At 73.1% G+C, this 56,067-nt stretch carries 55 protein-coding genes and 1 pseudogene (2 of these 56 cut by a window edge); 36 read left to right on the forward strand and 20 right to left on the reverse strand.

What is annotated here, in order from left to right; genetic code table 11:
* A protein-coding gene (locus ABD143_RS24770) for an ATP-dependent DNA ligase (RefSeq protein WP_343983024.1) crosses the window boundary here: on the reverse strand, window positions 1-634 show its 5' portion. The gene continues 434 nt to the left of window position 1, outside the view; the window shows 634 of its 1,068 coding nt (coding positions 1-634); its start codon is at window positions 632-634; its stop codon lies beyond the left edge, outside the window.
* A gap of 76 nt (window positions 635-710) precedes the next feature.
* Complete coding sequence (locus ABD143_RS24775; protein WP_343983026.1) at window positions 711-1,145, reverse strand: MarR family winged helix-turn-helix transcriptional regulator; 435 nt, start codon at window positions 1,143-1,145, stop codon at window positions 711-713.
* A 29-nt stretch (window positions 1,146-1,174) separates the two neighbouring features.
* On the opposite strand from ABD143_RS24775, the gene ABD143_RS24780 reads away from it, so the two are divergent.
* From ABD143_RS24780 to mug, 3 genes are all read left to right on the forward strand, one after another.
* Window positions 1,175-1,600, forward strand: a complete 426-nt coding sequence (locus ABD143_RS24780) for a MarR family transcriptional regulator (RefSeq protein WP_343983029.1) — start codon at window positions 1,175-1,177, stop codon at window positions 1,598-1,600.
* A gap of 94 nt (window positions 1,601-1,694) precedes the next feature.
* A complete protein-coding gene (locus ABD143_RS24785) occupies window positions 1,695-1,979 on the forward strand; it encodes a hypothetical protein (RefSeq protein WP_343983032.1) in 285 nt (94 codons plus the stop codon).
* A gap of 60 nt (window positions 1,980-2,039) precedes the next feature.
* Window positions 2,040-2,612, forward strand: coding sequence for a G/U mismatch-specific DNA glycosylase (gene mug, locus ABD143_RS24790; protein WP_343983035.1), 573 nt, complete (start codon window positions 2,040-2,042; stop codon window positions 2,610-2,612).
* 208 nt (window positions 2,613-2,820) lie between these two features.
* On the opposite strand, the gene ABD143_RS24795 is transcribed toward mug, so the two are convergent.
* Together ABD143_RS24795 and ABD143_RS24800 are read right to left on the reverse strand one after the other, a co-directional pair.
* Window positions 2,821-3,792, reverse strand: coding sequence for a DNA polymerase domain-containing protein (locus ABD143_RS24795; protein WP_343983038.1), 972 nt, complete (start codon window positions 3,790-3,792; stop codon window positions 2,821-2,823).
* A gap of 19 nt (window positions 3,793-3,811) precedes the next feature.
* Entirely contained in the window at window positions 3,812-4,072 is a 261-nt protein-coding gene (locus ABD143_RS24800) for a DUF2631 domain-containing protein (RefSeq protein ID WP_343983041.1), read from the reverse strand.
* 120 nt (window positions 4,073-4,192) lie between these two features.
* Here ABD143_RS24800 and dxr point away from each other — a divergent pair, with 120 nt between their 5' ends.
* From dxr to ABD143_RS24825, 5 genes are all read left to right on the forward strand, one after another.
* Window positions 4,193-5,374, forward strand: a complete 1,182-nt coding sequence (gene dxr, locus ABD143_RS24805; RefSeq protein WP_343983045.1) for a 1-deoxy-D-xylulose-5-phosphate reductoisomerase — start codon at window positions 4,193-4,195, stop codon at window positions 5,372-5,374.
* Window positions 5,371-6,660: a M50 family metallopeptidase gene (locus tag ABD143_RS24810; RefSeq protein WP_343983048.1), complete on the forward strand. Its 1,290-nt coding sequence runs from the start codon at window positions 5,371-5,373 to the stop codon at window positions 6,658-6,660. Before dxr ends, ABD143_RS24810 begins: the two co-directional genes overlap by 4 nt.
* A gap of 172 nt (window positions 6,661-6,832) precedes the next feature.
* Complete coding sequence (locus tag ABD143_RS24815) at window positions 6,833-7,372, forward strand: phosphatase domain-containing protein (protein WP_343983051.1); 540 nt, start codon at window positions 6,833-6,835, stop codon at window positions 7,370-7,372.
* A 97-nt stretch (window positions 7,373-7,469) separates the two neighbouring features.
* A complete protein-coding gene (gene ispG, locus ABD143_RS24820; protein ID WP_343983967.1) occupies window positions 7,470-8,594 on the forward strand; it encodes a flavodoxin-dependent (E)-4-hydroxy-3-methylbut-2-enyl-diphosphate synthase in 1,125 nt (374 codons plus the stop codon).
* A 130-nt stretch (window positions 8,595-8,724) separates the two neighbouring features.
* Complete coding sequence (locus tag ABD143_RS24825; RefSeq protein WP_343983053.1) at window positions 8,725-9,558, forward strand: GNAT family N-acetyltransferase; 834 nt, start codon at window positions 8,725-8,727, stop codon at window positions 9,556-9,558.
* A 54-nt stretch (window positions 9,559-9,612) separates the two neighbouring features.
* Here ABD143_RS24825 and ABD143_RS24830 read toward each other — a convergent pair whose 3' ends face one another.
* Window positions 9,613-10,440: an ABC transporter permease gene (locus ABD143_RS24830; RefSeq protein WP_343983056.1), complete on the reverse strand. Its 828-nt coding sequence runs from the start codon at window positions 10,438-10,440 to the stop codon at window positions 9,613-9,615.
* Entirely contained in the window at window positions 10,437-11,426 is a 990-nt protein-coding gene (locus ABD143_RS24835) for an ATP-binding cassette domain-containing protein (RefSeq protein WP_343983059.1), read from the reverse strand. The genes ABD143_RS24830 and ABD143_RS24835 overlap by 4 nt, the downstream gene beginning before the upstream one ends.
* A gap of 64 nt (window positions 11,427-11,490) precedes the next feature.
* Here ABD143_RS24835 and ABD143_RS24840 point away from each other — a divergent pair, with 64 nt between their 5' ends.
* Window positions 11,491-12,276, forward strand: a complete 786-nt coding sequence (locus tag ABD143_RS24840; RefSeq protein WP_343983062.1) for a TetR/AcrR family transcriptional regulator — start codon at window positions 11,491-11,493, stop codon at window positions 12,274-12,276.
* A gap of 100 nt (window positions 12,277-12,376) precedes the next feature.
* Window positions 12,377-12,811 carry a DoxX family protein gene (locus ABD143_RS24845; RefSeq protein WP_343983065.1) on the forward strand — a complete coding sequence of 145 codons (435 nt, stop codon included), beginning with the start codon at window positions 12,377-12,379 and terminating at the stop codon, window positions 12,809-12,811.
* A gap of 75 nt (window positions 12,812-12,886) precedes the next feature.
* On the opposite strand, the gene ABD143_RS24850 is transcribed toward ABD143_RS24845, so the two are convergent.
* A complete protein-coding gene (locus tag ABD143_RS24850) occupies window positions 12,887-14,170 on the reverse strand; it encodes an NAD(P)H-dependent oxidoreductase (RefSeq protein ID WP_343983067.1) in 1,284 nt (427 codons plus the stop codon).
* The gene (gene rfbC, locus ABD143_RS24855; RefSeq protein ID WP_343983070.1) at window positions 14,167-14,715 is read right to left on the reverse strand and encodes a dTDP-4-dehydrorhamnose 3,5-epimerase; all 549 of its coding nucleotides are present in this window, start codon (window positions 14,713-14,715) and stop codon (window positions 14,167-14,169) included. Before rfbC ends, ABD143_RS24850 begins: the two co-directional genes overlap by 4 nt.
* A gap of 337 nt (window positions 14,716-15,052) precedes the next feature.
* Between rfbC and ABD143_RS24860 the strand changes: the two genes are divergently transcribed.
* The 3 genes from ABD143_RS24860 to map all read left to right on the forward strand — a co-directional run bounded on the left by ABD143_RS24860 (window position 15,053) and on the right by map (window position 18,564).
* Window positions 15,053-16,888, forward strand: coding sequence for a penicillin-binding transpeptidase domain-containing protein (locus ABD143_RS24860; RefSeq protein WP_343983071.1), 1,836 nt, complete (start codon window positions 15,053-15,055; stop codon window positions 16,886-16,888).
* A 33-nt stretch (window positions 16,889-16,921) separates the two neighbouring features.
* The gene (locus tag ABD143_RS24865) at window positions 16,922-17,302 is read left to right on the forward strand and encodes a DUF3054 domain-containing protein (protein WP_343983074.1); all 381 of its coding nucleotides are present in this window, start codon (window positions 16,922-16,924) and stop codon (window positions 17,300-17,302) included.
* Window positions 17,303-17,706: 404 nt separating this feature from the next.
* On the forward strand, window positions 17,707-18,564 hold the full coding sequence (gene map / locus ABD143_RS24870) for a type I methionyl aminopeptidase (RefSeq protein WP_343983078.1): 858 nt from the start codon (window positions 17,707-17,709) through the stop codon (window positions 18,562-18,564).
* Between the two features lie 6 nt (window positions 18,565-18,570).
* Here map and ABD143_RS24875 read toward each other — a convergent pair whose 3' ends face one another.
* The gene (locus tag ABD143_RS24875; protein ID WP_343983081.1) at window positions 18,571-19,440 is read right to left on the reverse strand and encodes an AraC family transcriptional regulator; all 870 of its coding nucleotides are present in this window, start codon (window positions 19,438-19,440) and stop codon (window positions 18,571-18,573) included.
* Window positions 19,441-19,542: 102 nt separating this feature from the next.
* Here ABD143_RS24875 and ABD143_RS24880 point away from each other — a divergent pair, with 102 nt between their 5' ends.
* From ABD143_RS24880 to ABD143_RS24910, 7 genes are read left to right on the forward strand one after another with little or no spacing between them, the layout of a single operon-like run.
* On the forward strand, window positions 19,543-22,950 hold the full coding sequence (locus ABD143_RS24880) for a DUF5107 domain-containing protein (protein ID WP_343983083.1): 3,408 nt from the start codon (window positions 19,543-19,545) through the stop codon (window positions 22,948-22,950).
* A gap of 1 nt (window position 22,951) precedes the next feature.
* The gene (locus tag ABD143_RS24885; protein WP_343983086.1) at window positions 22,952-24,247 is read left to right on the forward strand and encodes a cellulase-like family protein; all 1,296 of its coding nucleotides are present in this window, start codon (window positions 22,952-22,954) and stop codon (window positions 24,245-24,247) included.
* A gap of 58 nt (window positions 24,248-24,305) precedes the next feature.
* Complete coding sequence (locus ABD143_RS24890; RefSeq protein WP_343983089.1) at window positions 24,306-25,640, forward strand: ABC transporter substrate-binding protein; 1,335 nt, start codon at window positions 24,306-24,308, stop codon at window positions 25,638-25,640.
* Window positions 25,637-26,578 (forward strand): carbohydrate ABC transporter permease, encoded by a 942-nt coding sequence (locus ABD143_RS24895; protein WP_343983093.1) that lies wholly within the window; start codon window positions 25,637-25,639, stop codon window positions 26,576-26,578. The genes ABD143_RS24890 and ABD143_RS24895 overlap by 4 nt, the downstream gene beginning before the upstream one ends.
* A gap of 1 nt (window position 26,579) precedes the next feature.
* Complete coding sequence (locus ABD143_RS24900) at window positions 26,580-27,440, forward strand: carbohydrate ABC transporter permease (protein ID WP_343983096.1); 861 nt, start codon at window positions 26,580-26,582, stop codon at window positions 27,438-27,440.
* Entirely contained in the window at window positions 27,437-29,497 is a 2,061-nt protein-coding gene (locus ABD143_RS24905; protein ID WP_343983099.1) for an alpha-galactosidase, read from the forward strand. Before ABD143_RS24900 ends, ABD143_RS24905 begins: the two co-directional genes overlap by 4 nt.
* Window positions 29,497-30,330, forward strand: coding sequence for a hypothetical protein (locus ABD143_RS24910; protein ID WP_343983102.1), 834 nt, complete (start codon window positions 29,497-29,499; stop codon window positions 30,328-30,330). Before ABD143_RS24905 ends, ABD143_RS24910 begins: the two co-directional genes overlap by 1 nt.
* Here the strand turns inward: ABD143_RS24910 and ABD143_RS24915 are convergent.
* Together ABD143_RS24915 and ABD143_RS24920 are read right to left on the reverse strand one after the other, a co-directional pair.
* Window positions 30,308-30,940 carry a pyridoxamine 5'-phosphate oxidase family protein gene (locus tag ABD143_RS24915; protein WP_343983104.1) on the reverse strand — a complete coding sequence of 211 codons (633 nt, stop codon included), beginning with the start codon at window positions 30,938-30,940 and terminating at the stop codon, window positions 30,308-30,310. The two genes, ABD143_RS24910 and ABD143_RS24915, sit on opposite strands and share 23 nt — an antisense overlap.
* The gene (locus tag ABD143_RS24920; protein WP_379659935.1) at window positions 30,826-31,467 is read right to left on the reverse strand and encodes an alpha/beta fold hydrolase; all 642 of its coding nucleotides are present in this window, start codon (window positions 31,465-31,467) and stop codon (window positions 30,826-30,828) included. The genes ABD143_RS24915 and ABD143_RS24920 overlap by 115 nt, the downstream gene beginning before the upstream one ends.
* Before the next feature lie 80 nt (window positions 31,468-31,547).
* Here ABD143_RS24920 and ABD143_RS24925 point away from each other — a divergent pair, with 80 nt between their 5' ends.
* On the forward strand, window positions 31,548-32,063 hold the full coding sequence (locus ABD143_RS24925) for a CGNR zinc finger domain-containing protein (RefSeq protein ID WP_343983106.1): 516 nt from the start codon (window positions 31,548-31,550) through the stop codon (window positions 32,061-32,063).
* A gap of 219 nt (window positions 32,064-32,282) precedes the next feature.
* Here ABD143_RS24925 and ABD143_RS24930 read toward each other — a convergent pair whose 3' ends face one another.
* Entirely contained in the window at window positions 32,283-32,756 is a 474-nt protein-coding gene (locus tag ABD143_RS24930; RefSeq protein ID WP_343983108.1) for an SRPBCC family protein, read from the reverse strand.
* Window positions 32,757-32,877: 121 nt separating this feature from the next.
* Between ABD143_RS24930 and ABD143_RS24935 the strand changes: the two genes are divergently transcribed.
* Complete coding sequence (locus tag ABD143_RS24935; RefSeq protein WP_343983110.1) at window positions 32,878-33,705, forward strand: lysophospholipid acyltransferase family protein; 828 nt, start codon at window positions 32,878-32,880, stop codon at window positions 33,703-33,705.
* Window positions 33,706-33,711: 6 nt separating this feature from the next.
* Here the strand turns inward: ABD143_RS24935 and ABD143_RS24940 are convergent, their stop codons facing one another.
* Both ABD143_RS24940 and ABD143_RS24945 read right to left on the reverse strand, forming a co-directional pair.
* Entirely contained in the window at window positions 33,712-34,656 is a 945-nt protein-coding gene (locus tag ABD143_RS24940) for an acyl-CoA desaturase (RefSeq protein ID WP_343983113.1), read from the reverse strand.
* A 93-nt stretch (window positions 34,657-34,749) separates the two neighbouring features.
* Window positions 34,750-36,123, reverse strand: a complete 1,374-nt coding sequence (locus tag ABD143_RS24945; protein WP_343983116.1) for a mycothione reductase — start codon at window positions 36,121-36,123, stop codon at window positions 34,750-34,752.
* A 199-nt stretch (window positions 36,124-36,322) separates the two neighbouring features.
* Between ABD143_RS24945 and ABD143_RS24950 the strand changes: the two genes are divergently transcribed.
* Together ABD143_RS24950 and ABD143_RS24955 are read left to right on the forward strand one after the other, a co-directional pair.
* On the forward strand, window positions 36,323-36,778 hold the full coding sequence (locus ABD143_RS24950; RefSeq protein ID WP_343983119.1) for a GNAT family N-acetyltransferase: 456 nt from the start codon (window positions 36,323-36,325) through the stop codon (window positions 36,776-36,778).
* A 124-nt stretch (window positions 36,779-36,902) separates the two neighbouring features.
* Complete coding sequence (locus tag ABD143_RS24955) at window positions 36,903-37,445, forward strand: lipopolysaccharide assembly protein LapA domain-containing protein (RefSeq protein WP_343983122.1); 543 nt, start codon at window positions 36,903-36,905, stop codon at window positions 37,443-37,445.
* A 149-nt stretch (window positions 37,446-37,594) separates the two neighbouring features.
* Here the strand turns inward: ABD143_RS24955 and ABD143_RS24960 are convergent, their stop codons facing one another.
* The 3 genes from ABD143_RS24960 to yaaA all read right to left on the reverse strand — a co-directional run bounded on the left by ABD143_RS24960 (window position 37,595) and on the right by yaaA (window position 41,229).
* A complete protein-coding gene (locus ABD143_RS24960; RefSeq protein WP_343983969.1) occupies window positions 37,595-38,908 on the reverse strand; it encodes a DEAD/DEAH box helicase in 1,314 nt (437 codons plus the stop codon).
* Between the two features lie 399 nt (window positions 38,909-39,307).
* Complete coding sequence (locus ABD143_RS24965) at window positions 39,308-40,372, reverse strand: serine protein kinase RIO (RefSeq protein ID WP_343983125.1); 1,065 nt, start codon at window positions 40,370-40,372, stop codon at window positions 39,308-39,310.
* A 110-nt stretch (window positions 40,373-40,482) separates the two neighbouring features.
* A complete protein-coding gene (gene yaaA, locus ABD143_RS24970; RefSeq protein WP_343983128.1) occupies window positions 40,483-41,229 on the reverse strand; it encodes a peroxide stress protein YaaA in 747 nt (248 codons plus the stop codon).
* A 175-nt stretch (window positions 41,230-41,404) separates the two neighbouring features.
* Between yaaA and ABD143_RS24975 the strand changes: the two are divergent.
* The 7 genes and pseudogenes from ABD143_RS24975 to ABD143_RS25005 all read left to right on the forward strand — a co-directional run.
* Window positions 41,405-42,703 (forward strand): annotated as a pseudogene (locus ABD143_RS24975) (bifunctional o-acetylhomoserine/o-acetylserine sulfhydrylase); the annotation flags it as partial.
* A gap of 26 nt (window positions 42,704-42,729) precedes the next feature.
* A complete protein-coding gene (metX, locus tag ABD143_RS24980; protein ID WP_343983971.1) occupies window positions 42,730-43,899 on the forward strand; it encodes a homoserine O-acetyltransferase MetX in 1,170 nt (389 codons plus the stop codon).
* A 167-nt stretch (window positions 43,900-44,066) separates the two neighbouring features.
* Window positions 44,067-44,750: a RibD family protein gene (locus tag ABD143_RS24985; protein ID WP_343983131.1), complete on the forward strand. Its 684-nt coding sequence runs from the start codon at window positions 44,067-44,069 to the stop codon at window positions 44,748-44,750.
* A gap of 7 nt (window positions 44,751-44,757) precedes the next feature.
* Window positions 44,758-45,216 carry a cytidine/deoxycytidylate deaminase family protein gene (locus ABD143_RS24990; protein WP_343983134.1) on the forward strand — a complete coding sequence of 153 codons (459 nt, stop codon included), beginning with the start codon at window positions 44,758-44,760 and terminating at the stop codon, window positions 45,214-45,216.
* A gap of 42 nt (window positions 45,217-45,258) precedes the next feature.
* Window positions 45,259-47,025 carry a proline--tRNA ligase gene (locus ABD143_RS24995; RefSeq protein ID WP_343983137.1) on the forward strand — a complete coding sequence of 589 codons (1,767 nt, stop codon included), beginning with the start codon at window positions 45,259-45,261 and terminating at the stop codon, window positions 47,023-47,025.
* A 287-nt stretch (window positions 47,026-47,312) separates the two neighbouring features.
* Window positions 47,313-49,556, forward strand: a complete 2,244-nt coding sequence (locus ABD143_RS25000; protein ID WP_343983139.1) for an FHA domain-containing protein — start codon at window positions 47,313-47,315, stop codon at window positions 49,554-49,556.
* A gap of 28 nt (window positions 49,557-49,584) precedes the next feature.
* Entirely contained in the window at window positions 49,585-50,412 is an 828-nt protein-coding gene (locus tag ABD143_RS25005) for a protein kinase domain-containing protein (protein ID WP_343983142.1), read from the forward strand.
* Between the two features lie 28 nt (window positions 50,413-50,440).
* On the opposite strand, the gene ABD143_RS25010 is transcribed toward ABD143_RS25005, so the two are convergent.
* Entirely contained in the window at window positions 50,441-50,851 is a 411-nt protein-coding gene (locus tag ABD143_RS25010) for a secondary thiamine-phosphate synthase enzyme YjbQ (RefSeq protein WP_343983145.1), read from the reverse strand.
* 32 nt (window positions 50,852-50,883) lie between these two features.
* Here ABD143_RS25010 and ABD143_RS25015 point away from each other — a divergent pair, with 32 nt between their 5' ends.
* The gene (locus ABD143_RS25015; protein WP_343983148.1) at window positions 50,884-51,918 is read left to right on the forward strand and encodes an aminotransferase class V-fold PLP-dependent enzyme; all 1,035 of its coding nucleotides are present in this window, start codon (window positions 50,884-50,886) and stop codon (window positions 51,916-51,918) included.
* A 174-nt stretch (window positions 51,919-52,092) separates the two neighbouring features.
* Here the strand turns inward: ABD143_RS25015 and ABD143_RS25020 are convergent, their stop codons facing one another.
* Entirely contained in the window at window positions 52,093-52,548 is a 456-nt protein-coding gene (locus tag ABD143_RS25020; RefSeq protein ID WP_343983150.1) for a ferritin-like domain-containing protein, read from the reverse strand.
* Window positions 52,545-53,030 (reverse strand): hypothetical protein, encoded by a 486-nt coding sequence (locus ABD143_RS25025; RefSeq protein ID WP_343983153.1) that lies wholly within the window; start codon window positions 53,028-53,030, stop codon window positions 52,545-52,547. Before ABD143_RS25025 ends, ABD143_RS25020 begins: the two co-directional genes overlap by 4 nt.
* Before the next feature lie 145 nt (window positions 53,031-53,175).
* Here ABD143_RS25025 and rimP point away from each other — a divergent pair, with 145 nt between their 5' ends.
* The 4 genes from rimP to infB all read left to right on the forward strand — a co-directional run.
* Window positions 53,176-53,781: a ribosome maturation factor RimP gene (gene rimP, locus ABD143_RS25030; RefSeq protein ID WP_379659938.1), complete on the forward strand. Its 606-nt coding sequence runs from the start codon at window positions 53,176-53,178 to the stop codon at window positions 53,779-53,781.
* Complete coding sequence (gene nusA / locus ABD143_RS25035; RefSeq protein WP_343983156.1) at window positions 53,778-54,797, forward strand: transcription termination factor NusA; 1,020 nt, start codon at window positions 53,778-53,780, stop codon at window positions 54,795-54,797. Before rimP ends, nusA begins: the two co-directional genes overlap by 4 nt.
* A gap of 191 nt (window positions 54,798-54,988) precedes the next feature.
* A complete protein-coding gene (locus ABD143_RS38345; protein ID WP_379659947.1) occupies window positions 54,989-55,234 on the forward strand; it encodes a YlxR family protein in 246 nt (81 codons plus the stop codon).
* 92 nt (window positions 55,235-55,326) lie between these two features.
* Window positions 55,327-56,067: the 5' end (the start) of a translation initiation factor IF-2 gene (infB, locus tag ABD143_RS25045; RefSeq protein ID WP_343983160.1), read on the forward strand. Its footprint extends 2,388 nt past the window's final position; 741 of the gene's 3,129 nt are visible here — the first part of the coding sequence; the start codon lies at window positions 55,327-55,329; the stop codon falls past the right edge of the window.

A 56,067-nucleotide genomic window follows, 5' to 3' on the forward strand; every position in this document is an offset into this window, starting at 1 on the left:
GATAGCCGGCGACCACGCAGTCGGCCGTGCGCTCGTGCTTGATCTTGCTCATCACCCGCTTGTCGGGCTGGTAGGTCAGGTCGAGCTTCTTCGCGATCAGCCCGTCGAGCCCGGCGCCCTCGAACTGCTCGAACCACTTCCGGGCCGTGTCGACGTCCCGGGTGACCGGCGTGAGGTGCACCGGAGCGGCCGCGTCGGCGAACGCATCCTCAAGTGCGGCGCGGCGCTCCTCCAACGGCCGGCCGGTGAGGTCCTCGTCGCCGAGTGCGAGCAGGTCGAACGCGATGAAGCTCGCCGGCGTCTGCTCCGAGAGGAGCTTCACGCGGCTCGCCGCCGGGTGGATGCGCTGCTGGAGGGCTTCGAAGTCGAGTGTGTTGCGCGCGGTGTCGGCCACCACGATCTCCCCGTCGACCACGGCGCGCTCCGGGAAGTTCGCGAGGACCGCCTCGACGATCTCCGGGAAGTAGCGAGTCATCGGCCGCTCGTTGCGGCTGCCGATCTCCACCTCGTCGCCGTCTCGGAAGATGATCGACCGGAAGCCGTCCCACTTCGGCTCGTACAGCTGGCCTGCGGGGATGTCGCCGATCGGCTTTGCCAGCATCGGCGCGACGGGCGGCATGACGGGAAGACGCACGCCGACAGTCTGTCGACTCCGGTCGCCGCGGTCGAGCATGAACAGCTCGGCCTCACCGGCTTCTCCGCCGCCCTGCTCAACCGAGCGCCAAGACGAAGCGGGTCAGGAGAGCGGCGAACGTCTCCCGCTCGGCCGGGGTCCAGTCAGCCATGGCGGCGCCGAACCGGGCCTGGCGCGCGGAGTGCACGGCGTCGAGCCGCTCGTGTCCGGACGGGGTGAGGGCGAGGTGCGAGCGCCGTCCGTCGTCCTGGTCGGCCACCCGCCGCAGCAGCCCGGCGTCGACCGCGGCCGCGACGAGCTTGCTGGCCCGCGGCTGGTCGACGTCGAGGGCGGCCGCCACGGCGGTGACACCGAGCGGCTCGGCGGCCGCCTCCACCGCGTCGAGCACCTGTTGCGTGGCGTCGTCCGACGGCGCCACCCCGGCCTCCCGGGCGAGCGTCCGGCGGGACTGCCTGCGCCGGATCGCCACCATCGCGGCTTCGACCGCCACGGCGGGGTCGTCCTTGCGCATGTCGCCTCCTCAGATACATAATCGAGAACATGTACATGTCGAACGACAACAAGCCTATCGGCTGGTGGGTAAAGACGGTCGACCGGCTCCTCGAGGAGTCGTTCCGTCGGGTGCTTGCCGTTGAGGGGCTCAGCCGCCGGCACTGGCAGCTGCTCACCGCGGTCGGCGGCGGAGCGCGCCGGGCCGACCTCGACGCCGCGCTCGCCCCGTTCTGGCCGACCGGTGTCGCCGCGCGGGCCGCGGAGATCGACGGGCTGCTCGCCGACCTCGAGGAGCGCGGCTGGCTCGCCCGGGACGGCGAACAGGTCACGCCGACGCCGGACGGCGAGGTCGCGCGGACCCGGGTGGAGGCCGTGGTGGTGCGCCACCGCGGCCGCGTGCTCGACGGCATCGAGCCCCAGCAGTACCAACAGGTCCTGGCGACACTGGCCCGGATGGCCCACAACCTGGCCTGAACCAGGCCTGAACCGACCTACCCGGTGGTAACGCGGACGGGGGTCGGCTCGACACCGTGGGTGTGCGTCGCTGACGACGAACGGGAGCTCCCCAATGACCGTGCCCCACCAGCAGGCCTACGGACACCGCCCGGCACCACCGCCCCCACCGCGGCCGACCATCTACCAGGTGCCGACCCCGCGTGACAGCGGCGGCATGGTCGCGCTGCGGGTCGTCGCCTACGTCCTCACGTCGCTCGCGAGCCTGCTGTTCATCGTGCTCGTCATCTACGGGTACGTGCAGTATCAGCAGGCGCGAACGGCCCTCCAGGACGCCCTGAGCGGGCTCCAGTCGCCGTCGGTGGCCGTGCCGCAGTTCCCGTCCCAGCCGGGCGGCTGACCACCCGCAGGCAGGGCAGGGGATCATCGGGAGCGTGGCCGTCTCGTTCCCGGAGCCTCCGTGCCCCGCCTGAGCCGGGCGGAGCTGGAGGCGGCCCGCGACCGCACCCTCGACGACGTCCTTCCCGGGCCCGACGACCCGCCGCTGCGGGTGCTGTTCTGCGGGATCAACCCCGGGCTCGTCTCAGCGGCCACCGGCCACCACTTCGCGCGGCCGGGCAACCGGTTCTGGCCCGCGCTGCACGGTGCAGGCTTCACCCCCCGCCTGCTGCTCCCGTCCGAGCAGGACGAGCTGCGGGCCCTCGGCCTCGGCATCACCAACATGGCCGCGCGCGCCACCGCCCGCGCCGACGAGCTGACGGCGGCCGAGATGGTTGCAGGCGGGCAGAAGCTGCGTGCGCTGGTGGCCGAGCACCATCCGGCATGGCTCGCGGTCGTGGGCGTTACCGCCTTCCGTACCGCGTTCGCCGCGCCTCGCGCCGCCGTCGGCCCGCAGGACGAGCGACTCGGCGACACCCGCATCTGGGTTCTGCCCAACCCGAGCGGGCTGAACGCCCACTGGCAGCTCCCGGCCATGGTCGAGGAGTACGCCCGGCTTCGCGCCGCCGCGGCGAGTCCCGACACCCCACCGTGACGCAGGGAGATGCGACTCGCACACCCGAATCCAGCGACTCGCGCACCCCAATCCAGCGACTCGCGGGGGGCCCCGCGAGTCGCTGCAGAAATGCGCGCGAGTCGCTGGATTTGTGCGCGCGAGTTGCGGGCGCACCCAGACCCCGACTCGCGCGCTCCCAGACCCCGACTCGCGTGCACTGATCTCACGCCCCGACTCGCGGGGTGGGTCAGGCGTCCAGGTCCTGGGCCTCGTCGGCGGGTGGGGGCTCCTCCGCGCCGTCGCGGGCGTCGCGGTCGGCCCATTCCAGCAGTTCGTCGATGAGGAACACGGCGTCGTCGATGCCGGCGTGCAGGTCGCCCAGCTCCGCGAACCGCGGCGGGACGGTGGCGATGGTGAAGTCGCGCGGGTCGGCGTCGTCGACCTCGTCCCAGCGGATCGGCGTCGAGACGATCGCCTCGGGTACCCCGCGCACCGAGTAGGCGCTGCGGATCGTGTGGTCGCGGGCGTTCTGGTTGTAGTCGACGAACACCGACGCCGGATTGCGGTCCTTGCGCCACCACGTCAGGTCGACGAGATCGCAGCGCCGGGCCACCTCACGGGCGAACGCGTGCGCCGCCCGGCGGACGTCGGCGAACCCGTGGTCGGGGGCGATCCGCACGTAGACGTGCATGCCCTTGCCCCCCGAGGTCTTCGGCCAGCCCGTGGCACCCAGCTCGTCGAGCACCTCGTGGGCGACGTGGGCGACCCGCCGGACGTCGGCGTAGGTGGCCTGGGGCATCGGGTCGAGGTCGATGCGCCATTCGTCGGGCTTCTCGACGTCGAAACTGCGCGAGTTCCAGGGGTGGAACTCCACCGTCGACATCTGCACCGCCCAGATCACGTCCGCCGGGTGCTGGACGCACAGCTCGTCCGCCGTGCGGTTCCAGCGCGGGAAGTGGATGCGCACGGTCCTGACCCAGTCGGGGGCGCCCTTGGGCAACCGCTTCTGGTGCACCTTCTCGCCGGTGACGCCGGTGGGGAAGCGGTGCAGCATGCACGGCCGGTTCCGCAGCGCACGCACGATCCCGTCCGAGACCGCGATGTAGTACTTCGCGAGGTCGAGCTTGGTCTCCCCGCGGGCCGGGAAGTACACCCGGTCGGGGCTGCTCAGCCGGACGACTCGGTCGCCGACTTCGAGCTCGACAGCGGACCCGGCCATTGGATCGACCCCGGAAGAGTCAGCGCCGCCAGGCGTGACGCTTGCGCACCGAGTGCCGCACCAGCCCGAACGCCATCACGATCGCGATGCCGGTGAGCCAGATGTTCTCGATGTGGCCCTCGTGGTTACCGAAGTTGAACAGCAGCAGGATCACCACGACGGCCCATCCGGCGACGAGCATTCCCCGGGGGAACCCGCCGTGCCAGCCCCACTCGACCGACGGCTCGTCCTCCGGGTCGACCGCAGGTCGCTTCGCCAGCTCTCGGGAAGTCCTCGCCACGCCGTCCTCCTGGTCCGCTTATCTTGCCCACCCCGCCGGCTCCGCTAGCTCCGCCGGCCGCCACACCCCGGATGTGGGCCTTATCGTCGCACAACGCCCGAGCGAGCATGATGAGCAGTGATGAACACTCGATCCGTAGTGGTGCTCGGCTCCACGGGGTCCGTCGGCACCCAGGCGCTCGACGTCATCGCCACCCAGGAGTCGGCGCAGCCCGGCAGCTTCACGGTCGCCGGCCTCGCCGCGGGCGGCGGCGACCTCGAGCTGCTCGCCGCGCAGGCGCGCGCCCATCACGTGCCACGTGTCGCCGTGGCCGCCCCTGCCGCCGCGGCGGCGCTGCGCGAGATGCTGCCGGGCGTCGAGGTGCTCGCCGGCCCGGACGCCGCCGCCGAGCTGGCCGCGACCGCGGGCGCGCACACCGTGCTCAACGGGATCACCGGGTCGGTGGGGCTCGGCCCCACCCTGGCCGCGCTCGGTGCCGGCGCCACGCTGGCGCTCGCCAACAAGGAGTCCCTGGTGGCCGGGGGCGCGCTGGTCACGGGCGCCGCCAAGTCCGGACAGATCGTGCCGGTCGACTCCGAGCACTCCGCCCTCGCCCAGTGCCTGCGTGGAGGCCGGGCCGAGGAGGTGGACCGGCTGGTGCTCACCGCGTCCGGCGGCCCGTTCCGCGGACGCCGTCGCGACGAGCTGGCCGGCGTCACCGTCGCGGAGGCGCTGGCGCACCCCACCTGGGACATGGGGCCGGTCGTCACGATCAACTCGGCCAACCTCGTGAACAAGGGCCTGGAGCTGATCGAGGCGCACCTGCTGTTCGGCGTGCCGTACGAGCGCATCGACGTGGTGGTGCACCCGCAGTCGGTGATCCACTCGATGGTCACGTTCGTCGACGGTTCCACGCTCGCGCAGGCCAGCCCCCCGGACATGAAGCTGCCGATCGCGCTGGCGCTGGGCTGGCCCGACCGGCTGCCCGGCGCCGCCCGTCCGTGCCGGTGGGACGCCCCGCAGAGCTGGACGTTCGAGCCGCTCGACGACGACGCCTTCCCCGGCGTCCGGCTGGCCAGGGCGGCAGGAACGGCAGGCGGATGCCTCCCCGCCGTGCTCAACGCCGCCAACGAGGAGGCGGTCGCCGCGTTCGTTGCGGGCGCGCTTCCCTTCCCCGGCATCTGCAACGTGTTGGAACGTGTGCTCGACGCCGCCGACGGCTGGTCGTCGGATCCCGCTACCGTTGCGGAGGTGCTTGCCGCGGAGGAGTGGGCCCGCGGCCGCGCCCGTGAGCTCGCCGACACCCATGGAGTCACCGCATGATGACCGTGCTCGGGATCGTGATCTTCTTCGTGGGGATCTTGTTCTCGGTCGCCTGGCACGAGCTCGGCCACTTCACCACCGCGCGGTGGTTCGGCATCAAGGTGCCGGAGTTCATGGTCGGGTTCGGTCGGACCATCTGGTCGCGCAAGGTCGGCGAGACGGAGTTCGGCCTGAAGGCCATCCCGCTCGGCGGCTACATCCGAATGATCGGCATGATCCCGCCCGCCAAGGGCGAGACGCTCGGGCGCAGCAGGCGCACCGGCCCGTTCCAGGGCCTGATCGACGACGCCCGCCAGCAGTCGGCGATGGACGTGAAGCCGGAGGACGCGGACCGGCAGTTCTACCTGCGGGCTCCGTGGAAGCGGATCATCGTGATGGCCGCGGGGCCGGTGATGAACCTGATCCTGGCGGTGGTGCTGTTCGCGATTGTGCTGATGGTGATCGGCCTGCCCACCGGGACGACCACAACTGTCAGCGCGGTCTCGGAGTGTGTCGTTCCTGCATCCGCCCAGACGGCCGTGTGCCCTCCCGGCGCGGCCCCGACGCCCGCGGCGATGGCGGGTTTCAAGCCCGGCGACCAGATCGTGGCGTTCAACGGCCAGCAGTTCGGGGATCATGACTGGCCGCGGCTGCAGGAGGCGATCCGCGCGGCGACCGGGACCGTCAGCGTGACCGTCGATCGAAACGGCCAGCTGCTGGAGCTGCACCCGACTCTGATCAGTACCGAGCTGCCCAGCCTCCAGAATCCGCAGCAGTACGTCCAGGGCAGCTTCCTCGGGCTGAGCCCCGTGACGTTCTACCAACCGCAGAGCATCGCCGCGGTCGGCGACCAGATCTCGTTCGTCGTCACTCGCACCGGGCAGGCGATCGTCCAGCTGCCCCAGCGGGTCCCCGGCCTGTTCGGGGCCGTCTTCCTGGGCGAGCAGCGTGACCAGAACGGCCCCGTGGGCATCGTCGGCGCTTCGCGCATCGGCGGCGAGATCCTCGCGATGCAGCAGCCGGCCGTCGTGGAGCTGTCGTTCTTCCTGAACCTGCTCGCCGCGGTCAACATCTCGTTGTTCCTGTTCAACCTGCTGCCGATCCCGCCGCTGGACGGTGGCCAGATCTTCCCGGCCATCTGGGAGGCGATCAAGCGCCGGTTCGCGAAGCTGCGCGGCAAGCCCGACCCCGGGCCGGTCGACGTGGCGAAGCTGATGCCGGTGGCGTACGTGGTGGCGCTGGCGTTCGTCGCGTGGAGCGGCCTGCTGTTCGTCGCGGACATCATCAACCCGGTCACTCTCCAGTGAGCGCATCGAGGACGGCAACCTGATCGAGGTGCTGCTCGAGGATGAGGGTCCGGTCGACGGTCTTCTCTACTTTTGACGCCGCACTACTTCTGACGCCGCAGTGGCGACCGGTAGTCGGAGGGCTGCGCGCGTAGAATCATGGACATGTCACCGACCCGTCCGGTCCGCTGACGTGTCGGAGCCACTGGAAGTCTCCCCGTCCAGCAGCCCTCAGATCCCCGTCGCCCTCACCCCCGGCCGCCCGCTCGCCGTGTTCGACATCGACGGCGTGCTGGCCGACGTCCGCCACCGCCTGCACCACCTCGAAGCGAGCCCCCAGCGCTGGGAACGCTTCTTTCAGGCCGCCGACCGCGACCCCGTGCTCGTCGAGGGCGCCGATCGGCTGCGTGCTGCCCTCGCCGACCACGACGTCATCTACCTGACCGGCCGCCCCGAACGCACCCGACGGCTCACCGAGCGCTGGTTCGCCCGCCACGACCTCCCCACCGGGCCGCTCGTGATGCGCGAGGACGACGACTACCGCCCGGCCCGCTACCTCAAGCGCGATGTGCTGCGGAGGCTCTCGGAGCATCGGGAGATCATCTCGGTGCTCGACGACGACCCGTCCGTCGTGCACGTTCTTGCGGCCGACGGCTGGCCGGTGGAGCTCGCCACGTGGTTGCCGCACTCGTCCACGCTGCGCAGCGCTCAGGAGCGGCAAGGGCGCACCTGAGGGCGCTCGGGGGCCCGAAGGGGTGCACCGGGCCACCGTCGCCTGTGGCCGGTGGACAGCGCGGTGAATACTGGTGTCCGTGAGTGTCTCCCTGGGCATGCCCGCCCCACCTGCACCGACCCTGGCGCCGCGCCGGAAGACCCGGCAGCTGCAGGTCGGGCCGGTCGGAGTCGGATCAGAGCACCCCATCTCGGTGCAGTCCATGACCACCACCCTGACCGCCGACGTCAACGCCACCCTCCAGCAGATCGCCGAGCTCACCGCGGCGGGCTGCGACATCGTCCGTGTCGCCTGCCCGAGCCAGGACGACGCCGAGGCGCTGCCCGCGATCGCGCGGAAGTCGCAGATCCCGGTGATCGCCGACATCCACTTCCAGCCGAAGTACGTGTTCGCCGCCATCGACGCCGGTTGTGCCGCGGTGCGGGTGAACCCCGGCAACATCCGCAAGTTCGACGACCAGGTCAAGGAGATCGCGGCCGCCGCGAAGGACCACGGCACCCCGATCCGCATCGGCGTCAATGCGGGCTCGCTCGACAAGCGGCTCCTGCAGAAGTACGGCAAGGCGACGCCGGAGGCGCTCGCCGAGTCGGCGATGTGGGAGGCGAGCCTGTTCGCCGAGCACGACTTCCACGACATCAAGATCTCGGTCAAGCACAACGACCCGGTAGTCATGGTCCGCGCCTACGAACTGCTCGCTGAGCAGTGCGACTACCCGCTCCACCTCGGCGTCACCGAGGCCGGGCCCGCGTTCCAGGGCACGATCAAGTCGGCCGTCGCGTTCGGGGCGCTCCTGCGCCAGGGCATCGGCGACACGATCCGGGTCTCGCTCTCCGCCCCGCCGGTCGAGGAGATCAAGGTCGGCACCCAGATCCTCCAGTCGCTGAACCTGCGCCCGCGCAAGCTGGAGATCGTCTCCTGCCCGTCGTGCGGGCGCGCCCAGGTGGACGTCTACAAGCTCGCCGACGAGGTCACTGCCGGGCTCACGGGCATGGAGGTGCCGCTGCGCGTCGCCGTCATGGGGTGCGTGGTGAACGGTCCCGGCGAGGCCCGCGAGGCCGACCTCGGTGTCGCCTCCGGCAACGGCAAGGGCCAGATCTTCGTCAAGGGCGAGGTCATCAAGACCGTGCCGGAGCACGCCATCGTCGAGACCCTGATCGAGGAGGCGATGAAGATCGCCGAGTCGATGGAGGGCGAGGGCGAGCCGCAGGTGACGGTCGGCTGACGCAAACATTCGCCGCCGGCGCCGCCGGCGAATCGGGCACAGCTACCAGACCGGGCAGACCGGGTCCGGTCAGGTGAGTCCTCGCCATCCCGTCGTGTGCACTGCGGCGGCGGTCTGGCATCGTTGGGGGGTGCTTCGTCTCGCCGGAGCGCGGCTCCTCGACGATCGGGACCGCGCAGGAGTGCGCGCGGTCCTCGAGAGCGACCCGATCGCGACCTGCATGGTCGCCGCCCGCGTCGAGGTGGCGGGACTCGACCCGTGGCGGCTCGGTGGGGAGCTGTGGGCCGTCGGGAACCGGCTGGACGGGCTCTGCTTCTCGGGCGCCAACCTCGTTCCGCTGCGCGGCGAGCGCGCCGCCGTCCGCAGCTTCGCCGAACGTGCCCGCCGCCACGGGCGCAGCTGCTCCTCCCTCGTCGGCCGCGCCGAGCTCGTGCTGCCCATGTGGGACGACCTGGCCTCGCACTGGGCGCCCGCCCGGGAGGTGCGCGCCGACCAGCCGCTGATGGCGCTGGCCGGGCGGCCCGCGATCGCTCCCGACCCGTACGTGCGGCCGGTGCGTCCCTCGGAGCTGGACCGCTACCTGCCCGCGGCGGTGGCGATGTTCACCGAGGAGGTCGGCATCGACCCGCGGGCCGGGGACGGCGGTGTGGGCTATCGGTCGCGGGTGGCCGAGCTCGTCGCCGCCGGGCGCGCGTTCGCCCGTTTCGAGGGCGACGAGGTCGTGTTCAAGGCCGAGATCGGCGCGCTGTCCTCGCACGTCGGGCAGATCCAGGGCGTCTGGGTGCACCCGGACCGCCGCGGGCACGGCCTCGGTACTGCGGGCACCGCCGCGGTGGTGGAGCGGCTCGCCGCGATGGGCCGCGTGTCGAGCCTCTACGTCAACGGGTTCAACCACGTGGCCCGGTCGGCGTACAAGCGGATCGGCTTCACGCAGGTCGGCAGCTTCGCCACCGTCCTGTTCTGACGCACGTTTCGCATGTTCGGCGCTGTCGGCCGCAAGCGGTGAACCGGCGCACGCTCAGCGGCTGACCGAGTTGTAGCGGCGCACCGCGAGCGGCAGGAACACCGCCACGATCAGCACCGGCCACGCGACCGCGAGCAACAGCGCGTTCTGCGCCGCCCACGACTCGCCCACCAGCTCGGGCACGGCGTTGCCGAACAGCTGCCGGGTGGCGGCCACCGTGGCCGAGAGCGGGTTCCACTCCGCCACCGTGCCGAGCCAGGTGGGCATCTGCGACGGCGAGACGAACGTGTTCGAGATCATCGTCAGCGGGAACAGCAGCGCCCATGTGGCGCCCGCGGCCTCCGGGCTCACGATCAGGCCGAGGAAGATCCCCACCCAGATCATCGCGAACCGGAGCAGGAGCAGCAGCCCGACCGCGGCGAGCGTCGGCAGGAAGCCCGTGTTCGCGCTCCAGCCGACCAGCAGCCCGCACCCGACGAGCACGGCGAGCTCCAGCAGCGAGTTGACCATGTCGGCGGTGCTTCGGCCGATCACCACCGCCGACTGCGCCATCGGCATCGAGCGGAACCGCTCGGTGACCCCGCGGGCCCGGTCGGCGGCCACCACGGAGATCGTGGCGGCCGCTCCGAACATCATCGACTGCGCGAACATGCCGGGCATGAGAAACTCCCGGTAGTCACCCCCGCCGGGCACGACCATCGCGCTGCCGAACACGTACCCGTACAGCATCACGAACATGATCGGGAACGCGAGCCCGGAGAAGATCACCGTGGGGTTGCGGACCCAGTGCACGAGGTCACGGCGGGCGACCGTCCACGAGTCGGACAGCACCCAGCGCAACGATCCTGCGGACTTGGGTGGGGCGGCGGCGAGCGTCGTCATACGGGCACCTCGATCTTCGTCTCGGACAGGGAGCCAGCGGGCCCGGCAGAGTGGCCGGTGAGGCGCAGGAACACCTCGTCGAGCGTGGGACGGCGGACCCCGATGTCCTCCGCCACCAGGCCGTGCCCGTCGAGGGCCACGACGACCCCGGTGAGTGCCGCGACGCGGTCGCGCACGGGTGCGCTGACCCGGCGCATCGGCTCGTCGACCTCCGCCTCGGCGCCGGTGACGCGGGCCAGCAGCGCGGCGGCGGCGGGCAGGTCGGCGGCGTTGCGGAGGGTCACGTCGATCCGGTCACCGCCGATCTCGGACTTCAGCTGCGACGGGCTGCCCTCCGCCACCTTGCGGCCGCCGTCGAGGACGACGATCTGGTCGGCGAGCTGGTCGGCCTCGTCGAGGTACTGGGTCGTCAGCAGGACGGTGGTGCCGCCCGCGACGAGCCCGCGCAGGGCGTTCCAGACCTCGCCGCGGTTGCGCGGGTCGAGGCCGGTGGTGGGCTCGTCGAGGAAGAACACGCGGGGGGCGAGCACGAGGCTGCTCGCGATGTCGAGCCGGCGCCGCATGCCTCCCGAGTAGAGCTTCGCGCGGCGGTTCGCGGCCTCGGTGAGCCCGAACTGCTCCAGCAGCTCGTCCGCGCGGCGGGCGGCGGCGCGCGGGGAGAGGTGGAACAGCCGGCCCCACATGATCAGGTTCTCCCGGCCCGTGAGGATGTCGTCCACCGTGGCTTGCTGGCCGGTGAGGCCGATGTTCCGGCGCACCCGGGCCGGCTCGCGCGCCACGTCGTGGCCCGCCACCTCGGCTCGGCCCGCGTCGGCGCGCAGGAGCGTGGCGAGCACGCGCACTGCCGTCGTCTTGCCCGCGCCGTTCGGGCCGAGCAGCCCGCACACCGTGCCTTCGGGGACGGCCAGGTCGAACCCGTCGAGCGCCTGCTTCCGGCCGAAGCGTTTGCCGAGCCCATCGGTGATCACTGCGTCGCCCACGGACACCTCTTTTCTGCGTACACTGTACTTGTTACTCCGTACACTGTACCCAGTTCTAGGATCAGCGGCAATGCCACGAGATGACGACACGGGTGGGCACGGCCGCGAGGGCGTCCGACGCAGCCTGCAACTGATGTGGGGCACTCCCGAGGAGTCGACGCGCGGCCCGAAGCCGGCGCTGACGGTCGAGCGGATCGTCCGGGCGGCGATCGACATGGCCGACGCCGAAGGCCTCACGGCGCTGTCGATGCGGCGGATCGCGACGGCGCTCGGTGCCGGGGCGATGTCGCTGTACCGCTACGTGCCCAACAAGGGGGTGCTCATCGACCTCATGGTCGACGAGGTCTACCGGGAGGACGTCACCGCCGCGGACGCCGTGAGGGGCGACTGGCGGGAGCGGCTGGAGGCGTTCGCCCGCCAGGAGTGGGCGCTCTACCTGCGCCATCCGTGGATGCTGCAGGTGCCACAGGGCCGTCCGATGCTCGGCCCGAACTCGATGGCCACCACCGACATCTCGCTGCGGGCCGTCGACGACATCGGGTTCACCGAGGACGAGATGTTGGCTGCGGTCGTCACGGTCAGCGCGTTCGTGAGCGGGCTCGCAAAGATGATCATCGAGGGCATGCAGGCCTCCGAGCGCACGGGCATCGCCGACGACGAGTGGTGGGAGATCCAGGGCGAGTTCGTCGGGCCCGCTGTCGTCGCGGGCAAGCTGCCGATGCTCACCAAGGTCGGCGAGGCGGGCGCGTTCAACTCGATGTTCGACAACTTCGAGTTCGGGCTTCGGTGCGTGCTCGACGGCCTGGGGGCGCAGATCGCCGCCCGCCGCGCCACGGCCGCCGATCGCGAGCAGTAGGCCGTCCCTGTCGGACGGGGACCACACCTCGATGTCACATGCGAGGCCTTAGCGTGAGAGCGCAACATTTCAATGCTCATGTATCGAGGAGTCGCCACCCATGATCCGTTCGCTTCCGCCTCCCGTCCGCGACGCCGCTCTGCTGGTGGCCCGGCTCGTGCTCGGCGTGGTGCTCGTCGCGCACGGCTGGCAGAAGGTCGCCACCTACGGCGTCGGCGGCACCGCCGAGAGCTTCGCCGCCATGGGCGTCCCCCTCGCGCCGGTCGCCGCGGTGTTCGCCGCGGTGGTCGAGCTGGCGGGAGGTGCGCTGCTCCTGGTCGGGGCGGCTACGGTGATCGTCGGAGTGCTCGTGGTCGTGGACATGCTGGGAGCCGCGCTCCTCGTCCACATCGGCGCCGGGGTCTTCGTCACCGACGGCGGCTGGGAACTGGTCGGCGTGATCGGCGCCGCGGCACTGGCGCTCGCCGCAGTCGGCTCCGGCCGCTTCAGCGTCGACCACGCCGTCGCGGCGCGCCGTCGCCCGGTCGGCGTCTGACCGAGCAGACGACGAAAGGGCGGGCCGAGCAGCGTCACGCCGCTCGACCCGCCCTTCAACGGCGGTTCGGCCCGGTCAGGCGAAGAGCTTCTCCTGCTCCTCACGCAGCTCGTCGACCAGGCGCCCCGGCGGGAGCGTGACGTCGGCGTAGGTCAGCACCGCGTCCTTGGCGACGTCGTGCTTGAGCACACACCCCTCCGCGATACCCATCGGCAGCAGGCCCTCGGCCCGGGTCACCGCCGTCGACTCGGCCACACCGTAGGTGTCGTAGCCGCCGAGCCCGTCGACGGTCTGGCCGGCCTTGAGGTCGTGCTTGGCCGTCGCGACGACGTCCACGTGCGGGCCGGCGGGCGGCGCCAGCGCGGCGTCGGCGAAGTCGACGGCGCGCACGACCGAGTTCGGCACCTCGAAGTGGCACAGGTGGTAGGGCGTGTAGAAGCTGTAGAGCGGGCCCTTGCCCAGCTTGTAGAGCTCCAGGTAGTGCTGCTGCTTCGGGTCGTCGTGCGTGCCGAGCACGAACACGCCGGGGCCCGGCTTCGACTTCACCACGTAGTCGACGACGCCGCCCAGCTCGCGGAGCTGCTCGACGTCGTAGCGGTCGGTGAGCTCGTCGACGTGGCCCTCGTGGTCCCAGCCGTTCATGCCCCGCTTGGGCACGGTGAGCCCGAACGCGTTGGCGACGATCGCCTGCTCGAAGGAGATCTTCGTGCCGTCGGCGAAGCTCGTGACCATGTAGGGGTCCTGGCCCCAGCGCTCGGCGAACGCCTTCTGGGTGGTGGGCGTGCGGTACTCGTCCTGAAGGCCCTTGATGTTGCCCGCAACGAGCGGGGTGACACCCAGGCCCCGCACGAACCGCATGAGGTTGCCCTGCACACCCGGCTGGTCGCCGTCGCAGCCGGTGAGCACCACACCGGCCGCGCGGGCGCGGTGGGCGAGCAGCGGGCCGACAGTGCCGTCCAGCTCGGCGTTCATCGTGACGACGGGCAGGCCGCGCTCGATGGCCGCCACCGTGACCCGCGCACCGAACTCGACCGCACCGGTGACGTCGACGACGCAGTCCAGGTGCACGGCCTTGAGCAGCTCGAACGCGTCCTCCAGGACGGCCGGGGTGCCGTTCTCGATCGCCGCGTCGAGCTGGGGGGCGTCCTCGACCCGCACCGGCTCCACGCCGGCCTCGGCGTAGGCGCGCTCGGCGTTGGCGAGCGTGCGGTTGGCCACGGCGACGAGCTGCATGCCCGGCACCGAGTTGACGATCTGGTTGGCCAGGCCCCGGCCCATGAACCCGGCGCCGATCATGCCGACGCGGATCGGGCGGCCTTCGGCCTCGCGCTTGCGCAGCGCGGTGTCCAGGATGATCATCGGGCCTCCACCGAGGCCTCCGAGAGCAGCGGCCAGTTCGAGTCCTTCTCGGACACGAGTACCGGCGGGATCGGCCAGTCGATCCCGATCGCCGGGTCGTCCCAGCGCAGGCCGCGCTCGGCGCCCGGCGTGTAGGCGGTGCTGACCTGGTAGATGACCTCCGCCTTGTCGGTCAGCGTGAGGTACGCGTGCGCGAAGTTGCGCGGCACGTACATCGCCGTGCGGTTGTCCTCGGTGAGCTCGGCGCCGAACCACTTCAGGTAGGTCGGCGACTCCGGGCGCAGGTCCACGATCACGTCGTAGATCGCCCCGCGGTAGCACCGGATCAGCTTGGTCTCGGCGTTGGGCTCCAGCTGGTAGTGGAGCCCGCGCAGCGTGCCGGCCTTGTGGTTGAACGAGATGTTGGCCTGCTCGACCAGGGGCTCGAGACCCGCGTCGATGAACTCCTGACGGCAGAACGCCCGCGCGAAGAAACCGCGGTCGTCCTCCAGGAGCTTCAGGTCGACCAGTGCCGAGCCGGGGAGCGGAGTGGTGTGGATCTGCATATCGGGAGGCTCGTCCTCTTCGCGTCGTACGGGAGATCGTCACGTCCGTTCAGAGCCGCGATGGTAGTGGCGGCCCTCCTGACTCCATCCGTCACGGTCGGTGCCGGCGTTACCGGCTGCCGTACTCCGGTGGTGGGACCCACGTTCGGCCGGCTCGGGCAGCGTCGCCCCCGCCAGCAGCGGGTCGAGGGCCGCCCGCAGGTACGAGCAGTCGCCCGGCGGGTGGCTCGTGCCGAGCCGGCACGGCGGTGAGCGGCTGCGGCCCTGGCCGCCCGTCACCGGGACGCGCCCCCGCCGTGGCGCGCGGTCACCGTCGCCGGTCGGCATACTCACCGCTGTGCCGCCCGCTCGCTCGCCCCGCGCTGTCCGGCGGCCGAAGGCACTGGTCGCCCTCGGAGCCGCCCTCACCGTGCTGTGCACGACGGCGGGCTGCGGCCTCTTCGGCGACAGCGGCCCCCAGAACGTCGCCACGGCGTTCCTCGAAGCGTGGAGCGCGGGCGACGACCGCGGCGCCGCCGCCTTGACCGACGACCCCAACTCGGCGGCCGAGCTGCTCGCGAGCACCCGCGACGCGCTCGCGCCGGAAGGCGTGGACGCGCGGCTCGGGCAGGTGCGCACGGCCACCGACCGCGCCACGGCGTCCGTGGACGTCACGTGGCGGCTCGGGCCGGAACGGACCTGGAGCTACCTCGGCGAGCTGGAGCTGCAACCGGCCCCCGACACCGAGGAAGGCTGGCGGGTGCGCTGGGCGCCCACCGTGGTGCACCCGGAACTGGCGGCCGGGCAACAGCTCGCGCTGCGCACCGAGGCGCCCACACCCGCGCCCGTGGTCGACCGCGTCGGGGCGCCGCTGCTCGAGGTCACCCCTGTCGTCACGGTGCTGCTGGACCGGCTCGCCACGGGTGACCTGCCCACCGTCACCGGGGCGCTCGCCCGAGCCCTCACCCCGCTCGACTCCCAGATCACCCAGGCGTCGATCACCGACGGCGCCGCCCGCACGCCCGACGGGCAGGCCTACACCGTCGCGGTGCTGCGCGAGGCCGACTACCAGGGCGTCAAGAACGCCATCTACGACCTGCCCGGCGTCCGGTTCACCACGTCCGAGCGGCTGCTCGCGCCCGACGCCGAGTTCGGGCGCCAGGTGCTCACCGGCGTCCGCACGGAGACGGCGGCGCAGCTCGCCGGGGTGCCCGGGTGGTCGGTGCAGATCGTCGGCGGCAGCGGCGACACCATCCGGACCCTCGCCGAGGAACCCGCCCGGCCGGGCACCACCGTGGCGGTGGGCCTGGACCGAGCCGCGCAGACGGCCGCCGAGGACGCCGTCGAGCCGGTGGCGCAGCAGGCGATGCTCGTGGCGGTGTCGGTGTCCACCGGCGACCTGCTCGCCGTCGCCCAGAACCCCGCCGCGGACGCCGCGGGAGCACCCGCCCTGAGCGGCCGCTACCCGCCCGGGTCGACCTTCAAGATCGTCACGGCTACCGCGGCAGCGGCCGAGGACGGCGTCACCGCCGCAACGGCGGTGGCCTGCCCCGGCACCACCGTGATCGGCGGGCGCATGGTGCCCAACATCGGCCGGTTCGACCTCGGCACCGTGCCGTTCCGCACGGCGTTCGCGAGGTCCTGCAACACCACCTTTGCGCAGCTCGCGGCCCAGCTCGAACCCGCGGCCCTGCCTGCGGCGGCGCTGCGGCTCGGGCTGGGTGCCGACTACCGCGTCCCCGGGCTCACGACGGTCACCGGGTCCGTGCCCGCGTCCGCCGAGACCGTGCAGCGCGCCGAGAACGGCTTCGGGCAGGGCCAGGTTCTCGCGAGCCCGTTCGGGATGGCCCTCGTGGCGGCGTCGGTGGCCAGGGGGGCGCAGGTGGTGCCGCAGCTGATCCGCGGTCACGCCACGGAGGTGCTCGTGCCGCCGACGACCCCCGACCCCGCCCAGCTCGAGCAGCTGCGGCCGATGATGCGCGCCGTCGTCACCGAGGGCTCGGCCACGCGCCTGGCCGGCCTCGGGGAGGTGTACGGCAAGACCGGCACCGCCGAGTTCACCGACGACGGGCGCGCGCACGGCTGGTTCGTCGGGTACCGGGGCGACGTCGCGTTCGCGGTGCTGGTGGTCGACGCCGGCTCGTCAGGGCCTGCGGTGGAGGCGGCCGGGCGGTTCCTGAGCGCGATCGCCTGATCCGATCGCCGCGGGCTCGCCTACTCTGGAGTCATGTCGTCCCGGCGCATCCCCGCGCTCGCCTTCGCCGCCGACGTCGTCGCGGTGGTCGTCTTCGCCGCGGTCGGGCGGATGAGCCACGCTCGCCCCGACGACCTGGTCGGCCTTCTCGGCACCGCAGCACCCTTCCTGGTCGGGCTGGTGGTCGCGTGGGTGGTGCCGGCGGTGCGGGCGAACCCGCAGGGGATGCGCGCCGGGCTGGTCGCGTGGGCCGGCACGGTGGTGCTCGGTTTGGCCCTGCGGGCAGGTTTCACCGGATCGCTCCCGTGGACGTTCGCCCTGGTCACGTTGATCTCCCTCGGCGTGCTGATGCTGGGCTGGCGGGGGCTGACGGCCGCCGTCGCGTACGCGGTGGACCGCCGGGCTCTGCGCTGAGCGCCCACACACCGTTCTCGTGGTCGGTTCGCTCGCTCACGCACCGGTTGCTGCGGCCGCGGACCGGTTGTGGGTACTGCGCGGTCGGAACCGGTGCGTGAGCTGCCTCGGCTGGCCTCAGCGGCGGGTGGACGCGGCGAAGGCGCGGCGGAGGCGGCGGCGGAGGACGGGCTTGGTGGGGGAGTCGCTCATGACCCGAGGATCGCCGAGCGGGGGCTGTCGCGGGGCCGGTTCAGCCGGGCCTGTGGGCAACTCGCGGCATCACGCACCGCTTCTGCCGCCGCACACCAGATCTATCGCTCCCGCACCGGCCGCAAGTGGTGCGTAGGGCAGGGAACTGGTGCGTGAGCGGGCCCACCCCGTGACCGGCGGGGCGGTCCGGCGGCGTGCTTAGACTGGAATCCATGCGCGCCCGCACGCTCCTCATCCCCGGCACCATCTCGCCGGAACGCGACGTCCCGTCCTCCATCCCGCGTCCGGAGTACGTGGGCAAGAAGCGGCCCGCGCGCAGCGACGACCCCTGGGTGCAGACACCTGAGATCATCGAGGGCATGCGCGTGGCCAGCCGGATCGCGGCGCAGGCGCTGCAGGTGGGCGGTGAGGCCGTCAAGCCCGGCGTCACCACCGACGAGGTGGACCGCGTGGTGCACGAGTTCCTCGTCGACCAGGGCGCCTACCCGTCCACCCTGGGCTACAAGGGCTTCCCGAAGTCGTGCTGCACGAGCCTCAACGAGGTGATCTGCCACGGCATCCCGGACTCCACCGTGATCCAGGACGGCGACATCGTCAACATCGACGTCACGGCCTACATCGGAGGTGTGCACGGCGACACCAACGCCACGTTCATCGCCGGCGAGGCGGCGGAGGAGGACCGGCTGCTCGTCGAGCGCACCCGCGAGGCCACGATGCGGGCCATCAAGGCGGTACGCCCGGGGCGCGAGCTCAACGTGGTGGGCCGGGTGATCGAGTCCTACGCCAAGCGGTTCGGCTACGGCGTGGTGCGCGACTTCACCGGCCACGGCATCGGGCGCTCCTTCCACAGCGGCCTGGTGGTGCTGCACTACGACGAGCCAGGAGTCCACACGGTGCTCGAGCCGGGCATGACGTTCACGATCGAGCCGATGATCACCCTCGGCACGATCGACTACGACATCTGGGACGACGGCTGGACCGTCGTCACGAAGGACCGCGCCCGCACCGCGCAGTTCGAGCACACGGTGCTGGTCACGGCCGACGGCGTGGAGATCCTGACCCTGCCCTGAGGCGGCTCACAGTTCGCCGTGGCCCGCGCGGTACTCGCTGGGGCTGCAGCCGTGCACGGTGCGGAACTGGCGCGAGAAGTAGAACGCGTCGGCGTACCCGACTGCCCGGGCGATGTCGCCGATGTCGCTCGACGTCGTGATCAGTAGTTCCCGCGCCCTGGCCATGCGCAGGCGTTTGGTGTACTCGACAACCCCGCCGCCCGTCGCGGCGCGGAACAGCGCGGAGAAGTGCGAGGGGGAGAGCCCTGCGGTGCGGGCGAGGTCCGGCACGCTCACCGACTTCGCGAAGTTGCGCCGCAGGTGCTCCTGGGCCTGCCGGATCGGTTCGGTGCGCTGCCGGCCGCCGCCCACGACGTCCGCGGCGAGTTGGGCCAGCAGCGACCATCCGGCCCCGGCGGCCGAGATGAGGCTCGGGAGCGTCTCGTCCCGCTCGAGGAAGCCGATGGCGTCGTCGATGGTGGAGACGGCGCGGTAGGCGTCGTTCAGCTCGACCAGCGCCTCGGTGCCGTCCTCCGCGACCACCGCGAGGAACGGCGCGAGCTGGGAGCCAGTGGCGTGCAACCACCAGATCGTCCATGGCTCCCGCGGATCGGAGCGGTAGACGTGCGGCACCCGGGGCGGGATCACGAGGGCGTGGCCGGGCGGGACGACGTGGGTCCGCCCTTCGGCCTCGCAGTGCCCGATGCCGTCCGTGCAGACGATGACGAGGGCTTCGGGTGCGCCGCGGGGGCGGTGTCGCCCGTGGTTCGCGGCTCGCGGGAAGTAGCCGGCGTCGGTGACGAGCAGGCCTGACGTCGGCGGCCTGCGCAGCGCCGACCCGACGAGGGGGCGGGGGAGAACACGCAGCCGCTGGCCGGGGAAGCCGTCGGGCAGCACGCCGTCACCGTACGCCGGAACGTGATCGGATCGTCGGATCGTCCAGGCAACTCGGTCGATCCGGCTATGCCGTCGCGGGTGCGCCGCTCGTAGCGTCGCCGCATGTCCAACGGCGGATCGCGACGGCTGCCCCCTCGGCCTGCCGGGCAGGCAGGGGCCGGGGTGGCCGTGTGGCGGGAACCGGTGACGATCGACAGCTACCTGCCGGAGGCGCCCGACCGCTACCCCGCCTACCTCGACCGCCGCGTCTACCAGGGTTCGTCGGGCCGGGTGTACCCGCTGCCGTTCCACGACCGGATCAGCCCGGTGCGTGAGCCCGTCGACTGGGCCGCGGTGCACCTGGAGAACCGCTGGCTGCGGGTGATGGTGCTGCCGGAGCTGGGTGGGCGGATCCACGTGGGGCACGACCGCACCCGCGGCTACGACTTCTTCCACCACAACCCGGTGATCAAGCCGGCGCTCGTGGGGCTGACCGGTCCGTGGATCGCGGGCGGCGTCGAGCTGAACTGGCCGCAGCACCACCGGCCCGCCACGTTCCTGCCCACGGACGTGGAGATCGAGCACGAGCCGGACGGCTCCGTGACCGTGTGGTGCTCCGACCACGACCCGTTCGCCCGGATGAAGGGGATGCACGGGGTGCGGCTGCGCCCCGACCGCGCGACGCTGGAGCTGCGCGTGCGGCTCTACAACCGCAGCGAGCGCACGCAGACGTTCCTGTGGTGGGCCAACGTGGCCGCCCGCGTGCACGGGGACTACCAGTCGTTCTTCCCCCGCGACGTGCACGTTGTCGCCGACCACGCCAAGCGCGCCGTCACCGCCTTCCCCGCCGCCGACGTGCCCTACTACGGCATCGACTACGCCGCCGGCCACGACGAGGTCGGGTACGCCGCCGACGGCGTCGAGGTGCGAAGGGACCGGCTCGACTGGTACCGCAACATCCCGGTGCCGACGTCCTACATGTGCGTCGGCAGCCGGGAGGGGTTCTTCGGCGGCTACGACCACGCCGCACGGGCGGGCTTCGTGCACGTCGCCGACCCCCATACCGCCGTCGGCAAGAAGCAGTGGACGTGGGGCAACGCCGCGTTCGGACGCGCGTGGGACCGCAACCTGAGCGACGACGGCGCGGCCTACGTCGAGCTGATGGCGGGTGTCTTCACCGACAACCAGCCGGACTTCTCGTTCATCGCCCCCGGTGAGACGAAGGTGTTCTCGCAGGTCTGGTACCCGATCCAGGAGATCGGTCCGGTGCACGCCGCCACGGTCGACGCCGCCGTGCGCGTGGACGTCGAGCCTCGCGGCACCGCGCGGGTCGGCGTCGCGGTGACGGCCGAGCGGCCCGGTTGCGTCGTGCGGGTCGAGGACGGCGGGGGAGCGGTGCTCGCCGAGCTGGTCGCGGACGTCGCGCCGGGGCGGCCGCACCGGGCGTCGGTGGAGCTGGGCGCGGAGCGGGCGGCGGGACGGCTGCGCGTGCGTGTGCTGCACGAGGGCGCCGAGCTGGTGGTCTGGGACTCGCTGGTCCCCGGGACCGGCGCGCCGGTGGTGCCCGCGCGGGAGCCCGCCGCGCCCGCGGACGTCGCGAGCGTCGAGGAGCTGGCCACGATCGGCGGGCACCTCGCGCAGTACCGGCACGCCACGCGCTCCCCGGAGCCGTACTGGCGGGAGGCGCTGCGCCGCGACCCCGGGCACGTCGCCAGCGGGCTCGGGCTCGCTGCCGCCGCGTACGGGCGCGGCGAGCTGGCCGAGGCGGAGTCGCTGCTGCGCGCCGCCGTTGCTCGGCTCACGGCGCTGAACGCGAACCCGGCGGACACGACCGCCCTCTACGCCCTCGGTCTCGTGCTGGAGCGGCAGGGCCGCGCCGAGGAGGCCTACGCCGCCTACGCCCGCAGCGCGTGGACCCGCGCCTGGCGCGCGGCGGCGGGGTACCGCATGGCCCGGCTCGACGCCGCCGGAGGCCGCGACGCCGACGCACTGCTCCGGCTCGAGGACGTGCTACGCGTCGAACCGGAGCACCTGCAGGCACGGGCGTTGTGCGCGATCGTGCTGCGCCGCACCGGGGCGGCGGACCGTGCCGGTGAGCTGGCCCGCGCCACGCTCGCGTTCGACCCGCTGGACTCCTGGACCCGGGACGTGCTGGGCCTCCCCGTCACCGCCGACGCGCAGACCTGCCTCGACGTCGCCCTCGAGCACCTCGGTGCGGGCGAGCCCGAGGCGGCGCTGCGGATGCTCGACGTCGCCCTCGCGCGCGAGCCCGGGCGTGCGATCGGGCAGACCGCCGCCGGCCCGCTGCTGCACTACCACCGCGCCGACGTGCTCGACGCGCTCGGACGTGCGGACGCGGCGCCGGACGCGCGCGCCCTGGCCCGGGCCGCGGACGCCACCTGGTGCTTCCCGTCCCGGCTCGACGACGCGCTGGTGCTGGAGCGGGCCGTCGCCGCCGACGAGCGGGACGCCCGAGCGAGGGCGCTGCTCGGTCACTGGCTCTACGCGCAGGGCCGGGCGGCGGACGCGATCACGATGTGGCAGGCCGCCGCCGAGCTCGACCCCGCCGACCCGGTCGTCTGGCGCAACCTCGGGCTGGCCGCCCACAACCACCTCGCCGACGCCGAGCAGGCCCGTGCGGCGTATGACCGCGCTCTGGCGGCCGCAGACGGCGGCGACGCGCGGCTGCTGTTCGAGAGCGACCAGCTCGACGCGCGCCGCGGCGTGCGCCCCGAACGGCGGCTGGAGCGGCTGCTCGCCGGGCGGGAGCTGGTGGAGTCCCGCGACGACGCGACCGTCGTGCTCGCCCACCTGCTGCTGACCGCGCAGCGGCTCGACGCCGCCAGGTCGCTGCTGCTCGCCCGCGACTTCCAGCCCTGGGAGGGCGGTGAGGGTCAGGTCCTCGGCGTCTGGGACCGGCTCTGCCGCCTCAAGGCTGCGCGGGAGCTCGCGGGAGGCTCGGCGCATAAGGCCGTCGCCCTGGTCGACGCTGCGCTCGACCCGCCCGCGTCCCTCGGCGAGGCCCGCCACCCGCTGGCCAGCACCGCCGCGCTGCACCTGCTGCGCGGCGACGCCCTCTCGGCGGCGGGCGACGGGTCGGGGGCCGAGGCGGCCTGGGAGCTGGCCGCCGCGCAGCAGGGGGACTTCCTCGTCATGAGCACCCAGGTGCACTCCGAGGCGACGTTCTCGTCCGTGCTCGCGCTGCGCAGGCTCGGCCGCGACGCCGAGGCGCAGCGGCTCGCCGACGCACTGCGCGACTTCTGCGCCGAGCTGGCGGCGAACCCGCCCACCGTCGACTACTTCGCGACGTCCCTGCCCTCGATGCTGCTGTTCACCGAGGACGCCGCCGTGGCGCAGCGGCGCCGGGTCGCGTTCCTGCGGGCACAGCTCGACGTCCTCGACGGGGAGCCGCAGAGGGCCGCCGACCGGCTGGCCGGCCTGCTCGCCGAGGATCCCCAGCACGTCGACGCGCTGGAGCTGCTCGGTTCCCTGCGTACCCCGCACCGCACCGCCGTCCACGAGGAGGTCTGAGATGGCTCGCGCCACCACCCCTGAGCGCCTGACGATCACGCTCTGGGACTTCTCCTGGTTCGTTCGCACCGGGCCCGGCGAGCCGTTCGAGGACCTCGACGCGGCCTTCGCCCAAGCCGTCGAGCGCGGCTACAACACCGTGCGGATATGCGCGATGCCGTTCCTGCTGTTCGGCTCGGGGCTCGACTCGTCGGCGCTGCGGCTCGGCCCGCTCGGGGGCGCGTACGCGCAGCGCGTGCGCTGGTACGACGTCGGCGCCCCGACCACGATCGACGCCCGCGAGCACCTGCTCGACCTGTTCCGCGCCGCCCGCAGGCACGACTGCCACGTGATCGTCTCGTCGTGGGAGTACCAGCAGAGCTCGGCGTTCGCGGGCGACCCCGCGTGGTGGGACGCGCTGCGGGCGGTGCCGCCCGCCGAGCGGCCGGAGCGGCTCGCGGCGGCGCACGCCGATCTGATGGACCTGCTCGTCGCGGAGGGCCTCGACGACCGCGTCGCGTTCACCGAGATCCACAACGAGGTGCAGGTCGGCCACCTCACCGACGGGCTGCCCGAGGGCGCCGACGCGGTGGTCGCGCTGCGCCCGTCGCTGGAAGCCGCGGTGGACCTGTTCCACGCCCGCCACCCCGGCCGGGCCTGCACAGTGAACTACGCAGGGGTGCCGCACGCGAGCATGCGCGGGGTCCCTGGGAACGTCGACGTGCTCGTGGTGCACCCCTACGTCTACGGCGTGCTCGGCGCGCTGATCGACGAGTTCGGCATGCGCCGGCCCGTCGAGGGATTCCCGCAGGACGCCGCGGCCGCGCGGCTGCTGCGGCCCGGGGCGCCGCCCGCCGCGGAGTGGACGCTCGCGCCCGAGCACCGGTGGCGGCTCGACGCCACGATCATCTCCCAGGCGGTGGTCTACGTGCACGACTGGGCCGACGCCGCCGCGTTCGACCGCTGGCTCTACGACCACTACGGCGAACACCGCGTCGCGATGGCCGAGAAGCTGCGGTTCTGGCTCGACGTCGCCGCCGACTGGGCGGCCGCGCACGACGTGCCGCTCGTCGTCGGGGAGGGCTGGGTCGGCTACACGCCGCTGCACGGCACGTTCGAGGAGGGCCCGGTGGGCGCGGAGATCTGCCGGTCCGCCGTGGCGCGGGCGCGCGAGGTCGGTGCGTGGGGCACCGTCGTCTGCTCGAACGCCGCCCCGCAGCACCCCATGTGGTCCGACGTGGCGCTGCAGCGCGAGTGCAACGCCCTGTTCACCGCGGCGCCCCTGCCGCCCCTGCTGTCCGGCAAGCCCGTGTCCTGACCCGCCGCGATCCCCCGCCCACCCCGACCGCGCCAACGACGGCGCGCTGGAGGTAGTGATGAGCACTGCGATGTCCCGCACTGCGCTGTCCCGCACGGGGATGTCCCGCACGGGGCTCTCCCGTCGTGGCTTCCTGCTCGGCGCCGCGAGCCTGGGCGCCATCCCTATCCTGTCGAGCTGCGTCGGCTCCGGCAGCGGGGAAGGGCCCGCTGCGAGCGGGGGCGGGGCGACCACCCTCACCCTGCAGTCCTCGATCCAGGACGCGGGCCCCAAGGCCGCGCTGGAGAAGGTCGTCGGCGGCTTCACCGGGCCGCAGACGACCCTGAACTCGGTGGCCACAGAGCAGTTCCGCGCCCAGCTCTCCACCTACCTCTCCAGCGCCACCCCGCCGGACGTCCTGGCCTGGTACGCGGGCTCGGTCGCCAACACCTACGCGGCGGAGGGACTGCTGCTCGACGTCTCGGACCTCTGGGCGCCCGGCGGCGCGTGCGCCGGTTTCTCCGACGCCCTGCGGGCCCTCTCGACGTCCTCCGACGGCAAGGCGATCTTCGTGCCGACGAGCTACTACTGGTGGTCGATCTTCTACAAGAAGTCCGCGTTCGCCGAATGGGGCGTGCGGCCGCCCACGACCTGGGACGACTTCATCGCGCTGTGCGACGACCTCAAGGCCCGCGGGATCCACCCGCTCACCAACGGCATCGGGTCGACTGCGTGGATGTCGGCCGGCTGGTTCGACTACCTGAACCTGCGCATCAACGGGGCCGAGTACCACCGCGCGCTGCTCGCGGGCCAGCACTCGTTCGAGGACCCGCAGGTGACGGCAGTGCTGGAGCAGTACGCCCGGCTGATCCCGTACTTCCACCCCAACCAGACGTCGTGGGACGCGCAGCAGGCCGTCACCCCGATGGTCAACAACGAGGCCGCCATGTACCTCGTCGGCGCGTTCTGCGTGCAGTACTTCCCGCAGGACCAGCAGGACGACCTGGACTTCTTCTCGGTGCCCACCATCGACCCGGCGGTGCCGACGGCCGAGGAGGCCCCCACCGACGGGTTCTTCGCCGCGGCGAACAGCCAGAACCCCGAAGGTGCCAAGGAGTTGCTGTCCTACTTGGCGTCGGCCCCCGCGCAGCAGCAGTACATCACCGACTCCGGCTCGTCGAACCTGCCCACGTCGCCGGACGTCGACACGTCCGGGTTCAGCCCGCTCGTGCAGAAGGGCATCCAGCTGCTCAACTCCACAGCGGAGATCACCCAGTTCTTCAACCGCGACTCCAGCGACGCCCTGCAGACCACGGCCGACGCCGCGCTCACGCAGTTCATCGCCGATCCCTCCGACATCCGCGGCGTGCAACGCCAGTGGCAGCAGGCCGCCCAGCAGGTCTTCTCGTCATGACCACCGTGCAGCAGGCGCCCGCGGGCGCGCCACCGCCTGCCGTGCGCGAGCGCGGCAGGCGGGGCGGCCCGCTGCGGCGGGTGCCGCCGCTGGTGTGGGTGTTCCTGCTGGTGCCCCTCGCCGTCGAGCTGTTCTGGGTGTTCTGGCCCGCGCTCAACAGCTTCTCGCTGTCGTTCACGAGCTGGAAGGGCGTCGGCGCCGCCGAGCCGGTGGGCCTGGAGAACTACCAGCGGCTCGCCGCCGACCCCGTCTTCGGCACCGCGCTGCGCAACAACGTCATCTGGGTGGCCGGGTTCGGCGGGCTGTCGGTGATCGGCGGGCTCGCGCTCGCCGTCGCCCTCAACCGGCCGGGCCGCGGCGTCGGCTTCTACCGCAGCGCGATCTACCTGCCGATGGTCATCTCGCTCGCGGTGACGGGTCTGTTCTGGCGCGTGATGTACCAGCCGGACGGCCCGATCGACGCGGGCCTGGGGGCGGTGGGCCTCGACTGGCTGCAGCGCCAGTGGCTGGCCGACCCCGACACCGCGCTCTACGCGGTGCTGGTGGCCGCGGTGTGGCGGCAGGTCGGCTACATCATGGTGCTCTACCTGGCCGGGCTGAAGGGAACCGACCCGACGCTGGAGGAGGCGGCCGCCGTCGACGGGGCCAACGCCTGGCAGCGCTTCTGGCGGATCGTCATGCCGCAGCTGCGCGGCGTGAACACCGTGGTCTTCGCGGTCACGGTGATCGACTCGCTGCGCACGTTCGACATCGTGTGGGCGATGACGCGCGGCGGCCCGTACAACACCACGCAGCTGCTCTCGACGTACATGTTCCAGCAGGGGTTCACGCTGGTGAACCTCGGGTACGGCTCGGCGATCGCCGTGGTGATCTTCCTGCTGGCGATCGCGTTCATCATCACCTACCTCGTGCGCCAGGCACGTGCGGAGGAGGGCTGACATGACCGCGGTGACCGCTCCACCGGCCGCCCGGGTGCCCGCCCGGCCCGCCCGCTCGCCATGGTTCCACGTCGTGATGGTCCCGTTCACGCTGCTGTGGCTGGCGCCGATCGTGTTCGTGGTGCTCGTGGCCCTGCGCGACTTCGACGACATCGCCACCCGCGGGCTCGGCGCGCTGCCGGGGAGCCTGTCCCTGGACGGCTTCGCCGGGGCGCTCGCCGACGGCCGGGTCGTCCGGGCGCTGCTGAACAGCGGGGTCGTCACCGTGTTCGCGGTGCTCGCGTCGCTGGCCCTCGCGTCGGTCAGCGCCTACGCGCTCAGCCGGTTCCGCATCCCGCTGCGCCGGACGCTCCTGCTCGTCATGCTCGCGGGCAATCTGCTGCCCCCGCAGATCCTGCTGATCCCGGTCTCCCGGATCGCGCAGGACCTGGGGATCTACGACACGCTGTTCGCGCTGGTCGTCGTCCAGGTCGGGTTCGGACTCGGCTTCTACACGTTCGTCCTCCACGGGTTCATGCGCTCACTCCCGGCGGAGGTCTTCGAAGCGGCGCTGCTCGACGGGGCGGGAGCGGGCCGCACGTTCTGGAGCATCGTGCTGCCGCTGTGCCGTCCGGCGCTGGCCGCGCTCGCGGCGCTCGCCACGACCTGGATCTTCAACGACCTGATCTGGGCGATGACCGTGCTGCGGACCGAGGCGAAGTTCCCTGTCACGGCGGCGCTGCTCAACCTGCAGGGCGGGTTCTCCAACTCCTGGAACGTGATCGCGGCGGGCTCACTCGTCGCCGCCGTGCCCACGGCGATCGTCTTCTTCGTCTTCCAGAAGCAGTTCGTCTCGGGGCTGCTGGTGGGGGCGAACAAGTGACGGAGTGGGAACTGCGCACCGCCCGCTCGGTGTACGTGGTGGCCGAGTCCGAGGCCGGGCTCGAGCTGCGGCACTGGGGCGACCCGGCCCGGCGTCGCGAGCCGCCGGTGGCGCGACGCAGCCCGTTCGAGAGCCCGGCCGACGCCGCGCCGCTCGAGCTCACGGCGGCAGGCACGCGGCACGCGCAGGTCAGCGAGCTGCTCGTGCAGGGCCCCGACGGAGTGGACGGTGCCCTGCTGGGGCTCGTGCCGGGCTCCGTCGCCGCCGAGGGCGACGGCACCGCGCTGCGGGCGCTGCTGCGCGCCGCCGACGCCGGGCTGGAGGTGGAACTGCACGTGCGGACCTCCGCCGCGCACGACGTGGTGGAGCGGTGGGCCGTGCTCCGCTCCGTCCGCACCACGGGGGACCTGCAGCTGACCAGGGCGTTCGGGGCAGCCTGGAACGTGCCGGTCGGCCCGGGCGCCCGCGTCGCGCAGCTCGTGGGGGCGTGGTCGCGGGAATTCACCCCCGTGGAGACCGACCTCGCGGCAGGCCAGCTCGTGATCGGCAGCCGTCAGGGGATCACGTCCCACCTCCACTCGCCCGTGGTCGCCCTCACTCCGCGCGACGGCGGCGGCGGCGAGGCCTACGGCGTGGCGCTGGCCTGGAGCGGCTCGTGGCGGATGCTCATCGACGCCGTCCCGTTCCGCGAGGTGGTGCGCGTGAGCGGCGGCCCCGACGACGAGACCGGCGTTGTCACGCTCGCGCCGGGGCAGGAGTTCGAGACCCCGCACCTGCTGGGCGCGTGGAGCCCGGACGGCATGGCCGGCCTCGCCCGCACCTGGCGCGCCTACCAGCGCGGTGTGCTCGCCCGCGGCACGGGCGTCGAGCACCGCCCGGTCGTCTACAACTCCTGGTACGCCACCCGCTTCGACGTCCGCGTGGAGCACCAGCTGGCGCTCGCCGACGTCGCGGCCGGCGTCGGTGCGGAGGTGTTCGTCGTCGACGACGGGTGGTTCACCGGCCGCACGAGTGACCGCGCGGGCCTGGGCGACTGGTACGCCGACCGGGAGAAGTTCCCCGACGGGCTCGCGCCGCTCGCGAAGGGTGTGCTGGAACGGGGGATGCGCTTCGGGCTGTGGGTGGAGCCGGAGGCAGTGAACCCTGACAGCGACCTCTACCGCGCGCACCCCGGCTGGGTGTACCGGGCCGGGGAGCGGCCGCTCACGACGATGCGCAACCAGTACGTGCTCGACCTCGGCCGCCCCGAGGTGGAGGAGTGGGCCGCCGGGACGCTGCGGCGGCTGCTCACCGAGCACCCGATCACCTACCTGAAGTGGGACATGAACCGGGCCGTCAGCGACGGCGGCCGGCCCGGCGACCCCCGCGGCCGCGCGTGGTCGGTGCAGCACACCCGCGCCTACCACCGGCTCATGGCGCTGCTGCGGGAGGAGTTCCCGCACGTCACCGTGGAGGCGTGCGCCGGGGGCGGCGGGCGGGTCGACAACGCCGTGCTCGCTCTGTCCGACGTCGTCTGGCCCAGCGACGAGACGGGTCCACGGGACCGCCTCGCGATCCAGCACGGCTTCCTCTCGGCCTACCCGCCGTCGGTGATGAGCTCCTGGGTGACCGACGAGCCCGACCGGCTCGACACCGCCCCCGTGAGCGCGGAGTTCCGGTTCGTCGTCGCGATGGCAGGCGTGCTCGGCATCGGCGCCGACCCGCTCGCCTGGGACGCCGCGGCGCGGACGCGGGCCCGGGAGCTCGTGGCGCTCTACCGCGAGGTCCGCGAGGTGGTGCACACGGGTGTGGTGACCCGGCACGGGGATCCCCGCGACGCCGTGTACGCCGTGCAGTACACGGGCCCCGACCGGGTGGTGCTGCTGGTGTGGGCCCGGCCGGGCGCCGGGCCGGTGCGGGTGCCCCTGGCCGGGCTCGACCCGGCAGCGCGCTACCGGGTGCCCGGCCGGATCCCCAGTGAAGTGCTCGATGGGGGCGAGCTGTCCGAGGCGGGCGTCCCGGTGCCGTTCACGCTCGCGGCCGACTGCGACGTCGTCGTGCTCGACCGGGTGCGATGATGCCGTGGCCGCCCTCCGACCCGGCATGGCGGCGCCTGCCGCTCACGGTCACGACCGACCTCGCCCACGGCGGGCGGTGGACGTCCCTGCGCACCTCCGGTCGGGAGTGGCTGTGGCGCCACCCCGACGACGCCGTGGCGGCCGCGCGCGCTCTGGTGCGCCCCGGCAACGCGTTCATCGACGCGGGCGGGGTGGAGGAGTGCTTCCCGACCCTGCGGGGCGAGCCCGACCACGGCGACGCGTGGTCGCGGCCGTGGACGGAGGCCGACGGCGGGCAGCGGGTCCGGCTGGGGGAGCTGCACTTGACCCGGCGGTTCCAGCCGGGTGCGGGCGTCGGGGTCGACTACAGCGTGACCGGGCCGCCCGGGACGCCGGTGGTGCACGCCGTGCACGCCCTGCTCGACGTCTCGCCCGCGGCGCGCCTGCACGCCCCCGGTGTCGGGGCCGCGCACGTGCTCGATGACCCGGTAGAGGGGGCGATCGCGCAGGTGCCGTGGCCCAGCGGCGCGCTCGACCGGCTCGGCCCCGACGACGGCACCGCGACCGCCGTCGTGCTGCCGGGCTGCGCGCGGGCGGCGGTCGTCGACGGCGCCGACGCGCTCGTCATGAGCTGGCGCGTCACGGCGGCGGGTGCGGGGACCACCACGGCCCTGCTGCTGTGGCGCAACCTGGGCGGCTGGCCCGCCGGCGCGCCCTACCGGTCGATCGGGGTGGAACCGATGGCCGGCAGCGCGGCGGACCTCGCCGCCCCCGCACCGGGACGCCCGGCGACGACGGATGCGAGCGGGGTGCTCCGCTGGGGGCTGACGCTCACGGCGTGGCGGCAGGCGTGACGGCCGCGCGCAGCCGGGCGTTCTCGTCCTGCAGCCGTTCCACCTGTGCCACCAGCGGAGCCACGGCGTCCTGCACCTCCGAGGCGGTGTAGCGGCGGGTGATGTGCTGGGGACAGTTCCAGTCGAACGCTGCCACCGTCACGAGCACGATCCGCTCGACCACGGCGCGGTAGCCCGGCACCGCCACCCGCGCGGCGAGGTCCGGGTCGGCGTCCGCGACCACGATGCGCGCGGTGCCGAGCAGCTTCATCCGCTGCGGTACGGCCTGGTCCATCGCGATGATCGCCACGCGGGCGTCCCCGGCGCCGTCGAGGTTGCCCGTGCTGACGTACTGGCGGTTGCCGCGGAAGTCGGCCCAGGCGATCGTGCGGTCGTCGAGCACCCGCAGGAACCCGGGCGGCCCACCCCGGAACTGGACGTAGGGCCAGCCGGTCTCGCCGACGGTGGCGAGGTGGAAGCCGTCGCGTGCCTGCAGGAACGCGGCCTCGTCCGGGCCTAGGCTGTCCTGCGGGTCGGCCGCGGTGAGCAGCCGGTCGGCCCGGCCGCCGTAACGCGCCTGCGCGGCGCGGACGGCGGGGGTGAAGAGCAGTTCAGCGAAACGGCGCGGCACGGGGGCTCCTCTGGGTCAGGCCGCTGTGGTGCGCCCGGCGAGGGCGCGCGACAGGAATTCACGGATGAGCTCGGCGATCTCGGCGCGGTGGGTCTCCAGGGCGAAGTGGCCCGCATCGAGCAGGTGCAGTTCGGCGTCGGGCAGGTCGCGCAGGTACAGGTATCGGGGCTCAGCAGGTCGAGCAGTTCGCGCGGCACGCCGTGCGTGTAGTGCCAGCGCACCTCGTCCGGGATGTCCTGCACGTAGATCGCGAACCGGTCGAGCCCGAGCTGGTCGAGCAGGTCTGCGGTGACGGCCGCGAGCGCGTCGAAGGTGTAGTCGAACTCGGATGCGGGTGGCGTCTCCGAGGCGCCGAACCCGATGAGGTCGGGTGCGACCACGCGGTAGCGATCGGCGTCGATCAGCCCCCGGAACATGAACGACGAGGACGGGAAGCCGTGCGGGAGCCGCGGGGTCGCCCGCCTCGCGGTAGGCGACCGTTCGTCCGCGGACGGGGACGGTCCGGTGGTGTCCAGCACAGGATCCATCCTAACTGATTATCGATGAATAGGAGGTTAGGGAGCCGAGTCTGACCTGTCAAGGTGGAAACAGAGGTTAGAATTTGGCGGTGATCGAACGACCGCTGCGCGGCGAGCCGCTCTGCCTTGACCTCGTGAACACCACGTGGGTCGATGGCGGGGCCTCACGCGACCTCTTCGACGAGCCCGGTGGCGCGGGGGAGTGGCTCGCCGAGCACGGCTACGGCGACCGCGTCGCCGACGGGACCGTGGCCGCCCTCCGAGAGACCCGGGAGGCGTTGCGCACCCAGTTGGAGCAGGGCGCCGCAGGGCCGCTCAACGCCGTGCTCGCGCGAGGCAGCCGCAGCCCCGTCCTCACCCCGGACGGCCCGGGGGAGCGCGTCGAGGTCGATCCGGTCTGGCGCCCGGCCTGGGACGCCGCCGTCGACCATCTCCGCCTGCTAGGCGCCCGGCCGGAGCGGGTGCGCCACTGCGCGCACCCCGCGTGCGTCCTCTGGTTCCACGACACGTCCCGCAACGGCACGCGCCGCTGGTGCTCGATGGAGACCTGCGGCAACCGCGCCAAGGCAGGCCGACACTACGCGCGGGCGCGCGGGACCGGCTAGGCGCTCTTAGATCACTGGCCGGCGCCTGCGGCGCGCCCGAGGCGATCCAGGCTCTGCACACATATACGCACCGGGGCGGCCGTGAGATGGACGTCAGAGCGGCCCAAGCAAGATCGAACAGCCCTGGTGTATATGTCACGGCCGACCGGCGGGTGGATGGACGCGTATGTGTGTGCAGAGCCTGAGCGGTCGTCCAGGCCCCCGCCCGCGCCCGCCCGCTCAGAACTCAGCGGGCGGCGTCCCGAAGATGGCCTGGAGGCGGCGGAGCGTGTCGCGGATGGACTTGGCGTTGCCCTTCGGGAAGCCGAGCAGCTCCATGCCCCGCCGCACCGGCGACCCGCTGTAGTCGAAGGTCTCCGTGATGCGGGTGCCGCCCGGCACCGGCTCCAGCTCGTAGCGCCAGATCGCCTTCGCGAAGTGGCACCAGGCGATCCGCCGGTCCAGCTCGAACTCCACCATCCGATTGTTGGTGCGGTAGGAGAGCCCCTGCTTCATGTCCATGCCGAAGCGGTCACCAAGCTGCAGTTGCCGCGGACCGGAGACGGCCGCCCGCACCGTGCCGGAGCCGTCGAACTCGTGGTGCCGGTGCGGGTCGGCGAGCAGCGCGAAGACCTCCTCCGGGGGCGCCCCCACCAGTGTGGACGCGCTGACCGTGCGGCCCTCGATCGTCGCGTGGTCGGCTGGCGTCTCCACGGGTCCCCCTCGGCTCGGTGCCTGCGTGCCCGTGATGATGCCCGCTCGGCGGCGGCCGCCGGCGGGGGGCTGGGATGATCGGGGGGTCCGGTGTGTCGCCGGGCAGGCGCGAGGAGGACGAGTGACGCAGTTCCGGCCCCTGACGACCTGGGAGAAGTTCGTGCTCACGGTCAGGAGGCGCTGGCGCGGATCGGGTTTCTGGTATGGCCTGGCCATCGCCGTGATCTGGCCGTTCGTCGTGTTCGGCACCCGGCTGAGGTGGCGGGGCGGGGAGCACATCCCGCACACGGGCGGCGTGCTTCTCGCGATGAACCACGTGTCCTTCTCCGACCCGATCTTCGACGTGGCGTTCACGATCTCCCACGGGCGGATGCCGCGGTTCCTCGCGAAGTCGGAGCTGTGGGACGTGCCGTTGGTCCGGTCGGTGCTGGGCGGCGGTGGGCACGTGCCCGTGTACCGGGCCACGGCCAAGGCGCGCGACGCCTACCGGGGTGCCGTCGAGGCCCTGAACCGTGGCGAGGTGGTGGCTTTCTACCCCGAGGGCACCTACACCGAGGACCCCGACGGCTGGCCGATGAAGGCCAAGAACGGGATCGGCCGGATCGCGCTCGTCACCGGTGCGCCGGTGATCCCCGTGGCCAACTGGGGAACCCAGGAGTTCCTGCCGCCGGGGAGCGGGCGCCCGCGGTTCTTCCCCCGCCGCCGCGTCGAGGTGGTGGCAGGCCCGCCCGTGGACCTCTCGGCCTGGCTCGGCGGCCCCCGCACCCGCACCGCGCTCGACGGTGCCACGGCGGCGATCATGGCCGACGTGACGAACCTGGTGGCGGGGCTGCGCGGCGAGACCCCGCCCGCGAAGCCGTTCGACCCGGCCGCGAAGACGGCCGGGCTTCCGGCCGCGCCGCCGGCTGCCGAGCCGCCCGTCGCGGAGGACGAGCGGCCGGCGAGCTGAGCCTGGTCAGGCGGCGCGGGAGAGCTTCTCCAGCCGTCGCGGGGTGGGCCAGCGCACCGAATGGGCCCAGCCGAGCTTCTCGAACGCCCAGATCACACGCGCGGAGATGTCGACCTGCCCGCGCTGCACGCCGTGCCGGGCGCAGGTGGGGTCGGCGTGGTGCAGGTTGTGCCACGACTCGCCGAAGCTGAGTACGGCGAGCGGCCACACGTTGCGCGAGTGGTCACGGGCGGCGAAGGGCTGCTCGCCGATCATGTGGCAGATCGAGTTGATCGACCACGTGACGTGGTGCAGCAACCCGACGCGCACCAGCCCGGCCCAGAAGAACGCCGTGAGCGCGCCCCACCAGGAGAGCGTCAGCAGCCCACCGAGCGCGGCGGGCACCAGCAGCGTGAGCACCGACCACAGACCGAAGAACCGGTCGACGCGCCGGATGTCGGCGTCTGCGAGCAGGTCGGGTGTGAAGCGCTCGCGGTTGGTCTGGTCGCGGTCGAAGAGCCACCCGGTGTGCGCATGCCAGAAGCCCCTCGCGAGCGCCGCCGGCCCGGTGCCGAAGAGCCACGGCGAGTGCGGGTCGCCCTCCTTGTCGGAGAACGCGTGGTGGCGCCGGTGGTCGGCCACCCACGTGATGACCGGGCCCTGCATGGCGAGGCTCCCGGCCAGCGCGAGCGCGACGCGCAGCGGGCGCTTCGCCTTGAACGAGCCGTGGGTGAAGTAGCGGTGGTAGCCGACGGTGATGCCGAGTCCGCTCACGACGTAGAACACCAGGGCGATCGCGACGTCCGTCCAGGTGAGGCCCCAGCCCCAGGCGAACGGGATCGCGGCGACGAGCGCCACCAGTGGGAAGACCACGAAGACGTAGACACCGATCTGCGGTCCCAGGCCGCGCTGCCCGGCGAGTATCGGGCGCGCGCCTCCCGCCGGTCGGGTCGGGCTCTCGGCAACGGTCATGGGCGTGCACCTCGCGGCTCGGAGGAAAGGGTGGCCTTACTGCTGCTACCCGCCTTGTCTACCAGGTACTCCTTGTACCGGACAGCCGTCGGCTTAAAGATCCAGACCGAGCAGGGCGTTCTCGACGACCTCGGGCAGCGCCGGGTGGATCCAGTACTGGCCCGTCGCCATCTCCCACGCGCCGAGACCGAACGACATCGCCTGGACGAGCGGCTGGATCACGGTGGGGGCCTGCGCGCCCATGACGTGGGCGCCGAGGATCCGGCCGCTGCCGCGCTCGGCGATCACCTTGCAGAACCCCGTCACGTCCTCCATCGCCCAGCCGTAGGCGACATCGCCGTAGGCCTGGACGGCGGCGGTGTAGTCGAGGTGTTGCGCGCGGCACTCGCCCTCGGTGAGCCCGACGGAGGCGATCTGCGGGTCGGTGAAGACGGCGGCCGGCACGAACCGGCGGTCGCTGCGGCGAGGTGCGTCCGGGTGCACGAGATTGTGTGCGACGACCCTCGCCTCGTGGTTGGCCACGTGCTTGAGCTGGTACTCGGAACTGACGTCGCCGAGGGCGAAGATGCCGTCGACGGCTGTGCGCTGCTCGTCGTCGACCACGATCCGGCCGTCGGGGTGCGTCGGCACGCCGGTGCGGTGCACGTCGAGCCGGTCGCCGTTCGGGACGCGGCCGGTGGCGACGAGCAGCAGGTCGCCGCGCACGACGGTGCCGTCGGCGAGCTCCAGGGCCACGTCCCCGGTCGCGCCGGAGGCGCGCACCACCTCGTGGCCGAGATGGACGTCCCAGCGCGCGCTCGCGATGGCCGAGAACCGCTCGCACACCGTCTCGTCCTGGGTGCGGAGCAGGCTGCTGCGCCCGATGATCGACACCTCGGCGCCGAGCCCGGAGAACACGTGCGCGAACTCGGTGCCGATGTAGCCGCTACCGAGGATCACGACGTGCTCGGGGAGCGAGTCGATCCGCATGACCGTGTCCGACGTCTCGTACGGCACACCCGAGTTCGCGATCACGGGTGGGACGACCGGCCGGCTGCCTGCGGCGATGACGATCCGGTCGGCGGTGAACGGCGTGGTCCCGCTCCCGTCGGTGCGCTCGACGGCCAGCTCCTTGTGGCCCGTGAAGCGGGCGTGGCCCTCGTACACCGTGACGTTCGGGTTGCGGTTCACGCGGTACTCCCGCCCGCCGGCCGATATCGGGTCGATCCGGCCGAAGACGCGGTCGCGGATGTTGCTCCAGCGCACCTTGTCGACGCTCGCGTCCACCCCGTAGCGGCTCGCGTGCCGGACGGTCTCGGCGACATCGGCGGCGTAGACGTACATCTTGGTGGGGATGCAGCCGACGTTCAGGCAGGTGCCGCCGAAGACGCCGTGCTCCACGATCGCCACGTCGAGGTGGTCGAACCTGCCATCGATGATCGAGTTGCCCGAGCCGGTGCCGATGACGGCGAGTTCGTGGTGACGCACCACCTCACGGTAGCTGCACGGCGAGGCGTTAGCTGCGCTGCGAGACGTTCGCTGCGCGGCGGGCGGGCCGCGACGACGTCGTCGGCCACCCGGGCGTGCAGCAGCAGCTCCCCGGTGTGCGTCCGCGTCGAAGCCGCGGAAGGAAACCGTGACGTAGCGCGGTCAGCGCGACATCACCTGATCTGGTAGGCAAAGCGGCATGACGATGGCCGCCACCGTGCACCGTTCCTGGGCAGCCGACCTCAGGCCCGCGGTGCTGTACGAGCTTCTGCGACTGCGGGTGGACGTGTTTATCGTCGAGCAGGCGTGTCCCTACGCCGAGCTCGACGGGCACGACCTGGAAGACCGGACCCGGCACTTCTGGCTCGGCGGTGACGCCCAGCCAGAGCCGGTGCTCGGCTGCGTGCGGCTGCTGCAGGACGCCGACGGCGAGTTCCGGATCGGGCGTCTGTGCACAGCGCGGTCGGTGCGCGGCCGCGGGCTCGGCAGGCGGCTGATGGAGGCGGCGCTCGCGGAGGTGGGCGACGCCCCGTGCGTGCTCGACTCGCAGGAGCACCTCGCGGACTTTTACCGCAGGTACGGCTTCGAACCGACCGGCCCGGCGTACGACTGGGACGGGGTCTCGCACGTGCCGATGCGCAGAGGCAGCGGCTGACCCGAAGCATCGCCCGATCGGGCGACGCAGCGTTCCAAGCGTGGTACGCACCGTTGCGGGATGCAGGTTTGCGGGATACTCCCCGCGGCACGGAACGACGTCGGAAGCGGAGTGAGGTAGGCGGATGACGGAGGACCCGACGCGGGCGGCCGCGCGACCAGACCTCAACGTGCCGACCCACGGCCGGGTCGGCCCCGCCGACCCTCACGAGGACCCCGCCACCCATCCGGGCCTGCGCAGACCTGATCACCCGACGGATCCGCGGATGCGTCCGGTGAACGTCGCGGTGCCGGAAGGGCCCACCGTTCCCACTCCTGGGCTGTCACCTGGTCCGGCACCTGGTCCGGCACCCGGTCCGCCCCCGGAGCAGCCAACCGTCCCGACGCCCCGTGAGCGCCGCGATCCGCTGGTCACGCGCTCGCGGACCGGGGTGCTGTGGACCGGGCTGATCCTCTCGGCACTGGTACTGCTGTTCCTGCTGATCTTCATCCTGCAGAACAGCACGCCGGTGCGGATCAATTTCCTTGCCGCGTCCGGCAATCTGCCCACCGGGGTGGCGCTGCTGCTCGCGGCGATCGCAGGGCTGCTGCTGGTGGCGATCCCCGGCGGGCTGCGCATCCTCCAACTCCGCAGGGCCGCCCGCCGCAGCGAACGCCGCCTCCGCTAACCCCCGCGAGTCGCTGCAAAAGAGTGCGCGAGTCGCCGAAAAGGAGTGCGCGAGTCGCTGCTGAGGATGCGCGACTCGCGCACCCTGATCAGCGACTCGCGCACCTTTATGTAGCGACTCGCGGGGTTGGGGGCACGGGGCCCCGTGGGTCAGGCGGCGGTGTCTCGGCGTCGGCCGCCGCCGGAGCGCGCCGGCCTGCGGGGCTGACCGGAGCGGCCCGCGCCGCCCGGACCGCCCGCCCGCGAGCGGCGGCCGCCGCCCCGCGGGTTCTGGGCCGGCTTCGGCGGCTCGGCCACCGGCACACCCGACGGCTGCCGGGCGCCGGTGATGCGCGCCAGCGCGGCGTCGCCGGGTGCCACCTCGGTCTGCGTGGCCCGGACGCCCGCGAGGCGCATGAGCCGCTCGACGTCGCGGCGCTCGGCCGCGGTGACGAGTGTGACGACAGTGCCGGAGTCGCCCGCGCGGGCGGTGCGGCCCGCCCGGTGCAGGTAGTCCTTCGGGTCGGCCGGCGGGTCCACGTGGACGACGAGGCTGACGTCGTCGATGTGGATGCCGCGCGCGGCGACGTCGGTGGCCACCAGGACGGGCGTGCGCCCCTCCTTGAAGTCGGCGATGGCCCGGTTGCGGGCGTTCTGGGCCTTGCCCCCGTGCAGCGCCCCAGCGACGACGCCGTCCCGGCGTAGCCCCTTCACGAGCCGGTCGACGCCGTGCTTGGTGCGCGCGAAGAGGATCGTGCGCCCGTCGCGGGCTGCCACCTCGGTGACGATCCGCGGCTTGGCGTCGTTGTGCACCAGCAGGACGTGGTGGTCCATCGTGTCCACCTGGGCGGTGGCCGACGCGACCGAGCGGGTGACCGGGTCGGTGAGGTACTGGCGGACCAGCGCGCCCACGTCGCCGTCGAGGGTGGCGGAGAACAGGAGCCGCTGCCCGTCGGCCGGGGTGAGGTTCAGGATCGCGCGGACCTGCGGGAGGAACCCCATGTCGGCCATCCGGTCGGCCTCGTCGAGCGCGGTGACCGTGACCTGCGAGAGGTCGCAGGTGCGCTGGTTGGTGTGGTCGGTGAGCCGCCCCGGCGTGGCGACCAGCAGGTCGACGCCGCGCCGCAGCTCGTCGGCCTGCCGGTTGAACGACATACCCCCGACCACCGACGTGATGGAGAGCCCGAGCGCCTTCGCGAACGGGACCAGCGCGTCGACCACTTGCTGCGCGAGCTCGCGGGTGGGGACGAGCACAAGGCCGCGAGGCTGCCGGGGAGCGGCCCGGCCAGCGGCGAGCCGGGCCAGCAGCGCCAGGCCGAACGCCAGCGTCTTGCCGGAGCCGGTCTGGCCGCGGCCGAGAAGGTCGCGCCCCGCGATCGTGTCGGGGAGCGTGGCGGCCTGGATCGGGAACGGCTCGGTGAAGCCGTTGGCCGCGAGAGCGCGGACGACGGGCTCGGGCAGGCCGAGCTCGGCGAACGAGGGCATGCCCGACTCGGGCACGGTCCAGAGCACCTCGGGAGGTGCGGCTGCCGCGAGCGCAGGCGTGGACTGCGGGCCGCGCGAGCGGCCGCGGGTGGAGCGGGGGCGGCCACCGTCGGAACGACGGGGACGCGGGTTCGCCGAGAACTCCGAGCGAGCCTGCGAGCGAGCAGACGGCTGGGCACGGCGAGCAGACGGGGATGTCAAACGAACCTCCGGGACGTGGCACGTCGCACGGAGAAGCAGCGCCGAGATGGCGGCGACTGAGATCTCGAGGGACGAGCCCGGGCGCAGTCGTTGCGCCCTGATGGGGAGTGCGGGGTGCGCCCTTTCTCGGGCCGGACCGGCCGGGCGCTCGTGATCAAGCCTAGCTGAGCGTCCCCCCGGCCCCTCCGCGAGCAGGCGCTAAGGCTCTGACGCTCCAGCCTCCCGTGGCATTCCCAGCTCGCCGCGCAGTTCGCCCAGCAGTGTCTCGGGCCCGCCCACCTCCGGCGGGAGGCCGTGGGAGGTGAACCAATCGCCGATCCGACGCACGTCGCGGGCGAGGAACTCGGGCCCTTGCGGGTTGCCGATCACGTCCACGACCTGCGGGAGGTCGATCAGGACGAGCTGTCCGTCGTGGACGAGCAGGTTGTACGCCGACAGGTCGCCGTGAGTGAGGCCGTGGCGGGCGAGCCCGAGCAGCGCGTCCACCAGCTGGTGCCAGAGGTCACACAGCTCGGCCTGGCCCGGTCGGAGCTGGGCGAGCCTGGGCGCCGCCTGCCCGTCGTCCGTGCCGACGAACTCCAGCAGGAGCTCGGTGCCACTCGCCTGCACCGGGTAGGGCACCGCCACCCCGTCGGACCACAGCCGGGAGAGCGCGGCGAACTCCGCACTCGCCCATTGGCCCGAGAGGATGTCGCGACCGAAGGCCGTCCGGTTGGCCATCGCGCGCATCTCGCGGGAGCGGCGGACCCGCCGCCCCTCCAGGTAACCGGCGTCGCGGTGGAACATCCGGTGCTCGGCCGTGCGGTAGCGCTTCGCGGCCATCAGCGTGCGCCGCCCGGTGCCCGGTACGCCGCGCTCGATGAGGTGGACGTCGGCCTCCTTGCCGGTCTTGATCACGCCGAGCTCGGTGTCGACGGCGGCGTGCTCCGTGACGACCCACGCGGGCCGTGGTCGCGGGCCGTGCTCGGCGCCGTCCCACGTGGACCAGCGGTCACCCGACGGCGGCCCGTCGGGATCGGTGTCGGCCCGCTCGTCGAGCTCGGCGAGGCCGTCGGGGTCGGGACGCGCGCCCCGGCGGCGGGCCGGGCCGTCGTCGTCGAAGCGGCGTCGGCGCCGCCCCGGGCGGGTGGGTTCGGGAAAGGAATCCTGGTACGACTCTGGGTCGCGCAACGCGGGGTCTCCTGGGAGTGGCGCCCCGCGGCAGGTGTCAGCGCGGGGCGGGGTTCGGACGGGGCGGGCCACGTCCAGGACAGCGATCGACATGACGCACCTCCTCCTGTTCTCCGCCGGAGCCCCGGCTGCTCGACCAGGGACACTGCCCGACGTCCCTGCGGGCGGCAACCGAATTACCGGGGTGGGCTTCGGGTGCAGGGTCAGGCCGGGACGATGATCTCCAGGGACCGGTCGCGGCGCTCCACCCGCATCCCGGCGCGGCGGGCGATCGCCGCGACGCCCGCCGCGTCCGACGGCTCCGCGCGGCTACCCGCGAGCACGCGGGCGAGCCGGCCCTTGTGCGCCTTGTTGAAGTGGCTCACCACGCTGCGGGTGCCGTCCGGGCGTTCGGCGAGCACGTTCACGGTGACCGCTCCGGGCACCCGCCCGAGCGCGACGTACGAGCCCGACCGCAGGTCCACCACCAGCTCCTGCTCCGCGACCGCCGCCAGCTCCGGCTCCAGCACGGGCTTCCAGCGGGCGGCCAGGGTCCCGCCGCCGGGCAGCGCGGAACCGGCCGAAAGCCGGTAGGCGGGCACCGGGTCGGAGGCTCGCAGCAACCCGAACAGAGCCGACCCCACCGCGAGGCGCGCCGCGGCCCTTGCGGCCGCCGCCCCGCGCAACGACCGCACGTCGAGCGCGTCGTAGAGCACACCGGTGTAGCGCTGCAGCGCGGGTATCGTCGGGGACGTCCAGAGCGCGGCGTTGCGCGCGATCTCCGTATGCTGCGCGGGGGAGAGCCCGAGAGCCGCCCGGCACGCGGCGGGGTCGGCGGCCAGCTCCACCAGCTCGTCGACCAGCGTCTCGCGCACGGCGTCGAGTGCAGGATGGGAGAGCGCCTCCAGCCTCAGTGGAGGGCCGCTGCCGCCGTCGATCTTGGTCTCCGACGGGGGCAGCAGGACGAGCACGCCGGGAGGTTAGCCCTGACCGTGTGGTTGTGCGCTTGTGACGGGCGGATTACGGTCCTCTGCGTGATCCGCCTCGTGGCGCGCCGGCACGTCGACCTGATGCGCGTGACCGCCGCGGCCTGTCGCCCCGGCCGCTGACTCGCTCCCTCCGCAATCCCTCACCTCCCAGGAGACAGCTGTGTCCGAGAACTGGTCGTTCGAGACCAAGCAGGTCCACGCAGGCGCCACGTCCGACCCCACGACCGGGGCGCGCGCCACACCGATCTACCAGACCACGTCCTACACGTTCCGTGACACCGAGCACGCCGCCGCGCTTTTCGGGCTCACCGAGCTGGGCAACATCTACACGCGGATCATGAACCCCACGCAGGACGTGCTGGAGCAGCGTGTCGCCGCGCTGGAGGGTGGGCTCGCGGCCGTCGCGTTCGCGTCGGGGCAGGCGGCGGAGACGCTGGCGCTGCTCAACATCGCCGAGGCGGGCGACCACATCGTCTCGAGCGCCTCGCTCTACGGCGGCACGTACAACCTCTTCCACTACACGTTCCCGAAGCTGGGCATCGAGGTCTCGTTCGTCGACGACCCCGACAACCTCGACGAGTGGCGGGGCGCCGTGCGTCCCAACACGAAGGCCTTCTTCGCCGAGACGCTGGGCAACCCCCGCGGCAACGTGCTCGACGTCCGTGCAGTGGCCGACACCGCGCACGAGGCCGGGGTGCCGCTGATCGTCGACAACACGGTTCCCACGCCGTACCTGCTGCGCCCGATCGAGCACGGCGCCGACATCGTCGTGCACTCGGCCACAAAGTTCCTCGGCGGCCACGGCACCGCGATCGGTGGGGTCGTCGTGGACTCCGGGAACTTCCCGTGGGGCGACCACGCCGACCGCTTCCCCGGGCTCACCACCCCGGACCCCAGCTACCACGGCCTCAACTACTGGGAGGCGCTCGGCCCGCAGTCCTACCTCATCAAGCTGCGCGTGCAGCTGCTGCGCGACCTCGGCCCCGCGATCTCGCCGCAGAACAGCTTCCTGCTGATCCAGGGCGTCGAGACGCTGTCGCTGCGCATCGAGCGTCACGTGCAGAACGCGCAGGCGCTGGCCGAGTGGCTGGAGCAGCGCGACGAGGTCGAGAAGGTCTACTACGCCGGGCTCCCGTCGAGCCCGTGGTACGAGGCCGCGCAGAAGTACCTGCCGCGCGGGGCGGGCGCCGTGGTGGCCTTCGACATCGCGGGTGGCATCGAGGCGGGCCGGAAGTTCGTCGACGCGCTGGAGCTGCACAGCCACCTCGCCAACATCGGCGACGTGCGCAGCCTCGTCATCCACCCCGCCAGCACCACGCACAGCCAGCTCTCCGGCGAGGAACAGCTCGCCACGGGCGTCACCCCGGGGCTCGTGCGGCTCTCGGTCGGCCTCGAGGGCATCGAGGACCTCAAGGCCGACCTCGAGGCTGGTTTCCGCGCGGCCAAGGGAGCCTGACACCAACGGTGACCGCAGTAGACACGATGCTCCCTCCCGCCACCGGCGCGTGGCGGGAGGGCGAGGACCCGGGCCGCCGCAGGTGGGTGCACCTGCAGGCCCCGCTGAAGCTGGAAGCGGGTGGCGAGCTGCCCGGCGTCCGCATCGCGTACGAGACGTGGGGCGAGCCGAACGTCAGCAACGGCACCGTGACCAACGCCGTGCTGGTCCTGCACGCCCTGACCGGGGACAGTCACGTCGCCGGTCCGGCCGGCCCTGGGCACCCGACGGCGGGCTGGTGGGAGGGGCTCATCGGTCCGGGGCGCGGGCTCGACCCGGCGCGATGGTTCGTCGTGGCCCCCAACGTCGTCGGCGGGTGCCAGGGCAGCACCGGCCCCTCGTCGCCCGCTCCGGACGGCAGGCCGTGGGGAAGCCGCTTCCCGCTCGTCACCGCCCGCGACTCGGTGGTCGCCGAGACCGCCCTTGCCGACGCGCTGGGCGTCGAGCGGTGGGCCTGCGTCGTGGGCGGGTCGATGGGCGGAATGCGGGCGCTGGAATGGGCGGCGAGCGAACCGGATCGCGTCGAGCGGCTCTTCTTGCTCGCGAGCCCCGCGGCGACCTCAGCCGAGCAGATCGGATGGGCGGCCCCGCAGCTCGCGGCCATCCGCAGCGACCCCGGCTGGCACGGCGGCGACTACCACGACCTCCCGCCGGGGGCGGGGCCGCACCTGGGGCTGGGCATCGCCCGGCGGATGGCCCACCTGTCCTACCGCAGCCCCAACGAGCTCGCGCAGCGCTTCGGCCGGCAGGCCCAGGACGGCGAGGACCCGTTGCACGGCGGGCGCTACGCGGTCGAGTCCTACCTCGACCACCATGCGTCCAAGCTGGTTCGCCGCTTCGACGCGGCGTCCTACGTGCGACTCACGGAGATGATGAACGCGCACGACGTCGGCCGCGACCGGGGCGGGGTGGCGGCCGGTCTCGCGATGGTCAGCGCACGGACGCTGGTTGCGGCCGTCAGCTCCGACCGGCTCTACCCGCCCGAGCAACAGGCGGAACTCGTCGCGGGCATCCCGGGCGCCGGACCGCTGCGGATCATCGACTCGCCGTACGGCCACGACGGCTTCCTCATCGAGGCGGCCGCGGTCGGCGGGCTGCTCCGGGAGCTGCTCGAGGGCGGGACACCTGTGCGGTGGCCACGAACGTTGCCGGGCTGATCGCAAGCGGCCCAGAACAGGGAGAGCGCATCGGACGTCCGTCCTATGTGGCGCGAGTCGCAGCCACGACGGTAGGCCGACCCCGAGCGCTGCCGACCCCGAGCGCTGCGCCGACCGCGAACGGGCTCCGGTGCCGGTGGCGGCGGCAGGTGCGGCAGGATCGGGCGGTGGCCCGGCCGTTCGTCCTCCTCTCCGCCGCGATGTCCGTCGACGGCTGCATCGACGACACCGCGCCCGAGCCGCTGCTCCTGTCCGACGCCGCCGACCTCGACCGCGTCGACGAGGTGCGGGCCGGGGTCGACGCGATCCTCGTCGGGGCCACGACCGTCCGCCGGGACAACCCGCGGCTGCTGGTGCGCTCGGCTGAGCGGCGGGCGGCCCGGGCGGCGGCCGGCCTGCCCACGGACCCGATGAAAGTCACGATCACCGCGAGCGGGCACCTCGACGCGACCGCGCGCTTCTTCACGACCGGCGACGGGGAGAAGCTCGTCTATGCAGGCACCGGCGCCGTGGAGAAGGCCCGGGCCGCGATCGGCGCCGCGGCCACCGTCGTCGACGCCGGAGCGCCGATCGACCTGCCCCGCCTGCTCGCCGACCTGCGTGAGCGCGGCGTGGAACGTTTGATGGTGGAGGGCGGAAGCGCGGTGCACACGATGTTCCTCACCGCCGGGCTCGCCGACGAGTTGCACCTCGTCGTGGCGCCGTTCTTCGTGGGGGACGCCGCGGCACCGCGGTTCGTCGGGCCGGGCCGGTTCCCGCAGGACGCCGCGCACCGCATGCGCCTCGCCGAGGCGCGCCCGATCGGTGACCTGGTGCTCCTGCGATACGCGCCGGGCCCTGTGGGTGAATGACGAGCCCGTGAACGACGAGCCGGTGGATGACCGCCGCCTGCTGACGCGGGCCGTCGCGCTGGCCGCCAACTGCCCGCCGTCGGACACCGCGTTCTCCGTCGGCGCGCTCGTGGTCGACGACACCGGAGCGGTGCTCGCCGAGGGCTGGTCGCGGATGCACGAGCCGCACGACCATGCCGAGGAGGCCGCGCTCCGCTCAATGGGCCCCGGCTGGTCCGCCGGACCGGGCACCACGGTCTACAGCTCGCTCGAACCGTGCAGCGCGCGGGCCTCGCGGCCCCGCACGTGCACCGAGCTGATCCTTGCGGCAGGCGTGCAGCGGGTGGTGTTCGCGTGGCGGGAGCCCGCGGTCTTCGTCGAGGGCGCCGGAGCCGAGCTCCTGCAGGCCGCGGGAGTGCACGTCGTCGAGCTGCCCGACCTCGCCGACGCCGCCCGCGCCCCGAACCGGCACCTGTTGGACAGGTAACCGCCGCGACCTCCCGCGCGAGTCCTCGCTACGCTTTTCCGGGTGTTGACCCGGATGTCGTCGCTGTTCCTGCGGACCCTGCGCGAGGACCCTGCCGATGCGGAGGTTCCGAGCCACAAGCTGCTCGTCCGCGCCGGCTACGTCCGTCGTGTCGCGCCGGGGATCTACTCCTGGCTGCCGCTGGGCCTGCGGGTGCTGCGCACCATCGAGCAGGTGGTGCGCGAGGAGATGGACGCCATCGGCGCCCAGGAGATCCACCTCCCCGCGCTGCTGCCGAAGGAGCCCTACGAGGCCACCGGGCGCTGGACGGAGTACGGGCCCAATATCTTCCGGTTGAAGGACCGCAAGGGCGGCGACTACCTGCTCGGTCCCACGCACGAGGAGCTGTTCACCCAGCTGGTCAAGGGCGAGTACTCGTCCTACAAGGACTACCCGGTGATGCTCTACCAGATCCAGACGAAGTACCGGGACGAAGCACGGCCGCGCGCGGGCATCCTGCGCGGGCGCGAGTTCCTGATGAAGGACTCGTACTCCTTCGACCTCGCCGACGAGGGGCTCGCCAAGTCCTACCAACTGCACCGCGCGGCCTACGTGCGGATCTTCGAACGGCTCGGGCTGGAGTACGTGATCGTCAAGGCCACGTCGGGCGCGATGGGCGGCTCGGCGTCGGAGGAGTTCCTCGCGGTGGCACCCACTGGTGAGGACACCTTCGTCCGGAGCCCCGGCGGTTATGCGGCCAACGTCGAGGCCGTCACGACCCCGGCTCCGCCCGCGCGGGACGTGGAGGGGCTGCCCGCGGCGCAGGCCCACTACACACCCGACACCCCGACGATCGAGACGCTCGTCGCCTTCTTGAACAATGACGCGAGCCTGAACCGCTCTGGGTTGCGGCGCACGTTCACCGCGGCCGACACGCTCAAGAACGTGCTGGTCAAGACCCGGCAGCCGGGCAAGACCGAGTGGACGCTGCTCGGCATCGGCGTGCCAGGTGACCGCGAGGTCGACATGAAGCGGCTCGAGGCCGCGCTGGACCCCGCGGAGGTGGCGCTGCTCGACGAGTCGGACTTCGCGAAGCACCCGTTCCTCGTCAAGGGCTACATCGGCCCGGCGGCGCTCGCGGCCAACGGGGTGCGCTACCTCGTGGACCCGCGGGTGGCCACAGGCACGGCGTGGGTCACCGGCGCCGACAAGGTCGACCACCACGTCGTCGACCTCGTCGCCGGCCGCGACTTCACCCCGGACGGCACGATCGAGGCCGCCGAGGTGCGCGAGGGCGACCCCGCACCCGACGGCTCCGGCCCGCTGGAGGCCGCGCGTGGCATCGAGATCGGCCACGTCTTCCAGCTCGGGCGCAAGTACGCCGACGCGATGGGCCTCGACGCGCTGGGCCCCGACGGCAAGCCGGTCCGCGTCACGATGGGCTCCTACGGCGTCGGCGTCTCCCGGCTGGTCGCGGTGATCGCCGAGCAGAGCCATGACGATTCCGGGCTCATCTGGCCGCGCGCCGTGGCCCCGGCCGACGTGCACATCGTCATCGCCGGGAAGACCGACGAGATCACCGCGGGCGGCGAGCAGCTGGCCGCCGAGCTGGACGCGGCGGGCCTGCGCGTGCTGCTCGACGACCGGAAGGCCTCGCCCGGCGTCAAGTTCGCCGACGCGGAGCTCATCGGGGTCCCGACGATCGTCGTCGTGGGGCGCGGGCTCGCCACCGGGGTCGTCGAGGTGAAGGACCGCCGTAGCGGCGAACGGACCGAAATCCTGCTGGAGACCGTCGTGTCGCACCTTCAGGAGCTGACTGGCACCCGCTGAGCGGCGGCCGGTCTGGTCGCTTTCGGCGAGCCGTGATCGACTGTGCTGGTGCGACGTGGGACCGCTCTGGCCGCTGGACCGGGTGTCCAGCGCCCCGCGGTGGTGACGCGCCGAACGCGCGTCGTCACGCGGTGCGACTACGGAGGTGCGGGGTCCGACACGGATTCCCCGCCCCGTACCGTTCGTGGCATTCCTGCAGTTCCGCACGACCTTGATCGTCACCCGACCGGTGGTATCGGCCGTTGCGCCGAGCAAACACCGGCGGGCCCCGGGGGAGGTTGATCTAGGTGGAGTTCGACGCGCTGCGGGCGGCTGTTGTGCCCGGGGCCGCGGTCGTCGGGCGCTGGCCCGGCGTCGTGTGCGTGGCCGAGTGCGCCGATCGGCAGGTGCTGCGGCAACTGCTCGACGTCTGTGCGTCCGCGGCCGGGCCTGAGCCCGGCCGGGCGCTGGCCCGGCGGCTCACGATGTGGCTCGGCGGTCAGGACGCGCCCGGTGACGGGCTGCGGTTCGGCACGGTCGCGGTCACCGCGGGCGACAGCCGGTCCGCCGCCCTGCGCGGCGAGCAGTGGGCGGTGTTCCTCTACGGGCCCGTGGGGCTGGTCGTGCCGGACCGCCAGGTGGCGCTCTCGGGCGCCCAGGCCGTGGCGTGGACCGACCGGCTGCTGCCGCGCCCCGACGTCCCGGTGGTGCTGGCGCTGGAGGGCGGGCCGATCCCGCCCGGCGTCATCGACGGCGTGCACGACCTGCGCTCCGGCGTCGTGCCGGGCGCCGGTGCCGTGCTGGTGCCCGGCGGTGGCGGCGACGGGCTCGGCGCCGACAGCGCCGAGGACACGACGCGGCATCGGCCGGACGACCCGCTGTGGGTGGAGCCTGGCGAGCGCGAGCGCCCGCGGTGGGGCGGTGCATCCCCCGAGCCCGCGCTCGCCGTGCCGACCGACGGGCTGTTCCACGCGGGCGACGGCCCGGGCAACGGCGTTCCCGGCCGCAGCGCGCTCGAGGACCTCGCGCCGGACGTGAGCCCGGACCGGGGCGGCGACCGGGACGACCCTGGTGCCGACCGTACCCGCCTGGGTGACCGGGGCCGGGCGCACCTGCGGCCCGTCCCGTCCGGCTCCAACGGCATCGCCCACCGCGGGCGCGGACCGCGGCGTGCCCCCACGATCGACCTCGGCCGGTTCGGCGGCGGCCCCGCACGGCGCGACGGGGGTGGTCAGGGGGCGGCCGACAACACGGACCGCGGCTCCGGTCCGCCCAGGGGTGGCGAGGTAAACGACTCCGGCCCACCACGGCCGGAGTTCCGCGAGCAGGCGGCCGACGACGGCCCCACACTCAACAACGAGATCCCCTCCCGTGGCAGGGACGAGACCTCTGGCAGTCCTGGAGTCGCTGCGCCGGGTCCCGCCGTTAACGACACCGGAGCGAACGACACCGGAGCGAACGGCGCTGGAGGGAACGGCGCTGGAGCGAACGGCACGGGCCGGAACGGGATCCTCGACGGCCTCTCGCGCTTCCGCGAGCTGACCCGCGACCAGCCCCGCACCAACGGCAGCAGCGTCCTCGACGGCGGCCTGAACGGCACCGGCAGCCACAACGGTGCCGGCCAGAACGGCGCAGGTCAGAACGGGCACCAGAACGGCGCCGACCTCCCCGGCCAGGACACCATCCGGCCCGACCGCGCGGAGGGCCACTGGTTCAGCACCCACGACGTGGACCGGGGCACCGGGACGGAGCTGGGGTCCGTGCCGCAGGACGCCCGCAGGCCCCGGCACGGGCGGCAGGACGGTGCGGTCCCGGCCGACGCCGACGAGGGTGAGGAGGGCACCGCCGGCACCCCACGGTTCGGCGTGCACACGATCCCGCCCGCTGAAGCTCTGCCCGCGGCGATCCCGGCGCCGTCCCTGGAGCCGGAGCCGGTCCCCGAGCAGCCCGCCACGGATCCGGCGCCGCTGCGCGCCGAGCGCATACTCGGCGGCCCGCCCGCCGAGCCGCCGCGGGCTCCGCTCGAGGCGGGCACACCCGACGGCGGCATCGAGCCGCCGGAAGACCCGCTCGACGACTCCGCGGTCCGCGGTCACATGTGCCAGCGGGGGCACCTCAACGACCCGCGCCTGTCGCTGTGCGCGTTCTGCGGGGCGCATGTGGAGGAGACCGGCGGGCAGCTTGTCGCAGGCGCCCGGCCGGCGCTCGGCCTGATCGTGTTCGACGACGGCACCACCTACACCGTCGACGCGGAGTACCTGGTGGGCCGGATGCCCGAGGGCGACCCGCGGGTGGCGTCGGGCGCGCTGCGGTCGCTGTCGGTCGAGGACCCGTCGGGGGCGGTGTCCCGGGTGCACGCCGAGGTCCGGGTCACCGGGTGGGACGTGCTGCTCACCGATGTGGGCTCGCGCAACGGCACGTTCGTCTCCGACCCGGGTGAGCCGGAGTGGACCCAGCTGCCATCCGGGCAGACCCACCGGCTCCTTCCCGGCACCCGCGTGCGGCTCGGGGGGCGCAGCTTCCTATTCGAGTCGCCGTCGGGCGCGCGCTGACGGCGACACCGCCCGGAGGGAGAGCGCAGTGGACACGACCGCGGCAGTGCTGCCTGCGGTGATCGCCGGCTACGACGTCGTGCGGCAGCTGGGAGAGGGCGGCCACGGGCGCTGCTACCTCGTCCGGCCGCCCGCCCGGCTGGGGCTCGCCGACGAGTTCGTGGTGCTCAAGATGTTCAACGACCGAGTGAGTGAGCAGGCCTTCGAACGCGGTGTCCGGGAGCTGCGGGCGTTTGCCGCCGTGCCGTCGGAGCACCTCGTGCACGTCTACGACGCCGTCCTGGAGGCCAGCTTCGGCTACGCCATGGAGCACTTCCCGCTCGGCTCGCTCGCCGCCCCGGCGCGCTCGCCGTCCCGCGGGGAGGTGCTCACGGCGCTCGAGCACGCGGCGCGGGCGGCGCACGCGCTGCACGAGGCCGGTCTCGCCCACGGCGACCTCAGGCCAGGCAACATCCTGCTGTCTCAGGACGCCGCCGGCGCGATCGGCGGCCGGCTCGCCGACCCGGAGCTGCGCCGCGTCCTCACGCCTGGCACCGCGCTCACCGGCATGGGCCGGGCGAGCTCGCTGGAGTTCACCGACCCCACCCTGCTCGCGGGGGCCCGGCCGTCGCGGCGCACGGAGGTGTGGGCGCTGGGCGCCACGATCCACCGCGCCCTGAGCGGCGCAGGCCTACACGGTGAGCTGCCTGACCCGCAACCGCTGCTCGCCATCCGCAGGCTGCTCACCGGCCGCCCGCAGGTGTACCCAGGCCTCGCGCCCGGCGCGGCCGCGCTGGTGCACGACTGCGTCGCCGACGGCGGCAACCGCATCGCCACGGCGGCCGAGGTGGCCGACCGCCTCGCAGCGCTCCGCTGACGCTCGCGGCGGTCCTAGGAGCCCCTTCCTAGCCGGCCAGGAACGACAGGCGGACCGCCCGAATGGGGTTGTCGCCGTTCGTGTCGACCAGACAGACCGACTGCCAGGTGCCGAGCACCGCCCTGCCGTCCAGCACCGGTACCGACATCGAGGGCGGGAGGATCGCGGGCAGCACGTGGTCGCGGCCGTGGCCGTGGCTGCCGTGCCGGTGCGCCCACCTGTCGTCGGCGGGTAGGAGGTCGCGCAGCGCGGCGAGCAGGTCGGTGTCGCTGCCCGCGCCGGTCTCGATCACGGCGAGGCCCGCGGTCGCGTGCGGCACCCACACGTGCAGCAGGCCGTCGCCCGCCTTCACGGTGCGGAGAAAGAGGGCGATCTCGTCGGTCAGGTCGAAGACGGTCTCGCTGCGGCCGGTCCGGATCTCGATCAGCTGGCTGTCCACCTGAGCAGTGTGCCGCTCGTAGGGTCGCTGCTGTGCAGACCATCACGCGACGCACCGCGTTCGGTGCGGAGTTCGACGTCCCCGACGGATACCTGAACACGGCGAGCATCGGGATCCCCCCGGTGGCGGTGGCCGAAGCGGTGGCGGGCGCGGTCTCGGACTGGCGGACCGGGGCTGCCGCCGCCCCCGACTTCGACGAGCCGGTGGCGCAGGCCCGCGCCGCGTTCGCCGACCTCGTCGGAGTGGCGCCCGGCCGTGTGACGATCGGCTCGGCGGCGTCGCCGCTCGTCGGGCTGGTGGCCGGGAGCCTCCCTGCAGGCACCCGCGTGCTCGTGCAGGAGGGCGAGTTCACCAGCCTCAGCTGGCCTTTCGCGGCGCAGGCCGGCCGCGGGGTGACGGTCACCGAGTGCACCGCCGACGAGTTGGGGGCGCGGGCGGGGGAGTTCGACGTCGTCGCCGTGAGCGTCGTGCAGTCCGCCGACGGCCGCATCGCGGACCTGGACGCGCTGCGGGCGGCGCAGGCCGTGGGCACCCGGGTCGTGCTGGACGCCACGCAGTCGCTCGGCTGGCACGACGCAGACATCTCCTGGGCGGACGCCGTGGTCGCGGCCGCGTACAAATGGCTGCTGAGCCCGCGGGGCGCGGCGTGGATGGCGCTGGCGCCCGACCTGGAGCCCGTGCCGCTGCACGCCAACTGGTACGCGGGCGCCGAGCGGTGGTCCTCGGTGTACGGGCTGCCGCTCGACCTGGCCGCAGACGCGCGGGCCCTGGACACGTCACCGGCCTGGTACTGCCACGTGGGCGCGGCCGCCGCGCTGCCCTGGCTCGCGGGGCTCGACCGCACTGCGGTCCGGGCGCACTGCGCGGGCCTGGCGGAGGCCTTCCGCACCGGCCTCGGGATGGAACCGACGGGCTCTGCGATCGTCTCCGTCCGCCGTCCGGACGCCCTGGAACGGCTGGGCGCGGCCGGGGTGGCCGCGGCGGGCCGGGCAGGCGCCGCTCGCTTGTCGTTCCACCTCTACAACACGGAGGCCGACGTGTCCCGCGCCCTGGACGCCCTCACATAGGCCTGCAACTCGCGCGCACTCAAGCCCCGACTCGCGCGCACCCAGACCCCGACTCGCGCGCATCCAGACCCCGACTCGCGGGGAATGCGTGGGAAACCCCGCGAGTCGGGGCGTGGGTGTGCGCGAGTCGGGGTCTGGGTGTACGCGAGTTGCGGTGCCGGCGCGGGCTCGCCGTCAGGGGCGGCCGGGGAAGGCCGGGATCGCGGGTGGGGTGCCGACTACCACCCGCCAGCGGGCGCAGCGGAGGGTGCCGTCGGTGAGTGCTCTCAGCGCGGCCCCGCGCAGCTCCCGGTCGGACGAGCGTTCCACCACCGAGCGCCATGCGGCGAGGGCGTCGGTCTCCGCGACGACGACCAGCGCGGCCGCCGACGGGCCGTCGGTTACCGGCCGGGGTGTGGCGTAGGCGGGCTGCGCCGACACCGCGCGCGCCCCGATCTGCGTCAGCGTCTGCTCGATCTGGCCTCGCAGCGCGCGGTGCGCGTCCTCGTCGTCGCGGGCCTGGGCGAGCTGCGCGGCCGGCAGGAACGCCACGGCGTACGAGTAGCACCAGAGCGCCGCGTGCTCGGCGGCGAGGGCGTCCTGCAGGGCCGCCTCGGCGGCCGCGTCGATGTGGGAAGCGCCATTGCTCATGTCAGGACGGCTCCGTAGGTGGTGCAGCACGCCGCCACCGACGCGACGAGCCCGACGCGGTCGGCGGGGAGCGTCAGCGCCGCGTCGGCCGCCGCGGTGCCGGAGGCGAGCGCGGCCTGGCGGACCTCGGCGAGGCCGGGCGGTCCGCCCGCGGGCGCGGGGGAGCGGGCGGCCGAGGGCGCGGGGGTGCGTTGCGGGTCGAGCCGCGCCACCTCGGCGTCGAGCGCGTCGGCGTGCTGGGTCCGCGCGTCGACGAGGGGTTGCACCCGGTCGACCAGCGCAGGGTCGGCGGCGATCGCCGCTGCGGCGAGCGCGGCGTCGGACCGCGCCGCGGCGGCGAGTGCGATCAGCGGATCGGGGGCGGTGGGAGCGGACGGACCGACCGAGCACCCGGCCAGCGCCGGCGGCACGAGCAGCAGTGCGGCGAGCAGGCTCCGCCGGCAGATCCCCGGCCCGATCGGCGATCCGGACACTGCTCCCACGACAACTCCTCACCCGTTCGCCGGGCGCACATCCTGCCAGGCCGTCGCCCGGACCCGGCGCGATACCCTTGCGGACCCACCGCACCGACCCGTACCGACCCGTACGGCGCCCGCCGCGCGGTACGAACGAACCAGGAGCCACGCGATGCCCTCCCCCCGCCCCGCGCAGGATGCCGGGCAGCTGCCCGGCCAGCTGCACGGCGTGCTGGAACCGATCGTCCGCGACGCCGGGTTCGAGCTGGACCAGCTGGACGTCCGCGCCGCCGGCCGCCGCCACACCGTGAAGGTCGTGGTGGACTCCGACGAAGGCGTCGGGCTGGACGACATCGCGACCGTCTCGCGGGCCCTGTCCGCGGAGCTCGACCAGCACGAGCACCTCATCGGCGGGTCCTACACGCTGGAGGTCACGTCGCCGGGAGTGGACCGCCCGCTCACCGGTGAGCGGCACTGGCGGCGGGCGCACCTGCGCCAGGTCGCCGTCCGCACGCACGACGGCGCCACGTTCAGCGGGCGTGTCGGCGCCGCGGGCGCGGACGCGGTCACCGTCCTCGTGGACGGGGAGCTGCGCGAGCTGCGCTACGCGGACGTGGCGCACGCGGGCGTCCAGGTGGAGTTCCGGCCGGCGCCCGCGGCCGAGCTGCGGTTGCTGGGCGCGCCGGAGCCTGCGGCATCGGAGTCTGCGGCAACGGAGTCTGCGGCATCGGAGCCGACGGCATCGGCGCCGACGGCATCGAAGGAGGAGACGGCATGAACGTCGACATCGCGGCTTTGCGCACGATCGAGCGCGAGAAGGACATCCCCTTCGACACGGTGATCGAGGCCATCGAGACGGCTCTGCTCACGGCGTACAAGCACACCGACGGCCACCAGCCGCACGCCCGCATCGACATCGACCGCAAGACCGGTTCCGTGCGGGTGATGGCGCAGGAGCTCGGCCCGGACGGCGTGGTCGACTCCGAGTGGGACGACACCCCGGAGGGCTTCGGCCGGATCGCCGCCACCACGGCCCGCCAGGTCATCGTGCAGCGGCTGCGCGACGCCGAGCACGAGCGCACGTACGGCGAGTTCGCCGCCAAGGAGGGCGAGATCGTCGCGGGCGTCATCCAGCGTGACGCCCGCGCCAACGCCCGCGGTGTGGTGATCGTGCAGCTCTCTGGTCAGATCGAGGGTGTGCTGCCGCAGGCCGAGCAGGTGCCCGGCGAGCGGTACGAGCACGGCTCGCGCATCCGCTGCTACGTCGTGGGCGTGACCAGGGGAATGCGCGGGACGCAGATCACGTTGAGCCGTACGCATCCGAGCCTCGTCCGCAAGCTCTTCGCGCTCGAGGTGCCGGAGATCGTGGACGGCTCGGTGGAGATCGTCGCCGTCGCCCGCGAGGCCGGCCACCGGTCCAAGATCGCGGTCCGGTCCACGGTGCCGGGGGTCAATCCCAAGGGCGCGTGCATCGGCCCGGTCGGTGCGCGGGTGCGCGGCGTGATGAGCGAGCTGGCCGGGGAGAAGATCGACATCATCGACTGGTCCGAGGACCCCGCGACGTTCGTGGGCAACGCGCTCTCCCCGTCGAAGGTGGTGTCGGTCACGATCCTCGACGCCCGCACGAAGACCGCGCGGGTGGTCGTGCCGGACTTCCAGCTCTCCCTCGCCATCGGCAAGGAGGGCCAGAACGCCCGGTTGGCGGCCCGGCTGACCGGTTGGCGCATCGACATCCGCAGCGACGCGGACCCCCGTGGGGCCCTCGACGCATCCGAGACGGAGTCGGTCGGCTGAGTCGCACGGCACGCTACGAACGCGGAGCAGCCGCAGGAGCTGCGCTACACTCCGTACCGGCCCATAGCTCGGGTTCGGCCTCCGTCAGTCCGACGTCCGCAGCGGATCAACGATCTGCCGCCGGAATCGTTCGGACATGCGTCGGATGCCGGAGCCGGGCACAGGCCGACGGTCTGCTGCGGGTGGTCGTGGTGGCCGGGGTGCTCGCCCCGGACCCGCGCCGCCGGCTCCCGGGACGCGGTGCCTGGCTGCACCTCGATCCGGAGTGCCTGGACCGTGCCGAGCGGCGCTCGGCGTTCCCGCGGGCGCTTCGCGTCCCGGGGCCGCTGGACACCGCAGCGGTGCGGGCCCACGTAGATTCCGTGAGTACGTACCAGAGCGGGGCCCGGGAGACTCCCGGGTCCAACACACCAGGAAGCAAGGTCGACCCGTCATGAGCCAGTCGTGAAGATCGCACCATGAACGTGCTTCGACACTAGGTTCGAGGTCGAGCGGGATCCGCCGCCGGCCTCCGAGAACAAGGAGTGCAGTGGCAGGCAAGGCCCGCGTACATGAGCTCGCGAAGGAGCTCGGCGTCAGCAGCAAGCAGGTCCTCAGCAAGTTGCAGGACCTCGGTGAATACGTGAAGTCCCCGTCCTCGACCGTCGAGGCTCCGGTGGCCCGCAAGCTCCGTGAGTCGATGTCGAACGGCGGCGACTCCGGTGGCCGTCGCGGCGGCAGGCCGCGGCCGGGTGGCGGTTCCGCTCCCAGCCCGTCGGCAGTGCCTTCGCGCCCGGCTCAGCCGGGCGGTGGCGCACCCGCCCCCGGCCCGTCGCAGGACCAGACCGCGCGTCCCGCGACCCCTCAGACCCCCGCGCAGTCCCCGGCCCCGGCCGGCGACCGGCCCCGGCCCAACGGCCCGCGGCCGGGACCCCGCCCGGGCCCGCCCGCGCGTCTCGAGCCCCAGCGACCCGAGCCCCAGCGTCCCGAGCCTCAGCGTCCCGAGCCTCAGCGTCCCGAGCCCCAGCGCAGCGAGCCCCAGCGGCCCGCCGCCCAGGCGCCTGCCGCCGAGCAGGCCCCCGCGCCCGCAGCGTCGGCCCCTGCGTCGGCCCCTGCACAGCAGCGTCCGGGTCAGGGTCCGCGTCCCGGCCAGTCGCGTCCGGGCCAGCCCGGCCAGCAGCGGCCCGCCGCCGCGGCAGCCGACGCAGGTGTGGTTCCGCCGCGCACGGCTGCGCCCCGGCCCGGCCCGCGCACCCCGCGGGTCGGCAACAACCCCTTCGGCGTCGGCTCC

The sequence above is a fragment of the Pseudonocardia aurantiaca genome (genome assembly GCF_039526725.1).
GTDB lineage: Bacteria > Actinomycetota > Actinomycetes > Mycobacteriales > Pseudonocardiaceae > Pseudonocardia > Pseudonocardia aurantiaca.

What these genes read in the sequence shown, in the direction of transcription:
- ABD143_RS24845 (WP_343983065.1), top strand. Translation starts at nt 12,377, where the DNA reads ATGATCCGTTCGCTTCCGCCTCCCGTCCGCGACGCCGCTCTGCTGGTG.
- ABD143_RS24890 (WP_343983089.1), top strand. Translation starts at nt 24,306, where the DNA reads ATGAGCACTGCGATGTCCCGCACTGCGCTGTCCCGCACGGGGATGTCC.
- ABD143_RS24965 (WP_343983125.1), bottom strand. Translation starts at nt 40,372, where the DNA reads ATGTCGATCGCTGTCCTGGACGTGGCCCGCCCCGTCCGAACCCCGCCC.
- ABD143_RS24885 (WP_343983086.1), top strand. Translation starts at nt 22,952, where the DNA reads ATGGCTCGCGCCACCACCCCTGAGCGCCTGACGATCACGCTCTGGGAC.
- ABD143_RS24955 (WP_343983122.1), top strand. Translation starts at nt 36,903, where the DNA reads ATGACGGAGGACCCGACGCGGGCGGCCGCGCGACCAGACCTCAACGTG.
- ABD143_RS24780 (WP_343983029.1), top strand. Translation starts at nt 1,175, where the DNA reads ATGTACATGTCGAACGACAACAAGCCTATCGGCTGGTGGGTAAAGACG.
- ABD143_RS24775 (WP_343983026.1), bottom strand. Translation starts at nt 1,145, where the DNA reads ATGCGCAAGGACGACCCCGCCGTGGCGGTCGAAGCCGCGATGGTGGCG.
- ABD143_RS24880 (WP_343983083.1), top strand. Translation starts at nt 19,543, where the DNA reads ATGTCCAACGGCGGATCGCGACGGCTGCCCCCTCGGCCTGCCGGGCAG.
- rfbC (WP_343983070.1), bottom strand. Translation starts at nt 14,715, where the DNA reads ATGCAGATCCACACCACTCCGCTCCCCGGCTCGGCACTGGTCGACCTG.
- map (WP_343983078.1), top strand. Translation starts at nt 17,707, where the DNA reads ATGCGCGCCCGCACGCTCCTCATCCCCGGCACCATCTCGCCGGAACGC.
- ABD143_RS24920 (WP_379659935.1), bottom strand. Translation starts at nt 31,467, where the DNA reads ATGGATCCTGTGCTGGACACCACCGGACCGTCCCCGTCCGCGGACGAA.
- ABD143_RS24960 (WP_343983969.1), bottom strand. Translation starts at nt 38,908, where the DNA reads ATGCCCTCGTTCGCCGAGCTCGGCCTGCCCGAGCCCGTCGTCCGCGCT.
- dxr (WP_343983045.1), top strand. Translation starts at nt 4,193, where the DNA reads ATGAACACTCGATCCGTAGTGGTGCTCGGCTCCACGGGGTCCGTCGGC.
- rimP (WP_379659938.1), top strand. Translation starts at nt 53,176, where the DNA reads ATGCCCTCCCCCCGCCCCGCGCAGGATGCCGGGCAGCTGCCCGGCCAG.
- ABD143_RS24785 (WP_343983032.1), top strand. Translation starts at nt 1,695, where the DNA reads ATGACCGTGCCCCACCAGCAGGCCTACGGACACCGCCCGGCACCACCG.
- ABD143_RS24950 (WP_343983119.1), top strand. Translation starts at nt 36,323, where the DNA reads ATGACGATGGCCGCCACCGTGCACCGTTCCTGGGCAGCCGACCTCAGG.
- ABD143_RS24850 (WP_343983067.1), bottom strand. Translation starts at nt 14,170, where the DNA reads ATGATCATCCTGGACACCGCGCTGCGCAAGCGCGAGGCCGAAGGCCGC.
- ABD143_RS24895 (WP_343983093.1), top strand. Translation starts at nt 25,637, where the DNA reads ATGACCACCGTGCAGCAGGCGCCCGCGGGCGCGCCACCGCCTGCCGTG.
- ABD143_RS24900 (WP_343983096.1), top strand. Translation starts at nt 26,580, where the DNA reads ATGACCGCGGTGACCGCTCCACCGGCCGCCCGGGTGCCCGCCCGGCCC.
- metX (WP_343983971.1), top strand. Translation starts at nt 42,730, where the DNA reads ATGCTCCCTCCCGCCACCGGCGCGTGGCGGGAGGGCGAGGACCCGGGC.
- ABD143_RS24810 (WP_343983048.1), top strand. Translation starts at nt 5,371, where the DNA reads ATGATGACCGTGCTCGGGATCGTGATCTTCTTCGTGGGGATCTTGTTC.
- ABD143_RS24865 (WP_343983074.1), top strand. Translation starts at nt 16,922, where the DNA reads ATGTCGTCCCGGCGCATCCCCGCGCTCGCCTTCGCCGCCGACGTCGTC.
- ispG (WP_343983967.1), top strand. Translation starts at nt 7,470, where the DNA reads ATGCCCGCCCCACCTGCACCGACCCTGGCGCCGCGCCGGAAGACCCGG.
- ABD143_RS24830 (WP_343983056.1), bottom strand. Translation starts at nt 10,440, where the DNA reads ATGACGACGCTCGCCGCCGCCCCACCCAAGTCCGCAGGATCGTTGCGC.
- ABD143_RS25020 (WP_343983150.1), bottom strand. Translation starts at nt 52,548, where the DNA reads ATGAGCAATGGCGCTTCCCACATCGACGCGGCCGCCGAGGCGGCCCTG.
- ABD143_RS24840 (WP_343983062.1), top strand. Translation starts at nt 11,491, where the DNA reads ATGCCACGAGATGACGACACGGGTGGGCACGGCCGCGAGGGCGTCCGA.
- ABD143_RS24795 (WP_343983038.1), bottom strand. Translation starts at nt 3,792, where the DNA reads ATGGCCGGGTCCGCTGTCGAGCTCGAAGTCGGCGACCGAGTCGTCCGG.
- nusA (WP_343983156.1), top strand. Translation starts at nt 53,778, where the DNA reads ATGAACGTCGACATCGCGGCTTTGCGCACGATCGAGCGCGAGAAGGAC.
- ABD143_RS24910 (WP_343983102.1), top strand. Translation starts at nt 29,497, where the DNA reads ATGCCGTGGCCGCCCTCCGACCCGGCATGGCGGCGCCTGCCGCTCACG.
- ABD143_RS24940 (WP_343983113.1), bottom strand. Translation starts at nt 34,656, where the DNA reads ATGACCGTTGCCGAGAGCCCGACCCGACCGGCGGGAGGCGCGCGCCCG.